This window comes from Rhodoluna sp., from assembly GCF_024639375.1.
Lineage (GTDB): Bacteria > Actinomycetota > Actinomycetes > Actinomycetales > Microbacteriaceae > Rhodoluna.
The window spans coordinates 55,019-110,991 of sequence record NZ_JAHEIM010000004.1 but is presented as its reverse complement, the minus strand read 5'-3'; the positions used below and the strand labels follow the sequence as shown (position 1 = coordinate 110,991).

The following is a 55,973-nucleotide window of genomic DNA, read 5'->3' as shown; positions in this document are numbered from 1 at the left end:
AATTCGATAGCCCATGTTGACCAAAACTTGGTCACCCATTTGATAACCGAGTGACGAGTTCAAATCTCCAAAGCGATCAATGTCCAAATAGAAGATGCCAAGCACGCCGCCAATTTGATTGACTTCATTTGCTTTGGTGTCGACCATGGCGCTGTATGCCGCGCGGTTAGCAAGACCAGTTAGGTTGTCGTGGCGCAGCGCGTAGTCAACGTCTTCTTGCTGCTGATCGCGCATTAGAACTAAAGTGAGAATCTCCTTGGCGCGTGCCTTCATGAATTCAAAGTCGCGAGGAGAGATGCCAAGCTCTGCTGGGTTCTGCATTTCAAACTTGGTTAGTTCAGCACCTTCTGTCTCGACCAAAAGATTGTTGCCTGGCAACAAACTATTCAACACGTGACGCAGATGCTTGATTGCCCTACCGGTGTCGAGACCGCTGTGAATTTCATTAATGATTTCGCGGCTGCGCTCGTCCATGCTTTGCACCAATAGCAATCGCTGATGAGCAGTGTCGAGATTCTTCTGGCGGTGTTGAATCAATTCAGAAGCGCGTCTAAATCCACGCGTGATGTCAAAGGTAACCCAAGCTGCCAGAACGCCACCCACCAACATGATGAGCAGCAACAGCACAGATTGCACCAATTCGGCGTTGGCTCGCTCTTCGGTTGCTGCCTGGGTCTGGGCGCGAGTTAACTCTTGAAAAGTGTCACTCAGGTCACGCGTTTGGCGACTGAATTCGGCAATTATTGGCTCTGCTTGAATTCTCTCTGGCATGCGATCTGCCGGAGCAATTTCAGGAATTCTGACTAGAAGTGGGTCGAGATTGGCCAACGAGTTTTGGTAAGCCTCGCTGGTGATTTCAAAAGTGTGCAGACCAGATCGGGCCTGCACACTCAATCGCTGGCCCAACAGTGCTCGGGCAATTTGCACTTCACGGCCGCTGGCCTGATTATCGGCCCATTGTTCTATTTTTAGAAGCACACTAAAAGACTCGCGCTGCACAAAAGTCATGGCTGCGGAGTCGCTCTCCTGCGAAAAAATCTGGTGCTTCTCATTCTCGTGAGCTTGCATTGAAACCCAAGACCAAACCGATAACCCAACGAGCATGGCAACCGTGATGGCTGCCAAAAGCACGTGGCCTACTCGAACTCGAAAGAGGTTCTTATCGAGATACTCGGTTCTGAATTTGTCGAACAACTGCTACTCCGCGATTGAAATCGAGCGGATGCTCCAGTTCCAAGCGTCTAGGTAGTCGAAATACGGTGTTGCGCTTGGAAACACGATGCGAATTGGACCACCTTGATCCATTGGAATTTCGGTGCCGTCACGCAGGAAGGCAATGATGCCTTTTGATTCGGTGAACTTGCCAGCCAGGTCGTCATATTTGTAGTCATTCAACGCCAAGGTTGAAACTTTGTCGGTCGATTTGATGCCCACGGAGTCAAACAAGACCGACATTGGCACTCCAACGAAGGTTTGTTTTTTATTTACGAATGGCTCATCAATGGTCACTTCGGTTGTTTCAAGTTTCTTTAAATCCATTGTTGAAAAATCAATGGTCTTGTCGCCATTGGTCACGGTTAAAATCACTTCATCCGCAGCTGGATTTGCAACCGCGAAACCACCGTATGGGTTTTCAGTTTCGGCGCTTGAACTAGTTGCTGGTGCAGGTGCTGCATTCACAACTGTGCAGCCGGCTAGCGAGAGTGCTACTACTAGGCCCATTAGAGCTTTTGTTGCTGTATTCACTTGTGTCCCCCTGAAAAAAATTTCTATTTCTAATTAGAACCTTAGGCAATAACCCTGAGTTTGCAACCAAGTTCAGACAATTTGTCTGTTACCTGCGGTGTGCAGCCAAACGGAGCTATCGCTTTAATACCTAATGCGTCACATATTGCAGTTACTGCTCGAACGGACAACTCAAATTCGGTCGATAAGGCTGCCTTATTAGCGAGGTCCGGGTCAATTGCCAAGGCCACCGGTTGAATGCTTTGAAGTAACTCAAACTCTTTGTTTCCAGAGCCAAAGCCGCTCAACACTGTTCGAGCCTGGCCATTCACACGCAAGTTGGTGGCAATGGTCTTTGCATCGGAGCTTGCACCGTTGCCATTCAGAATTACTGACAACTGGGCTTGCTCAAGCGGACACTCCAACTTCTCCACCAACGACACGATTGTGTCTTGGTCAAACCAGAGAGCCTTGGGCAACCAAAGGGTGAATCGCTCCGACGAAATTCCCGCTGCCTTATAGGCCTCTGTTATGTCATTTACCAAAGTGTCGATGTCTGGGTTTTTTACCTGAGATTCAATAGTCAACAAGTAACCCCAAGGAGTTGCTTCTTCATCCTCAGCAATTTTCATGAACTTAATTACATTGCCTTGAGCAGCTTCACCAGCATTTGTGGTGCGTGAATTTTTGCCTTCGATTTCAACACCACCGGTTGCCTTCTTGGCGTTGTACATCATGTTGTCGGCTTTTTCTAGCGCTTGATCAAAAGGCGCCCCAGCTTGCCAACTTGCAACGCCAATGCTTGCGGCGCCTGCCCATGCCACTCCATTTGAAAGCGTGAAAGGCGTTGCCAGAGCTTTGTAGATTCGATCCGCCAAAACCTCAACGCCGATTTCAAGATCGGTCTCAGAAGTTACAACAACAAACTCGTCACCGCCAATTCGGGCAATGGTGTCGGTAGGGCGCGTGTTGGCAACCAGTTCATCGGCAACATGAATTAGAAGTTCGTCGCCAACTGCGTGTCCATATTTATCGTTAACTGATTTGAAGTTGTTCAAATCCAAAAACATCACTGCACGGTTTGAAGTTGTTTCACTTGCCGACTCTTCGATTAGGTGATTCAAACCTCGGCGGTTCAGCAAACCAGTCAGCGCATCGTGCGCCGAGCGATATTGAAGTTCAGATCTCACGCGCTCGCGAGTGATCACTTTGGGCAGCAAGGCGGTAGAAAGCGCAAAGAATTTTTTGGTCGAATCATCAAAGAATCTGATCGAAGGAATGATGAACACCATTCGCACCGCTGGTTCGGCGGCTCCAAAAATATCCATCACAACGGCGTGACGCGCTCCAAGTTGTGAAAGGCGATCTTGGTTGCTCATCCAAGTGAGCTCGGTGATTGGCACAACTTGTGGTTCAAGGTAAGCCTTGCGAACTTTTACAACTTCAACAGAACCAAAACGAGTTTGCGCAATTGGCCTCAGGCCCATAGGAGTGTGCGGTGCAATCTGCCAGTTGCCTGGGTATAGGCCGTCTTCGTGGTACCACCAAGCTTGAGCTGCCCACCAGTCGAAGTTTTCAAGTGCCTCTTGCATAAAACTGCGCACCACGTCTTGAATGTTTTCTTCAAAGTCGGTGGCATAACCGATGCTCACCGCGTGCGCATCTTCAATTGCGTCTGAGTTCTTTTCAACAACTCGCCGAATTTCAAGAAGCTCGATCACTGCATTAGTGGCTGCGGTTACGGCAGCTAATTCTGTTTCGCCAAACTCCCTTGGGATTGTGTCCATAATGGAAACGGCACCAATGGTGACACCATCCGGGGTAATAATCGCCTTCATCACCAAAGATCTTGTGCCCTGGCGATCTGCAGCTACGCTGCCCGGTTTAATTTGCGCCAACTGATCGATATTGGTAACTACAACTTCAGTTTTGTCTTCGTTTAGCAGAGTTGCTGTAATTGAAGTTTCGGTGGGAATCTCTAGAAATGGCACGCCTACCGAAGATTTGAACCACAAACGGTGCTGGTCAATGAAAGCTATGGATGCAATTGGCACTTTTGTTTGGTCAGCGAGGTTGCGAGTGATCGAATCAAAGCGAGCTTCGCGGGGAGTGTCAAGAATTCCATAAGCAGCTAAGGCAGCCGCGCGTTGGAATGCATTTGTGTCTGCACTGGCTTGCACCATGTCTGCCTTCCTTTGTATGCTGTCAAGCCTACCCGCGCGTTCGAGGCATAAAAAGAGCACGAGGAGGTTTCAGGGGGAAACAAAAAATGAGTCAAGTTCATATTGGGGAAAATTCGCCATACTCGCCGGTGCCAACATCGGTTCGCAAAACAGACCTAAGTCTTGGATCTTGGTTTCAAAGTCGCCCAATTCTTATCAAAGTGATGTCCGTTCTGGGCATACTGGGTGGTCTTGCCTACTTCACATTTCGCCTTGTGGTGACTCAACCCGGCGCCAACCCACCATTCTTCTGGTTGCTGTTTTCGGCAGAGCTATTTGGTTTTTTGACTTTTTTGATTTTGGTTTGGGATGCCTGGGAGATCAAGCCAACCCCAAGACTTCGTCAGCTAGATGTTCCGGTAGACATCTTGATAACCGTTTACAACGAAGACATTGAAATTGTTGAGCCAACCATCATTGGTGCGCTCAAGATCAGAGGCAATACCACTATATGGTTGTGCGATGACGGTCGTAATCCAGAGTATAAAAAACTGGCCAAGCGTTATGGCATCAAATACCAGGTGCGCGACGACAACAAGCACGCCAAGGCGGGCAACATCAATGCCGTGTTGCCAAAGCTCACCGGCGAATTGGTATTGGTTCTCGACGCCGATCACGTTCCATCACCCGATTTTCTAGAAGCTACTAGCGGCTATTTTGCCGACCTAAAGGTTGCATTGGTTCAAACGGCTCACTCGTTTAGAAATCACAACTCGGTCATGCATGATTCACAGGGCCGTCACGAGCAGTCACTTTTCTTCGATGTTTTGTTGCCAGGCCGCAATCGCGTGAAGTCAGTTTTTTGGTGTGGCTCTGCCGGTTTGCTTCGCCGCAGTGCTCTGGTTGAAATCGGCGGTATGGCCACATACACATCCACAGAAGATTTTGAAACAACTCTGCGCTTGCGAATTGCCGGTTATGAAATGCGCTATCACAACGAACACATTGTGCAAGGTCTCGCGCCAGACAATCTTGAGGCATACATCGTGCAACGTTTTCGTTGGGCCCAGGGCACGTTGGCTAGTTACCGCAAAGGTTATCGGTTGGGCTGGAGTCGGAAGCTTCCGCTGCGCGAACGCATTTCGTATTTTGGCGGTCTGATCTATTACGTCACACCTATCCAGCGTGCGGCATTTGCAATTTCAGTTTGGTCAGTGCTGTTTCTCGGTGTGATTCCGGTTGGCTATGCCGGCGTTTGGTATTTGGCTTTCTGGGGAGCCTGGGTTGCCTTTTCATTGCTTGCAGTCGCGGCGCTTGAGCGCGGTAGCACCCAGCCTTTTGAAGGTGTTCGCAACAACATGATTGCGCTTGAGGCCTTTTATAAAGCCATGCCTAGCCTGTTCACCAAAAAACCGTTGCACTTTGCTGTGACTCCAAAAAATGAGGTGGACCTTGGCGGTTGGCGCGCAATTAAGTTGCTGCGCCTGCCAATTGCCATTGGTTTAGTCACAGTGATTGGCCTGATTTATCGCTGGTCAAGCATTGGGGCATTCGACCTATGGGGCTGGTCATGGGTTCCGCCGGTAGACCCAAATGCACTTTATATTGCAACGGGCTTTGCCCTCTTAGAGACATTTATTTTGGGCAACTTGGCAGTCAAGAGTTTTCGTCGCCGTCAGATGCGACACCTTTGGCGATTCCCAGTTGACTTAACTGCATCCGCGGATGGCCACGGCGCAAAGTGCATCGACATGCACCAGGCTGGCGCTGCATTTGTAATTCCAAAACAGGCATTGCCAAAAAATAAGTCGATGAAAATTTCAATTAACTGCCGTTCGATAGAAGGCGAGCACAAGGTTGCCCACGGCACCCTTGCAATTAAGAATGTTGGCCCGTTCACCAAATCTGGCACCATGGTGCGCGTTGGTGGAAAAGTCGAATGGAAAAACAACGAGTCGCGTGAGATCGCAATCGAACAGTGTTACGTGGTTGAACCACACACGGCACGCAATCAGTTCTGGGCTCGTCGTGCACCACGTGTTCCAGTTGAGCTAGCCGCTAAAGTCGGCGAGGCAACAGCAATTTGCATCAACTTGTCAATCGGTGGTGCCGCGTTTGCAATTAGCAACCCGGCATTCCAAATTGGCGATGAGCTCGATGTCGTTCTGAAGTTAAACAATGAGCGTTCTGCAATTGGCGTGCTTGAGGTTCGCGGCATTAGCGAATACAAAGACAACCTCAGTCGTGTGGGTGGAATTATGACTTGGCAGACCGAAGGCTGGCTAGCCGATTACACGACCTTGGCAATGGTGCCGGTGCGCAAATCCATTCTTGAATTTGGTATCTAACTTTTGATTTGCAAAAACTAGTGAGACGCTAGTTCAAACACCTTTTTTGCAGAGTCAATTGCGTCCTGCAAACCTTGACGCAACGGCTTTGCGCGGTGTTCCTTTGAAAGCATCTCAACACCCCAGTCACCGGTGTACCCCATGCGCTGAATTGTTTTGATGAAACCAACAACATCTTGATCACCCTCGCCAAGCAAAGTGCGATTGTCGCGAGTGTCTTCAAAGAGTGTGCCAACAATTTCATTAACTGCATCATCAAGTTCGATGCCGAATATTTTTTCAACCGGCACCCGCTTCTCTAATTCTTCAAGCGAAGTGTTTGCGCGAAATACGTGCCAGTAATCCACAAGCAAGCCGGCCCCCGGGTGGTTTACCTCGGCACACAGGTCTGCACCCTGAGGCATTGAACCAATCAGCGCAAACGGTAGGGGCTCCAGCGCAACAACGGCACCAATCCCGGCTGCCTCTTCTGCCAAACGGCGGAATGGCTTGACCATGTGGCTGAAGTCATCCACAGGGTCACCAAATGCGGAGCCAATTTTGATCATCTTCGCGTGCATCTGGGTGGCGGCTCGCATTAGCAACTGCCAGGTTTCGTGCCATCCAGATTCTTCGGGCAACCACCAGTTGGTGGCCAGTTCAACTTCAATGTGGTGCAGGCCTAATTCTTGGGCACGTTCGTAAACGGCCTCAAACCCAACGGTTTTCTCAATTTCTAGTAAGTCTGGGGCGGCAAAACCAAAACCACTCCAGCCGGTGGCAGCAATCGCATCCAGGCGCTCGAATGCTGAATGCGGGCTAACTTCGGATGCCTCTAGCGGCGCTGCGTTGCCTGAGCTGGTCCAGCAGGTGGCAATGAATTTTGGTGAGCTCACGCGGGTGACTCCTTTGTCATCAATGAGGTTTAGACAAAGATACTGGATTTTTTGGAGCGCTCCAACAATTTGAGGATTGGCTAGATGGTGCCTGCGTCGAGACCCGACAATACCTGCTGCGCTCTAAGTTTGAGCTCTGGCAGGTCGGTCAATCGTTTTAGCCCATTCACCTGTTGGCTCATGCGGTGATTTTTCACGAAACGGTCCTTGTGGCGATCCAAGAAATCCCAATAGAGAGTGGTGAACGGGCAAGCGTTTTCACCCACACGCAGTTTGGGGTCGTAGTTGCAAGACTTGCAGTGCTGCGTCATTCGGTTCAGATAAGCCCCGCCAGATGCGTATGGTTTGGTCATCAAGATTCCGCCATCAGCGTGCACAGCCATGCCAATCACGTTTGGCACCATCACCCAATCCGAGGAATCAATGAATTGTTCGCGCATCCAAGTTAGAAACTCTTGCGGGTTTGTGCCGGTGGTGAGAGCCAGGTTACTCAACACCATGAGTCTTGGAATGTGGTGAGTCCACGATCGTTTCTCGATGTCACTCACTACCGATCGCACACACTTCATTTTGGTTTTCGAGGAGTCGGTAAACAGTGGCAACAACTTGCGTTCTGCGTGAAGCTGATTGTGGTTTCGGTAGTCCTCGCCCAAGAACCAATACATGCCGTTGATGTATTCGCGCCAGCCAATTATTTGTCGCACAAATGCTTCAACTGACTCAATCGGCGCTTTGCCATTTTTGTATGCATCGATTGCTGCGTTCACTACTTCTTCTGCATGCAACAAGCCGTTGTTTAAGTAAGGACTCAACAGTGAGTGGTGCAATGCCCAGTTATCCGCAGCAATTGCATCTTCGTAGGGGCCAAAAGCGTGCAGATGATTTTCGATAAAGTTTTGCAACTGCAAAAGCCCGCCTTGGCGAGTTGTAGCCCAAGTAGCCGTCGGTGAGCAATCAAGTTGCTTTGCAACCTGCATGTCGATTTCATCGCGCGAATGTTCAAGATAAGCCGGCCACTCATAATTCTTTGGCGGTGGAAGACGGTTCTCGGCGTCGTAATTCCAGCGACCGCCTTCGGGTTCACCATCCGTCATCAAAATGTTCAACCGAGTTCTTTGAGCTCGATAGAAGTTTTCCATCACAAATGACTTTTGCTTTTCTGCCCACATCAAAAAATGATTACGCGAGGTTAAGAAGAAATCGTTTTCGACAAATTTCACTCCGAATTGCTGCAGTTGGGCAAATTGCCTAAATGATGATGGTTCGGCGCTTTGGATTGGTAGATCACCAAATTCAGCCCGTGCCGCGAGCAGCCCGTCGATGGTTGTGGCGGCTTGGATGTAGCGAACTGCGAAACCTTGATTGGTTAGCATCTTTGCAAAGTGTTTCGCCGAGCTGAGCAAAAAGAAAAGTCGCTCTTTGTGCCATGGGCGACCTTGGGTCATTCGCGCACTTTCAACCAAAACCACAACATCCGTAGCAGGGTTGGCGTCTTTTAGAACACCGCGTTCGAAATTTAGGTGGTCATGAGCCACATAGAGAATGCGCTCGTGCATTAGCCCTTACATTTCTTAGAGCAGAACTTTACGTTCGCCCAGTCACGAGCCCACTTTTTGCGCCATTCAAAGGGCAACCCGCAGCGCTCACAGACCTTGGGTTCAAACCCGTTCTTAGTTTTAGCCACTGGCGCCATGAGTCAACGATAGTTGCCGTTTAGGCTTAGAGAATGAAGCTTCCTAAGCGCAAACCCACCAAAGCGATGGCTCAAGGCCTGCTCGTGCTCGCAATTTTGCTAATCGTTATTTCTGCCTACAAATTGCTCACTGGCAACTAGCTAATTTCTTTGAGTCGCGCCTTGATCAACTTGGTCAATAGGGCTTTCGGCAGTGGCTTATCCACAGCAAATTGAAAAGAGCTTTTCGAGGTGACGTAATCGGCCAACTCTTTTTCGTGAGCAGCCATAACCTCAGCGCTTTGCGGCGAAAAGGTCAAGTGGTTCTTGAAGGCACACAAGCCAACAGCATATTTGCCGTTGATCTTGAACTGCGGCGAATTCCATGCGATTACCTGCTCGAACTTTGGTTCGATTGCAAGAATGCTTGCGCGCACTGCAAGCAGAGTTGAGCGCTTTGGCTCGGGCTGTGCCTCTATATAGGCGGTGACTTCTGCTTCTGACATGCAGAAAGTTTAGAGGGATTTACTCGATTTGCGTGACCAGGTTTAAAAGTCTGTGCTTGCCACGAGCTGTGTTCTTGCCTCAACGGCAGCCATAATGCGATCGACCACATGACTTGCTTGCATGCCTGCGCCCATCTGAGGAGCAACGCCAAAGAGTGGCCTTGTGGCTAGCCCTGTTTCGGTGTGGCCTGGTCTTAGTTCAATGGTTGCAACGCCTTGTTTTTTCAATTCGAAGCGAGCTGATGAAAGCCAAGCCGAAAGCGCAGCCTTCGATGCACAATAAGCTGCCATCCCCGGGAATGATCTCTCGGCGACAACCCCGGTTAGCGCAGCCACAAAAGCGCCTTCATTTAGCTTTGCCTTGAGTGCGCTGACAAGTTGAGTCAGCCCCAGATGGTTTATTTGCATGAGTCGCTGTGCTTGCTCTGCACTCGTGGAATCTAGATTTGCAAAGCCCACTCTCCCCGAAGCCAGCACTATTCCATCCAGTTGTTGCGCATTCAGTAGTTCGCAAAATTGTTGAATGCTCTGCACCGACTCAAGATCAACAACAAACTTTGAGTGCACAGAAATGCCCATGCGAGATGAAGATTCTTGACTACTTGCGGTGCCCAAAACCATGGCGCCCTGGCTAGCAAACCTCTCGGTTAAGGCCCCACCTAAAACCCCAGATGCCCCAACTACAAGAATTGTTTTTCCGCTGTAATCCATGTGTAGACCAAGCCCCCTAGACAATGATTTATTCCGCACCGATGCAATGTTCACCACTATTGAAGGCGACTGGGATGAGGTGTTCGACGTTGTAAAGCGAGCCATCGAAGCTGTTGCAGCAGTGAGCCCACGTGTTTCGCTCGTGCTCAAAGCGGACATTCGCCATGGATTTGTTGGAGAACTTTACGGCATACTCGAGCGCCTAGAGAAGGCACTAAAAACGCCTAGTTCTTTTTACTTGTGAGCTTGAAGTAAACCTTCATCAAGTTGGGCACCACTAGATAAACAGCAGTCGGCACAACAAGAATTGTGAGCACCAAAACCTTAAGCACCGGCAAAGCTGAGCCCATCATTGGCACAACGGTATAGAACGCGATTGTCACCAAAGGAAAAATTGCCAGCCAGGTGAGGAAAGCGCGGACGTGGATTGATGGTGGCTTCATGATGCTCCTTAGGTGGCGTCTTCTGCAATAGAGCGCTTCTGCCAGCGTAGTATGCAGTTGTTGCCTTGCAACGCAGACCGCTATCGAAGAAAGTCGGTAACCCTTTGCTCGATAGTTCGCTAATGAATCGCAACCTAACCATCGACCGACTCCGCGGTGCACTAGTCATCTTCATGGTCGTTGGTGACTACATCGCCGGAATCCAATTTGTGCCGTCATTTCTCAAGCACGCACCAGATCTTGGTTTGACGATTGCCGACACTGTTGCATCTGCGTTCGTGTTTGTAATTGGTTTGAATTACGCACCATCGTTTAGAAGACGCATGCCTGACGGAACCATGGTCGCATATCGCCACTTTGTCTTGCGCTACCTAGCGTTCATTGGCATTGGTGCTGTCATCGCAGGTGCCGCAAACATGGTTGGACAACCTACGGATTGGGGAGTGCTGCAATCAATCGGTGTAGCCGGTTTGATTTGCCTACTGTTTATTCGCACTCCAACCTGGGTGCGGTTCGCATCCGGAGTTTTAATTCTTAGCGGTTACCAGTTTGTTCTCGACACATCCTTACTTTCGACCGTGTTGCAGTCGGTGCACGGCGGGTTCTTTGGAGCGATTTCGTGGGGTGGGTTGCTGGTGCTATCGACAGCAGTGGGTGACATCTGGCGCAAGGGGTTGATTCCTTATTTGATTTGCTGCGCCAGCTTGATTGTTGCCGCGGGTATTTCCTTGGTGCTCATCCCCGTGAGCAAGCACCGCGTATCGCTCAGCTTTATTTTGATCACCTTGGCAATCAGCGCTGTTGCGTTTTTGATTGCCGACCTGCTCTCGCGAAATAGCCAAAAGCATGCTGGGCTGCTGAGCTGGTGGGGGCAAAATGCACTCGCGCTTTACCTTGTGCACCTGGTTGTGCTTGGCATCTTTGTGATGCCACCAATCACCTGGTGGTATGCCGAGGCATCAAGTTGGCTGGCTGTTTTTCAACTCGTCGTGATTCTCAGCTTCATGTCGCTTGTTGCCTGGCGCATCAATAAACGCCGCCAGTCAAAAACTAGATAACACCCATTGCCATCATGGCCTTGGTAACTCTTTCGAAACCAGTGATGTTTGCGCCAACCACATAGTTGCCGGGCACGCCGTATTTATCCGCAGTTTCAAGGCATACGTCGTGAATGTTGCTCATGATTGCAGACAGGCGAGCCTAGGTGTATTCGAATGTCCAAGAATCACAGCTTGCGTTCTGCTGCATTTCGAGTGCAGTTGTTGCCCCACCGACGGCATTGGCCGCTTTACCTGGGCCAAATGCAACGTCAGCATCATGAAAGTGAGTGACAGCTTCTTCAGTAGAAGGCATGTTCGCACCTTGAGCAACAGCAACCACACCGTTCTTGATTAGTTGCAAAGCGTCGGCTCCAGTGGGTTCGTTTTGAGTCGCGCCAGGAACGGCAAGTTGAGTTTCGATTTCCCAAATGTTTCCACCTCGGCGATAGCTTGCGTTTGGGCGGAGTGGGGTCCGGGCGAAGAAAAACTCGGCTCTCGTGGCTTTATTGATCTGTCAAGAAAGCATCTACAGCTGTTTTTAGGATTCTCCAGTCGCCATCGGACAAGTTTCCGTACTTAATGCTGCGCTCGTCTGCGTTATCCGAATCCAAAGTCTCTGTGGCACTTAACAATCCGGCGTCTACTGTGTATCGAATGTGACTAGTGCCATATTCGCCTAGATCCTGGGTCGTCTCGAAAGAGCCATCGCTGGAGTGGTAGTTCACGACGATGTCACTCTTTACGCCCGCCTCTTTAGCCAAAGAAAAACTAATCGATGCCGAGCAAGCACTCAAGGCATCGGCTTCCCAAATTAGTTCATAGGTGTTATTGGGTTCGAAATAAGCGGCGCTGAAATCTTTGTACGCTTGATCTTTTGGAACCATCACCAAGGTGAAACCGTTTGGATCAATTGATTTTTCAACGACTCCAACCACTTGGGCTTTGTTGCAACTTGCATCAGCGATTTTTATAAATTCTTCAGTCGCCTGCGATGGATTCAATTCGGCAAATGTGGGCGAAGGCCTGGGCTGGGTGGCTGCTGGCGAACTGCAGGCAGTTACGAGCGCTAAAAACAAAGCGATTGCGCCCGTAGTTTTAATTTTTTGCATTGTTCCCCCGTAGAACTGTTCTTTGAATACCCAGTCAGTCGTGAAGGTAAAGCGTAACTGTCACTTCATCGCCGCCGGTTTTACCAATTGCGTCTCTGATCGATTTGTTGATTGAAATCAACTTGTCCTCACCCTTTTGCGGAGCAAGATTTATGTTTTTGATCTCGTGACCGTCAATAGCTCCAGAGACCTTCAAGAATCCCCAACGGCTATCCAAATCCTTGGTTCCTGGAATGCGAAGGTGATATGTCCAGGCACCTAAACCCGGCGTGTGCTGCAAAGTCAAGATTTGATTTTCAATCAGCTTGATCATGCATACCCCTAAAGAAAAAACCCGGCTCTCGTGAGAAGAAACCGGGTTTTAGTGCGCTTGGAGGGACTCGAACCCCCAACCTTCTGATCCGTAGTCAGATGCTCTATCCGTTGAGCTACAAACGCGAGGAGGAATTGATGAAAGCTTGCTTTCAATCAGTTCCGACGAGCGATTTGCTGAAATCTGAAGGATTTCAGACAAACGCTGATTCGTCTTCGTGCTTTTTAGTTGGTGTTGCTTTTAGACAACTTCCCTATCTTATACGCTCTGCTGCCTGCGGTCTAGGGGTGTTCGTGGCGGAGACGAGAGGATTTGAACCTCCGAAGGGCTTTTAAAACCCTTACCTCATTAGCAGTGAGGCGCACTCGACCGGGCTATGCGACGTCTCCACGAACTTTGCCAGTTTAGCCGAAGACCCGCACGAACCCAAACGGTTAGCCAGAACAGGTGGTGGTGGCACCGTTGGTGCCGCGGGCCCAGTCAGGCAAAACATCAGAACTTGCCGAAGGCGCTGGGGATGCCGCCGCGCTCGAGCTTGCACTCGGCGACGGGCTTGGGCTGCCAGAGGCATCGATAACTGCACCTGCGCCAGTGTTTGCCTTGGCAATAATCAATGGCTCATCGTTAGCAATCTTGCTAAACAACACATTGGCTTGTTCATAAATCGGCATTACTCGGCCACTGTATGGTGCCGGCAATCCACCGCGACTAGGAACCTGCAAGAAGGTGATTTTGTTTAGATCAACATTCTTCAAGGCACTGGCAATACCAACCATCACACCAACATCGTTGAGGCTCTGGCTTAGTTGCATGTTGCGCGCTGCTGCTGTTGCGAGTGAATACAAGTAAACCGGGTTGGTGAGAACACCCTGGCTCTTCACTTTGCGAACTAGTGAAGTCAAGAAAGTTTGCTGGTTGCTAATTCGGGCAAGGTCTGAGCCGTCGCCAACACCGTGACGGGTGCGCAAGAACTGAAGTGCTGCTTTGCCTTGCAAGGTGTATTTGCCTGGCTTCAAATATGTCTGTGTGTATTCGTCGTTGATTTCTTCGGCAACACAAACGTCAACACCACCGATAGCGTTAGACATTTCGATAACGCCCTTGAAGTTGATCATCGCAAGATAAGGAATCTTCACGCCGGTTAGTTGCTCCACGGTGAGCAGGGTGCATCCGGGGCCACCGTTTGCAATGGTGGCGTTAATTTGACCGAGTGATTGTGCGTAGTAGCCCGGGCCCGGTGGGTTTGACGTGCTTGGGCACGCAGGCCAAGGCACCATCAAGTCACGAGGAAAACTTAGTGCAACCGCATTTTTGCGATCGGCTGAAACGTGCAAAAGAATAATTACGTCGGCAAGAGTTGATGTTTCGCTGCCGTAGGCGGTTCCCATTCCGGCGCGGGTGTCGCTGCCAACGAGCAGCATATTGATTGGGCCGTTAATGTCGGCAGCCTCAGCGCCCGCGATAACAATCTCGTTAGCTTTCACTGTGCTGCTGAATTCCCAAATTGAAATTCCGGTGATTGCCAATGTGGCGCCAAGAACTAATCCGAGGCCTTTGAACAACAAGCCCCAGATCGCGCTGGCCTTCGATTGCACCTTGATGCGACCGTGGCGTGCAAAGCCCTTTGGAGCTGCTGGGGTCTTTGCTGGTTTAGGGGAGTTGATGTCAGTCATATGAATTTCTAGTTTAAGCAGAAAAGACCCAGAGTTGTCTGGGTCTTTTCTGTATGGAGGAAGCGGTGGGATTTGAACCCACGGTCGCTATTAACGACGACAGTTTTCAAGACTGTTCCGTTCGGCCGCTCCGGCACGCTTCCGCGCCTTGACAGTTTAGCCGACGGGGGCTGAAAGCGCCACCCGAAGCCGAAGTTAGCCCTCTCGGGTGAACAGAATTCCTTCAAAACCTTGAAGAACTTGGGCCACGCCATCTTCCTCAACGGCTGCGGTCACCGCGGTTGCATACTCTTTTACGTCATCCGGGGCCTGGCCCATTGCAAATGAAAGCCCGCCGCCAGCTCGTGCCCACTCAAACATTTGAATGTCGTTGCGGCCGTCACCAATGGTGATTACCTGGTCGGCACGAATGCCTAGCTCGGTGCGTTGCTTCTCGAGTGCCGATGCCTTACTTATGCCTTTAGGCGAAATGTCGAGCCAAGCGGTGTAGCCAATGGCATAAGAGACCGAGTGCAACCCGATGCCCGAGATCAATCCGAGGAATTCATCAACGTCATGCTCAGGCGACAAAACCACAACGCGGCTAACCGGGTGGTTCATCAACTCTTGCAGGGGAGTTTCGTGATTCTGATCGCCTAATGCGTAATCGGGAAACGGGCGGTGAAACCGATAAGAACCATCGAGGTCTTCAACGGCAAAGTGAGCCTTGGGCAGTTTCTCGATTAGTTGACCAAGCACCGGGGATGGGTCAAACGAAATTACCTCGTGAGTGCGAAAGCCGCGTTCGTGAGTGTCATCAACTTCGATGGTGACGGCACCGTTTGAGCAAACGCTGAATCCGTGTTGAATGCCAACATCGCGAATCACTGGAATTGCGTTTGATGCGCTGCGGCCGGTGGCAACAATTACTTCGTGACCGAGTGATCGAACGCGTTCAACTTGCTCAACAACATTTGGTGAAAGGTAGCCATCGTCGTGCACCAAGGTGCCGTCAATGTCGATGCCAATTAGCCAGCGATCGTCACCCGTTGCAATGCTCATGTTTTATTTGGCACTGACCTTTGGTGAAATAACTTCTTGACCACCAAGGTATGGGCGCAGCGCCTCAGGAATGCGCACCGAACCATCGGCCTGTTGGTGGTTCTCAAGAATCGCAACCAACCAACGAGTCGTTGCAAGTGTGCCGTTAAGAGTTGCTGCAGTTTGAGTCTTGCCTTCGGCATTTCTAAAACGCACGTTTAGGCGACGAGCCTGAAAAGTTGTGCAGTTTGAAGTTGATGTGAGTTCGCGGTATTGGTCTTGAGTTGGCACCCAAGCCTCAGCATCAAACTTGCGCGCTGCACTTGAACCCAAGTCGCCAGCTGCGGTGTCGATAACTCGGTATGGCAATTCGCAAGCCTGAAGCATTGCTTCTTGAAACGCCAACAACTTTGCGTGCTCTGCTTCGCTATCGACCGGGTCAATGTAGCTAAACATTTCAAGCTTGTTGAATTGGTGCACGCGCAAAATGCCACGGGTGTCGCGACCAGCAGAACCGGCTTCGCGTCGGTAGCAAGTTGACCAACCGGCATAACGCAGTGGGCCTTCTGAAAGATCGATGATTTCGTCACGGTGATAACCAGCCAACGCAACTTCGCTGGTGCCGGTGAGGTAAAGGTCATCCGCAGGTAGGTAATAAATTTCGTCGGCGTGCTGGTTCAAGAAACCGGTGCCGGCCATAACCTCTGGGCGAACCAGGGTTGGAGTAATCAAAGCGGTGAAGTCGTTCTTGGCTGCATAGTCGAGAGCCATGTTCATCATGGCAAGTTCGAGGCGAGCACCCCAGCCCTTCAAGAAGTAGAAGCGTGAGCCTGAGATTTTGGTGCCGCGCTCAATGTCGATGATGTCTAGGAGTTCACCCAAGGCAACGTGGTCGCGAGCCTCGAAATCAAAGTTCGGCTTAGTGCCTACTTCTTTAACCACTACGAAGTTCTCTTCGCCACCGGTTGGCACGCCTTCGATAACTACGTTTTCAATCTGCCAAACAATGGCATCAAGCGCGGTTTTGGCTGCATCGGCAGCCTCGCTGGCCTGCTTTACCTTGTCGGCCAAAAGCTTGCCAGCCTCAATAAGGGCTGGGCGGTCTTCTTTGCTGGCTGCGCCAACCAATTTGGCTGAGGCGTTTTGCTCGGCACGAAGAGTCTCGAAGGCCAAAAGCTCGCGGCGCCATAGTTCGTCGGCCGATACGGCCTGGTGCACCAACGCTTCGTCGCCACCGCGGGCGCGCTGTGATGCCTTGATGGCGTCTGGGTTTTCACGAAGCAGGTTGATGTCAATCACCCCTCTAGGTTACCCTGCGGGCCTCGGTTAGTCTGAAGGCATGAGCTCCACTCAACGCGCTGCAGTTATCTATTACCCTGGCCGCGTTGACCGCAAAAAACTGGTTGCCGCCGTTGAGGCCATCACCTTGCCGGGCGGTTGGGAGCCAACCCTTTGGCTAGCCACCAGCGACAGCGAAACCGGTGGCCCACAAACCCTTCGCGCCCTCGCGCAAAATGCCACTCACATTTTGGTGAGCGGTGGTGACGGCACTATCCGCGGTGTTGCCGAAGCGCTGGTGATTTCTGGCCGCACCGATGTGACCATGGGCATTGTGCCATCGGGCACCGGCAATGTGTTGGCCCGAAACCTTGGCGTTGAACTGGGCAATGTGCAGCGCGCGGTGACCGCTGGCCTGACTGGCAAAAAATATTCTGTGGATGTTGGCCGTGCCGACTTAGTGTTTGCGAATGGCGAACTTGATCAGCGATTTTTCACCGGCATAGCAGGCGTGGGTTTGGATGCACGAATCATGCAGAACACCAACCCGGCGCTCAAGCGCAAGATTGGTTGGATTGCTTACATCGAAGGTGGCATCAAAGCTTTGCCGGCAAAGTTTGATCGGTTGTTGGTTTCGGTTGATGGTCGCGAACCACGCAGACTGAAATTGCACTCACTGTTGGTTGGTAATGCCGGTTGGTTGCCGGGCAACATTTCGCTAATGCCAGATGCGCGTTTGGATGACGGTGTGCTCGATGTTGCAGCAATTGGCCCGCGCAGAATTTGGAACTGGATTGATTTTTGGTCACGCGTGACTTGGCAAAACAAAGTGATGCGCCCGCTATCGCTTGGTCGTCGATGGATGGACTCGACGGCTAACTTGAAAACGATTGAGAACTTGTGCGGTGCGCACATTCATGTGCTTTCAGAAAAGCCAGTCGACATTCAACTCGATGGTGACCCGTTGGGAAAAATTGTGAAAGTTGATTTCAACGCAGTGCCGCGCGCGCTAAGTGTGCGCGTTTAAAACTTGCGCGTGCGCCTGTAATTCACTGTTTTATCTAAGCGACTTCAACCAAGCTTCGGCAGCGCTGAACTCAACGTTTGAGTTATTGCCTTCGTGCACAGACTTCTTTTTATCGGCGCGCGGGTATGAACCCAAGTAAATAATCTTTGGGCTAAAGCGGTGCAGGCCTTTTAGCGCCTCGGCAACAGCCGAATCGCTAACGTGACCTTCAACATCAATGTTGAAACGGTAACGACCAAGGCGATCACCGATTGGTCGAGATTCAATACGCGAAAGATTCACTCCACGAGTTGCAAACTGCTCCAGCATTTCAAGCAATGCACCTGGTCGGTCGGTTGGCAATTCAACAATCACCGAAGTTTTGTCACTGCCGGTTGCAGCCGGTGATTGCTTGCCAGCCAAACCAATTTGCAAGAAGCGAGTTTGTGCATTCTTGTTGTCACCGATGTTCTTCGCCAAAACTTTTAGCTTGTAGTGATTGGTGATTGTTGGTGCAGCAATCGCAGCATCAGCGTTGTCGTTGTCAAGCAACTCAGCTGCAGCTGCAGCGGTTGAAGTCGCAGGCAAGTGTGCGTGCTTGTTTAAGTTCTTGTTTAGCCAGTTGCGAGTCTGAGCGTAAGCAACCGGGTGAGTGGCAACAATGTGCACATCTTTAAGGGCAGTGCCTGGCCGAGCCACCAAATCGAAGGTCACCGGAACCAAATATTCGCCATAGATGCGAATGTTCTCGGTGGCGGCAAGCGCATCCAAAGTAGCTGAAACGCCGCCCTCAACTGAGTTTTCAACCGGAATAACCGCACGGATGGCACGGCCGGTGAGCACGTCGTCGATGGCTTCTTGAACGTGGGCAACCGCGTTGAGGCGGGCGCCCTTGGCCTCGGCAACCTGAGCCAAGGCAAGTTCAGTGAACGTGCCAATCGGGCCTAGGTATGAATAGACCTTTTTGTTTGCGGAACCGTTACGAGATGCAGGTGACATACATACAGGTTAACGACCAAAATGAACCTATGAGTGAACGCGCTGGCCAAAAAGCCCAACAATCTGATCTAGTTGATGTCAACAAATTAGTTGCCTCGTATTACGAGCTGCACCCCGATGTAACCACGGCCGAACAAAAGGTGACTTTTGGCACCTCGGGCCACCGTGGCAACGCGTTTTTGGGCTCGTTCAACGAAGACCACATTCTGGCCATCACTCAGGCGATTGTTGAATACCGTCGCCGCGAGAACATCCACGGGCCAATTTATGTTGGCAAGGACACCCACGGGCTTTCGGGCCCAGCCGAGAAGAGCGCGCTTGAGGTTTTGGCTGGCAACGACGTGCCGACTTTAGTTGACGCCGAAGATCGCTACGTGCCAACCCCGGCGGTTTCGGTGGCAATCATCAATCACAACGAGGGCAAGCCACTTGGTGACCCAACTATGGCCGACGGCCTGGTGATTACTCCTAGCCACAACCCACCTACAGACGGCGGCTTCAAATACAACCCACCTCACGGTGGCCCAGCCGATAGCGATGCAACCAACTGGATCGCCGCGCGTGCCAACGAAATTATTTTGGGCGGCCTTCGCGATGTGAAGCGTGCCGAACCTAAGGCTTCAAAGTTCCACTTCCGCGACAACTACATTTCGCAGCTTGACCAGGTGCTCAACATGAATGCCATTCGCGACTCAACTATTTCGATTGGTGCCGACCCAATGGGTGGCGCATCGGTTGATTACTGGGGCGCAATTGGCGAGCGTTACAACTTGAACCTCACCGTGGTAAACCCAAATGTTGATTTTCAGTTTGGCTTTATGACTCTGGACTGGGACGGCAAGATTCGCATGGATTGCTCGTCACCACACGCAATGGCTTCGCTAATTGAAGGTCGCGATCGTTTCGACATTTCAACTGGCAACGACGCCGACGCTGACCGTCACGGCATCGTCACTCGCGATCACGGCTTGATGAACCCAAACCACTTCTTGGCGGCAAGCATCAACTACCTATATCAAAATCGCCCCGGATGGTCTGCTGACGCAGCCGTGGGCAAGACCATGGTTTCATCATCAATCATCAACAAAGTTGTTGCGTCACTGGGTCGTCGTTTGATTGAAGTGCCCGTTGGCTTTAAGTGGTTTGTGCCGGGCTTGATTGATGGCTCGGTTGGTTTTGGTGGCGAAGAATCTGCGGGAGCATCATTCTTGCGACTAGATGGCAAAGCTTGGTCAACCGATAAAGACGGTTTGATTCTTGCGTTGCTTGCCAGCGAGATAACTGCAGTCACCGGCAAGACTCCTTCGCAGCACTACGAAGACTTGACTAAGAAGTTTGGTGCGCCCGCTTATGAGCGCATCGATGCGCCGGCAACTGTTGAGCAAAAGTCGAAGCTAGGCAAGTTGTCAGCCGAAGCAGTTACTGCAAGTGAACTTGCTGGTGAGAGGATCACCGCGATTCTTACTCACGCACCCGGCAACAACTCAGCACTTGGTGGCTTAAAAGTTGAAACCGAATCGGCATGGTTTGCAGCGCGACCTTCGGGCACCGAAAACGTCTACAAGATTTATGGTGAATCGTTCAAGGGTGCAGAACACCTAAAGCAAGTGCAGGTTGAGGCCAAGGCACTGGTTGATTCAGTGCTTGGTTAATATAAATAAGTAGGCGCGGCTGGTAGACCCCAATAGGTCTCCAAAACGCTGATCTTCTTGGCGCGCATATCCGTGGCAATTTCAATGCCCACGAATCGCAAGTGCCATGGCTCATATTGATAGCCGGTGATTGGCGTCTTGCCGTTGGGGTAGCGCACAATGAAGCCGTACTGCCATGCGTTGGCGGCTATCCACTTGCCGGCCTTGGTGCTGCCGAAGCAAACCTGAATTACACAGCCCTGGCCAACCGCGCTAACGTCGGCAGCTAATCCGGTTTGGTGTTCTGAATAGCCAGGGCGCGCAGCTAGCGCCTCGCCTGCCTTCAAACCCAATCGAGCAACGCGATCTTTATAAATGAATGATTGAGTGCTGTAGGCACGATAACCACTGTTGAGTCGAAGTGTGCCGGCACCGGCCTTCTTCATGCCAAAGGCCAACTTCACCAACGAATCTGATGTGACCCTGGCCAGCGCTACTCCGTTGTAATAAACGAGGTCGCGAGGTTTATAGGTGATTGGTTTGAGTGGGCGAATTTTGTTGACCACCACCGCTTGGGATGATGCCTTATTAATGTCAAACGCTGGTGCTGGGTTTATCACCGGGGGCGCACTCGCGGTTGGGCTTGGTGTTGGCGAAGCCGACGGGCTTGGTGACGGGCTCACAACTTGGGATGCACTCGGCGTTGGGCTCGGCGATGGGCTTGCAGTCTCGGCAAATGTGGGCAAACTCGGAATAAATAGTGCACCCAAGGCGATTAGGGAGGTTAGAAAGAACTTCCACTTAGTTCGCATAGGCTGAGACATAGGTTTTAGCCTAATTCCCCCCAAAGAGAGAAATCCTTTTATGGCGCGTGCAGAACGCAAAGCGGCAGCCGCCGCATCCGCAGTATCTGGTGAGATGACTCACCGTCAAATTCTTTTGGTTCTAGTCGGGCTTATGTCTGGCATGTTCTTGGCCGCTCTAGATCAGAACGTGGTTGGTGCTGCAATGCGCACCATCGCCGATGACCTAAAGGGTCTTGAGCTTCAGGCCTGGGTAACAACTGCCTACTTGATCACTTCAACAATTTCGACACCTCTATATGGAAAGCTCGGTGACATTTTTGGTCGCCGTCGCTTGTTCATCATTGCGATTTCGATCTTCATTGTTGGTTCGTTGCTTTGTGGCACGGCTACCGACATGCTGCAGCTTGCGGCTTGGCGCGCGGTTCAAGGTATTGGTGCCGGTGGTCTATTCACTTTGGCACTTACCGTGCTTGCCGACATCGTTCCGCCACGTGAACGTGCTCGCTACCAGGGAATGTTCCTTGCGGTGTTCGGTACTTCATCTGTGCTTGGCCCAGTTCTTGGTGGTGCCTTCGCTGGTGCAAACCAGATTCTGTTTGTTGATGGCTGGCGCTGGGTTTTCCTAATCAACCTTCCAATTGGTTTGGTTGCCATGTTCATGGTGCTTAATTTCTTGCACGTTCCTCACACCGCCAAGAACCACCGAATTGACTGGTGGGGCGCGGTTGCAATCGCACTTGCAGTTGTTCCGCTTCTGCTTGTTGCAGAGAACGGTCGCGACTGGGGCTGGTGGAGCATCGAATCTGTGGTTTGTTATGCACTTAGCGTTCTTGGAATCATCTGGTTCATCTTTGCTGAACGCGCAGCCAAAGACGAAGCGCTATTGCCGCTCAAGATGTTCAAGTCATCGACTTTCTCATTGGCGTCAATCATGGGCTTGATCATCGGTGTTGGCATGTTTGGTGGAATGATGACCGTTCCACTGTTACTTCAGATTGTGATGGGTGCATCACCAACCGAAGCCGGTTTCATGATGTTGCCAATGGTTGCCGGAATGATGACGGCAACAATCGTCTCTGGTCAGGTGACCAGCAAGACCGGTCGCTACAAGATCTTTATGATTCTTGGCCCAATCTTGCTTGCCTTTGGATACCTATGGCTAACCAGCTTCAACCCGGACACTGAATATTGGCAGACTGCAATTGGCATGGTGCTGATGGGTATGGGTCTTGGTCAGTTGATGCAGACTTTGGTGCTTGCAGTTCAGAGCTCGGTGCCTGCTTCTGAAGTTGGTGTTGCAACCGCATCTGCAACTTTCTTCCGCCAGATTGGTGGCTCGCTTGGTGTTGCAGTATTCATTTCGATTCTGTTCAACCAATTGGCCGAAACAATTCCAGCAGCATTCAAGAATGCAGATGTTCAAGCTGGCATCAAGGCAGCCCTGCAAGACAAGGCAGTTTTGGCTGACCCAAACAACGCCGACTTCTTAAAGGCACTGCAGAGTGGCAACATGGGCGACTTGGTTACAAAGCTAAACACCGACTCATCCTTCTTGAATCACCTTGACCCACGTTTTGCTCGCCCATTCTTGATGGGTTTTGCTGACGCTGGAGTCACCGTGTTCTGGAGCGCTGCAATCGTGGTTGCAGTGGCTGTTGTTATTGCGATTTTCATCAAGGCACCAAAATTGCGCGACAAGAGCGCAATGCAAGAAGCGGCACAGTCTGCGGCTCACTAAGTAGCTTCAACACAAAAACCCCGTCGATTTCGGCGGGGTTTTTGCTTTATGGTTTAAAGGCACGGGAGTTTGGTGAAACCAGGCTGAGAGGAAAGCTAAAGCTTTCGACCGTTAAACCGGATCTGGGTAATGCCAGCGTAGGAAGGATGCCTTTATGCATTTCAAAATCAAAACCATTGCGGCCACTGTTGCCGCAGCCGCTGTTTTAGCCATTACCCTCACAGGTTGCACCGGCTTTGCTGACTACAGCCGTGAACTCACCGTGGTGACTCACGATTCTGCGGTGTTCAGCAAGGAACAGCTAGCCGAATTCAAAAAAGAAACCGGCATCACCGTGAAGCAGGTTAAAGCTGGCGATGCTGGCGCGATGACCAACAAGCTTGTGCTCACCAAGAGCCAGCCAATCGGCGACCTGGTTTATGGCATCGACAACACCTTTGCCGGTGTAGCAACCGACAACAAGATCATTGATGGCGACTTGCGCGCAATTGACTTTGGCGATGTTTGCATGAACTACGACAAGTTTTGGTTTGCCAAAAACGAGACGCCGGCACCATCCTCGATCAAAGACCTGACCAAGCCAGATTTTCGCAATCTCACTGTGATTGAAAACCCAACCACGTCATCAACCGGCCTTTCATTCTTGGCTGCAACAGTTTCGGGTTTTGGTGCAAACGGTTGGGAGCAGTACTGGCGTGCACTTAAGGCCAACGGCGTGAAAGTTGCTGCCGGTTGGGAAGATGCGTACTTCACTGACTTCTCTGGCTCGAGCGGCAAGGGTGCTTACCCAATTGTTTTGAGCTACTCATCGTCACCTGCATACGAAGTGCGTGCCGATGGTCAAAGTCAGACTGCTGCGATCTTGGATGGTTGCTACCGTCAAACCGAATATGCTGGCGTGCTCAAGAATGCCAAGAACAAGGATGGCGCTGCAAAGTTCATTGACTACATGTTGACTCCGTCTTTTCAAAAGACTCTGCCAACTTCGATGTATGTCTACCCGGTGTTGGCTGGAGTTAAGTTGCCAGCAGAATGGGCAAAGTTTGCAACCGTAAGTGACAACCCAGTTGGTGGCGAACTTAATGTCAACGTGAGCCGCAAAGAGTGGTTTGAAAAGTGGTCTGCAATCTTTAGCGAGAACTAACTTTTCGATGCTAAAGCGATTGGCTTTATGGACAGCACCTCTGATTTTTATCGGGGTGCTGTTCTATTGGCCCGTCGCAAACATTATTGGCCTCGGATTCGTTGCCGACATTGCCGGTGGAGTTATTGATCGCCAAACGCTGAGTGCAATTTGGTTCACGCTGTGGCAGGCAGCCGTTTCAACTCTGATTTGCATAGTCATTGGTGTGCCAAGCGCCTACATTCTTTACCGCAAATCATTTCGCGGGCAAAAATTTATCCGCGGATTAATCACCGTGCCGCTGGTATTGCCGACAATTATTGTTGCGATTGCTTTCACTAACTTTCATTTCTTGCCACCAATTGCGCTGATTATTGTGGCGCACGTGTTTATCAACTATTCGCTGGTGGTGCGAACCGTGGGCGGTGTTTGGTCGACTATGGATAACGAAACTGAAGAGGCTGCGGCACTTGCGGGCGCCGGTCGATTTAGAACCGTGATGCAGATTTCATTGCCGCAATTATTGCCTGCGATTGTTTCTGCTGCTGCGCTGACTTTCTTGTTTTGTTCAACTAGCTATGGTGTGGTTTTGGTGCTGGGCGGTGGCAGCGTTAATTCGATTGAAACCGAGATTAGTTCGGCCGCTGTGCAGTTCTTAGATCTGGGTAAAGCAGCTGGGCTGGCCATTTTGCAGACACTGATTTCGATTGCTGCCTTCACCGTTAGTTCGCTGATTGCCCCCGCTGCTATAGGCATCGAGCAGGTGCACGAAGGCGCTCGAAAGCCCCGAGTTGACTGGCGCGACTGGCCTGCCCTGGCTGTGACCGGCGTGGTTGTGGTTGGGCTTATCGCTTTGCCGCTGGCGGTGGTTTTGATTAGAGCTGTGCAGGTGGGTGACGGCTATGGTTTCGAAAACTTTGCAAACTTGGCGGGGCATGGCACCCGTGAACTTCTCAACGTGAGCCTTGGTCAGGCAACGATGAACACCCTGCGCAACGTTGTTGTGTCATCGAGCTTGGCGATTGGTTTTGGCACTCTCATTGCATACTTGCTGTCGCTCACCTCAAACAACCGAGCACAACTATTGCTGCAACGAAGCATGGATGCGTTGTTTTTGCTACCAATCGGAATCTCTTCAGTGGTGTTGGGTTTCGGCTACCTAATTACTTTTGGTGACGGCCCACTGCCACTGCGTTCAAGCTGGTTGGTTGTGCCGCTCGTGCAATCACTAATGGCATTGCCGTTGGTTGTGCGCCTGATTTATCCGGCGCTGCTTTCGATTGGTCACGAACACCGCGAGGCTGCCGCTAATGCTGGAGCCCATGCTGGACAAATTTGGTTATATGTTGAATCAAAAATGATTCGCAACGTGATTCTCACCGCGGTGGGTTTCTCTTTGATTGTTTCAATCGGCGAGTTTGGCGCAGCATCGCTCTTGGCCTATGGCGATCAAGCCACACTGCCAACGGTTTTGTATGCGCTGATCTCTCGCCCAGGCGGTTTGAATTATGGAATGGCAATGGCAGTAAGTGCCATTCTCATCTTGCTTACTCTGCTTTTGGTGCTGGCTGTAAGTCGTAGGCCGCGTTCACTGCGTGCAGTCGCTGCTTAATTACTTCGATCGATTCTGGGTTTTGATCCACCAAAATAAATTTGCGATTTAGGGTTGCCGCTGCAACACCAGTTGTTCCCGAGCCAGCAAAGAAGTCCAAAACCATATCGCCCTCGGCAGAAGACGCCTGAATGATGCGACGCAAAATTCCAAGTGGCTTTTGTGTTGGGTAACCGGTTTTCTCTTTTCCGGTTGGCGAAACAATTGTGTGCCACCACACATCCGTAGGCAGTTTGCCTAGTTCTGCTTTTTCTGGTGTCACCAAACCCGGTGCCATATACGGTTCGCGATCAACTTCGGATGAGTTGAAGTAATAGTGTTTCGGATCTTTTACATAAACCAAGATTGTGTCGTGCTTTGAAGGCCAATTTTTCTTGCTCTTGCCGCCGTAATCATATGCCCAGATAATTTCGTTCAAGAAGCAGTCGCGGCCAAACAGCGCATCGAGCAGAACCTTGGCATAGTGCGCCTCGCGGTAGTCCAGGTGCAAATAGAGAGTGCCGCTCTGCTTTAGCAATCGCCATGCTTCTTCGAGGCGCGGTTCTAAAAAGCCCCAGAAGTCTTCGAACTCGTCGTCGTAGCTCAGCACGGTTTCGCGAATGGTTTCATAGCGCTGACCCTTGAAACCAACGCGGCCACCGGTTTCGGTGCGCTTGGTGGTGGTTTGGCCACGCACCTGCCTGCGGCCGGTGTTGAAAGGCGGGTCGATGTAGATGAGTTGCACCGACTCATCGGGCATAAAATTCAACACAGACAGGTTGTCTGAGAAGAATACTTTATTTTCGATTGCCGGCACAGAAAGAGATTAACAGCATGAGCACCGAAACCCTGAACCCAAAGGTCATTCACAACACCGAAAAGCACCGCTACGAGATTTGGCTTGATGGAGCCAAGGCCGGCCATGCCGACTACAGCTTGATGCCAGGTGAGATTCACTTTGTGCACACCGAAGTTGACCCTGCTCATCAGGGCAAGAACCTGGCTGCAATCTTGATGCGCGAAGCGCTTGATGATGTGCGCGCAGCCGCAAAGGCAAAGGTTGTGCCAGTTTGTTCTTATGTGGTGCGCTACATGGAAAAGCACCCAGAGACTCAGGACCTGCTGTTGAACCCAATTGAAGAGGCTGCGGCGGCTTGCCGTTTGCCAAACGTTGAGAAGGCCTCAGAAAAGCTAGGCCTCAACAAAAACTAATCGACCGGGTTAATGGCCTCGTGTGAATCAAGCCATTCAACGATGTCGCCGATTACCTCATCTTTATTGAGTTCATTGAACGGCTCGTGGCGTGCGCCTTCATAAATAATCACTTGGATGTCTTCGACACCGGCGCGAACATAAGCGTCAGCCAACAGCTTGTTGCCATTTTCGCCGCCGATTGAGCAGTCCGAACCAGCAACCAAAAGAATTGGCACATGGCTGTCGACCTGTTTGCTTGGAACACCGAGCAAGCGGGCCGAGTTTGTAATTCCGAATGACTCCAGGGCAGTCTCTGGGAACGTCAGCGGGTCATTGGCAAAGTCGATGCCCACCTGGTGATCGCGGCTTAGCCATTCGTGGCCAGACTTGTTTGGGGTTTTATCCCAACGCTTATTGAAGCCACCGCTCTGCAGCACACCCGGTAGCAACAGGGTTGAACCGCTCAAAATCATGCCGTCGTACTCATCCGAGTATTTATTGAAGATGCGCTGGCAGATCATTGAACCCCAGCTGTGGCCTAGCAAAACCAATGGTTCTTCTGGGTTTTCACCCGCGATAATGTGGCTTAGCTGACGAACATCAGCGAACACAGCAGCCATACCGCCAGGGCCAAGTTTGCCTTGCTTCTTGATGTCGCCTTCGGCCTGCATGCGCAATCCGGTTTCGCCGTGACCGCGGTGGTCGTCGGCATAAACGCTATAGCCGGCACGGTTTAGCTCTTTGGCAACGTGCTCGTAGCGCATGGCGTGATCACCAAGACCGTGCACAATTTGCACAACAGCCTTTGGATTGGCCACCGGCCACTCATAAAAAGTGATGTCAATGCCTTGGGCATCTTTGAATGTTCGAACTAATGGCAGCGCAGTCATACGCCCAGATTAGTGGCTGCCGAGGCTCAACCCTCTTTAGTGATCTGCACTGATACGAAAAGTTCACTCTGATGTGGCCCGGCATACACTCCACGCAATGGTGGCAAATCGTCGTAGTCACGCGCTCGACCAATCACAACGTGCCGTTCAAGCACATGCACATCGTTGGTTGGGTCATAGGCAAACCATTTGCCAGCCCACCACTCGACCCAAGCGTGTGATTCACCAGTTACAGTCTCGCCAATTTGTGGTTGCTTGCTTGGGTGCAAATAACCACTTACATATCTCGCAGGGATGCCCACCGCGCGAAGTGCTCCAAGCGTGATGTGTGCAAAATCTTGGCACACTCCAATTTTGTTATTCCACGCCTCGGTTGCAATCGAATGCACACCGGTGACCCCGTGTCGATAGGTCATGTCAGAAAAGACTTTTGCGCACACTGCCAAAGCTGTTTCGTGCGGTGAATTAGTTTTTGCAATTCGTTTTGCAAAACGCACTAGGTCTGCCGGCGGCGATGTTCGTTTGGTTTGTGCAACCGCGTCGGTGAGCTCAAGAGAACTCACCACTAAGGCGGCCATCGATGGCCAATCCAGAGTTGGTGTTTCAGGCATAGGGTTTCTAAGTTCCACATTCGTGGTTGCGGTGATGGTTAGTTCACGGTGTGGTTCAAGCACCTCAAACATCAACGTGCGAGTTTTGAAGTAATCGAAATACTCGTGCGAAGAGCCGTGGGGTTCAATGTCTAACTTGGTCGAAAAAACAATTTGTCGATCGTCACGCACTGGCAACAGTCGTGCTTCGTTATATGAAGCTGCAACATCGGCTTCATATTTGAAACCAGTGGTGTGCACAATTTTGTAGCGACTCAAGAGACCTCACCAACCCAAGTTGGCATCACGTTGACTGGAAAATATCGCGAACGAATTGATTCCGAAATTTCACTAACGCCGGTTTGCAGGGCAATCATTTCGCTAGTCAGGTTCGCAAGAATTTCTGGTGCCGAACGGTATTCAAGATTGGTGCGCAACTGACCCACCTGACGAAGTGCGTTATCGGTTACGCCAACGCGAGCTGTGGTTGGTTGCAAGTCACTCAAGCAAGTTTCGGCACGGCTAAGCGCAAAGGTAACTGAACGCGGAAAGATTTTGTCTAGCAACAAGAACTCAGCTGCGTTAGTTGCCGATGGCACACCTCGATAGGTGCGCAGGTATGCCTCATAGGCGCCGCAGCTACGCAAAATAGTTGTCCACGACGGGCCGCTGGCCTCAGTTAGTTCCGAGGTAGCCAGCAGGCGAGCAGTCATGTCGACCCGCTCTAAAGCACGGCCCAGCGTGAAGAAAGTCCAAGCTTCATCACGTGAGGTTGAGCTTTCAACTATGCCAACCGCCAGCGCAGTGCGCTCACGCACCCAGCCAAAGAAATCATGTGCACGCTCAATCGAAACTTTGCGTGGCATGCGCGAACGCGTGGTGTTGAGACACTCCCAGAGTTCGGTTGAAACAATCTCACGCACTCTTCGGGCATTCTCGCGGGCAGCATTTAGCGACGCGCTAATTGAACTTGGTTCACCACGATCTACCGACAAAATGGTAAGCAATTCTTGACGAGTTAGTTGATGTGGGTAATGTGCATCAGAACCAATCACCTCAAGCAGTGAACGGCAAGCTGTGTCTTCGTCAACCCATGGGTCTTCAAGCAACAACTGCAGGTGCACATCTAACAAACGTGCGGTGCCATCGGCGCGCTCAACATAGCGACCAATCCAAAACAGCGATTCTGCAATTCGACTAAGCATTTGGTTTTGTCTCCTGAATTTGCTGTTGCTGTTCTTGCTGTCTTGAGAAACCGGAGTCGGCTGAGGTTTGACCAGCGACTAGCGAAGAAACTTGCGAGTTGGTTTGAATCTTGTTTTTTGTCGACGTTCGATCAACGCCGATAACCCAGGTGTCTTTCGATCCGCCGCCTTGCGATGAATTAACTACTAACTCGCCTTCGGGCAAAGCAACACGGGTTAGACCGCCGGGCAAAACCCAAATGTCATCGCCACTATTAACTGCAAAGGGGCGAAGGTCGGCGTGACGTGGGCGAAGACCCTGATCTACCAAAGTTGGAATTGTTGAAAGTTGAATAACCGGCTGCGCAATCCACCCGCGGGGATCTTTGATTAAACGTTTGCGCAGGTCATCAAGTTCTTTTTTGCTTGCGCGCGGACCAACCACAAGACCCTTGCCACCAGAACCGTCAACAGGTTTCACAACCAATTCATCTAAACGATCTAGCACTTCTTGAAGACTCTCTCCTTCTTCAAGCCGCCAGGTTTTTACGTTTTCGATGATTGGCTCCTGACCCAAGTAGTACTTGGTGAGTTCTGGAATGTAGGTGTAAACCAATTTGTCATCGGCCACTCCGTTGCCAACCGCATTCGCCAAGGTCACGTTGCCAAGCCGAGCTGCGGTTAACAAGCCAGGTGGCCCCAGCACCGAATCGGCCCTGAATGCCAATGGGTCAAGAAACTCGTCATCCACGCGGCGATAGATAACGTCAACGCGGCGGGCACCTGCAGTAGTTCGCATGTAAACCTTGCCACCACTGCAAAACAGATCGCGGCCCTCAACGAGTTCAAGACCCATCAGTCGCGCTAACAAAGTGTGCTCGAAATACGCACTGTTATATACGCCGGGAGTAAGCACCACTACAACTGGGTCTTCAACACCACTCGGGGCTGCCGCCCTCAAGGCGGCAAGTAGTCGATTTGGGTACTCACCCACGGGTTGAATGCGCATCTGCTGAAAAAGCTCAGGCAGGGTCTGGGCCATCACGCGCCGGTTTGAGATTACATAACTAACCCCGGATGGCACTCGCACATTGTCTTCGAGCACCCGCCAAGCTCCGGCCTCGTCGCGCACCAGGTCGATGCCGCTTACTTGAATGCGCACACCGTTGGCGGGGTCAATGCCGTGGGCAGCCCGGTGAAAGTGAGCCGACGAAGCCACCAATGCGGCTGGGATAACCCCATCACGAATGGCATTCTGGGCTCCATAAATGTCGGCAAGGAAGGCTTCTAGAACCTGAACCCTTTGTTTTACGCCGGCTTCAAGGGTGTTCCACTCGGTTTTTTCAATTACTCGAGGCACCGCATCCAAAGGAAATGGCCGTTCTTCACCAGCAAAGTCAAAGGTCACACCCTGGGCCAGATAACTGTCGGCTAGGGCCTCGGTTCGGCCGCGCAGCTCATCCTGAGTCATTGAAGCCAAGGTTTCGTGAATCTTCTTGTAACTCGGCCTTACTTTGCCTGCCCCCGAGAACATCTCGTCAAAGGCAGGCGTTGCGCCACCGCTGGGTTGAGCAAACGGATAGTGGTCAAATAGATCTGCCATGGTGCCAAGTTAGCCTTGGCGTATTGCGTGATTGTTTCGCTCGGGAGTCGAACTTGGAACAAATAATTTCGCACCTGACATCCAGCCGGCTTTCAGCAAACTCCCAAGAAGGTCTGCCAGAGTGAAACCATGAACCAGCAACCATTACAGCTAGTGACACCCAACCCAAGGGTGCGACTTGGCCAGCGCAAGGTCTTTGTTTTGAAGCGCGCCCAGGATGTGATCGAGGCTATTGCCTGGGCATCGGTGGTTGCCGTAGTGGTTTTCTTTTTGATCGATGGTGGCATCAAGGGTGTTACCGACCTACCAACTGCCCTTAATGCCATTAGCCGTTTGACCGCGCTAGTGGGCACCGACCTACTGATGATTCACATGTTGTTGGTGGCACGAGTGCCATGGATCGATAAATTTTATGGTCACGACAAAGCAACCTTGGCTCACAAGAAACTTGGCAAGCCAGTTTTGTACTTCATCGTTGCGCACTTTTTGGCTTCGCTAATTCAGTTTTCGATTACTAATTCTCAAAACGTGATTGCAACTTTGGTTTGGTTAATCACCGATGTGCAAGACATGCTCACCGCAGTAGCTGCTCTTACTTTGATGATCTTGGTTGTAGTAACTTCGTTGAATTTTGCTCGTCGCAAAATGAGTTACGAGGCTTGGTTCATTGTGCACCTGATGTCATACGCAGCCGTGTTGCTTGCAGTGCCACACATCTTTAGCACCGGAAGTGATATCGCCGGCAAGCCTGCATCAACAATCTTTTGGGTCACCCTGTATTTGTTTGTTGCGTTGAACATTGTTTGGTATCGAGCTGCAAAGCCACTGATTCGAATTTTTGGCAGCAGCATGAAAATTGCAAATGTAGTTCGCGAATCAAGCGACACAACTTCGCTTTACCTGCGTGGCAAAAACATCGACAAACTTGGAGGCGCATCAGGTCAGTTTTATTTCTTGCGTGTGCTCACTCCAAGACGCTGGTTCAAAGCGCACCCATTCTCGCTGTCTGCTGCACCAAATAATCACTACATGCGATTCACCATTGGTAACCGCGGCGATGACACAGCTTTTTTGCAAACCATCAAACCTGGTACACGCGTTGCAGTTGAAGGTCCATTCGGTGTCTTCACCGAAGAGCGTCGCACACAAGAAAAAGTTGTGTTGATTGCATCGGGTATCGGTATTCCACCAATTCGTGCGCTTGCAGAATCAATGGCATCTCGCCCTGGAGACATCACCATCATCTATCGTGTGCGCGATGAAGAAGATGCGTCTCTGCTGGCAGAAGTGCGCGAAATCGCACGCATCCGCGGTTTTAGACTTTATGTCTTGCCTGGCCCACGCGCCAGCTTGAAATCATGGATGAATAACGATGGCACCAACAACCCAGACCTGGCACGCCTAGCCGTGATGGCTCCGTGGATCAGCGAATCGGATGTTTACATTTGTGGGCCACAAATTTGGACTGAACTAGTGGTTAGTTCATGTACTCGAGCCGGTGTACCCGCCGACCGAATTCACGCAGAGGAGTTTGCCTGGTGAGAACCCCAGTTAGATCAATCTTGAGCGTTGTGACGCTCGGGGTTTTGGCAACCAGCTACCAAATTGGTCAGGCTGCCACCAGTGCCACCTTTGCCAGTGCATCCGCTCAAGGCGGCACAACTACTGGCACAGCAAGCAGCACGCCAACTGAGTCGAGTAGCGAATCAACTTCCGCGGCGACACCAAGTGCCAGCGCAAGTGCTACTCAGTCTGCAACTGCAACCAAGAAAACGACCGCAGCAACACCGAGTGCAACGCCGTCTAAAACTTCAGCAGCAACCCCAACTGCAACGACGACGCCAACAGCGACCAAGACTGCAGCAAGCGGCAGTACGCAAACCAGTTCTCTCGTGCAGTATCGCTACGGCATGGTTCAGCTTGCGGTGACCAAGAGTAACGGAAAAATCACAGACATTGGTTTAGTGAGTGCGAGCGCTACAAGCGGTCGCGAATCTGCGTTTTCATATTTGGTTGATTATGCAATTCAGGCCAACGGAAGTGGCTTTGGAAATCTGAGTGGTGCAACATACACAGTGGATGCGTTTAAAAAGGCATTGGATTCAGCACTTGCAAAATTCTAAATTTGACTCACCAAAACAAAACCGCAAATGGTTAGGCGGCATGCTCGCTTTGCTGAGCCTAAGCGTTGGTGGAGCATTCGCGATCAACAATGTTTTGAATCCTGCGCAAACAAGTGCATCGACCGGCACCAGCACAACAAAAACTGCTCAAACAGTTACCAGCGATGCAATTCAATATCGCTACGGCGTAATTCAGCTTGAAATCACTTCAACCGCAGGCATGATCGACAAGATCACCGAGGTGCAATCAAGCACAAGTCGTGGTTGGGAACAAGCTGTGCCGCTCTTGCACGATGCAGCACTCAAGGCGTCCGGCACAAATTTTGGCAACGTAAGCGGTGCAACCTTTACGACTCAGGCCTATAAGCAAGCGTTGACCAGTGCGATTTCAAAGCTGACCTAATGAATAGTTTTGAGCACGTCGAATATTGCATGGGCACCGCTTTTCGATTTGCTGGTCGCTCACCATTCGATGCGGTGCGTACCAATTCGATCGTTGAACAAGCCTGTGCAATCTTGACTGAAGCCGATAACACCTTCAGTCTTTATAAACCTGAGTCACCACTCAGCCAACTCGCTCGCGGTGAAGTCTCAGTTGCACAGTGCCCTCCGGTGGTCAACGAAATCTGGGACGAATGCGATCGCTGGGAACAAGCCACCGACGGTTGGTTTAGTGCCATGACCCCCGAGCACACGTTTGACCCATCCGGAGTTGTTAAAACCTGGGCGGCCAAGCGAGCTGCCGAGCATGTGCTGAGCCAAGGCATTGTTGACTTCACCCTGAATGCCGGTGGCGATGTTTGGTTAGCCGACGGCCTAACCAGCGAAACCGACTGGCGCATTGGCATTTCTAAGCCAGTTTCAATTGCCTCGGATGAGGCCGGCGTGCTGGCCGTGATTGACCTAAAAGAGACCGCATTTCGGTCACTGGCTACCAGCGGCTCGGCCGAACGAGGCCTGCACATTTGGAACCCCAAAGCCCCGGGCAAGGCAGCGGCCAACGAACTGCTGCAGGTGAGTGTGGTTGCCGAAGACCTAGTGCGTGCCGACGCCTTTGCCACTGCCGCGTTTGCCGAGGGGCCGCGTGCCATTGCCCGCCTAGATGCGCTGCCAAACCTTGAGGCGTTATTTGTTTTGGCCGATGGCCAGTTGGCGGCCACCCGAGGATTTTCACTGTTGTTTGCCCGCTAGTTATGTTGAATTTACCTAGTTTCCAGACTGCATTCTTATCTTTACAACGTGAAGCTAAGAGTGGCAGTAGTTACCGAGTCGTTCTTGCCGTCGGTGAACGGTGTAACCAACTCGGTCATTCGAGTTCTTGAATCCTTGAAGCGAGATGGCCACGAGGCACTGATCCTTGCGCCCACCACTCCGGCCAAAGAATTCCTCGGATTCAAGGTCATTGAGATCAACCGCTTCTACTTCAAAGAGTTTCCGGTGGCGTTGCCTCACCTAAACCTGCAAGGCATTCTTGAAGACTTCAAGCCAGACGTAGTTCACGTGGCTGCACCTTTTGCATTTGGTCGCCAAGCAATTGAAGTTGCTAAGCGCATGAACGTACCAAGCGTTGCCATCTACCAAACCGACATCGCTGGCTACGCACAGCGTTATGGCGTGCCTTTCATTCGCCCGGCAATCGACCGCATGATTGGTGCAATTCACCGTCGTGCCACTGTGAACCTTGCACCAACCAGCGAAGGCGCCGAGTACCTGCGCAAGATTGGTGCCAAGAACATTGGCATCTGGGGTCGCGGTGTTGACCTAGAAACTTACAACCCACTTCGCAAAGACACTGCCGAGCTAAAGGCCATGCGCGCGCAGATCGCATCCGAAGATGAAATCGTGATTGGTTTTGTTGGGCGCCTTGCGGCCGAGAAGCAGGTTGAACGATTTGCCGAACTTTTTGATATTCCTAACACTCGCTTTTTGATTGTTGGCGACGGCCCAGAGCGCGAGAATCTTGAGAACTTGTTCCGCGGTCAAAAGGTGACTTTTGCCGGCAAGCTCGGTGGCGAACAACTTGCCAATGCCTATGCGCAAATGGATATTTTTGTGCACTGCGGCACCGAAGAGACTTTTGGGCAGACCATTCAAGAGGCACAGGCCAGCGGCTTGCCTGTTGTGGCACCGGCAAGCGGTGGGCCTAAGTTCTTGATTGATTCTGGTCGCAGTGGATTCTTGGTTGATCACAGCAAAGCCGGTTCATACCGCGCTCGTGTGCAAGAGCTAATTGACAACTTTGACTTGCGATTCGAGATGGGCCTCGGTGCTCGTCAGGCAGTGCTTGGCAAGTCATGGGCCCAAAACAACGCCAAACTTTTTGAGCACTACTCTTTTGCTATGACCACAAACCAGAATGGCCGTGAGCTTGAACTGGCTCGATAGCCAGACAATCCTTCAAAACCTAGGCAGCTTGGCCGTTTTTGGAGTCGCGCTAATTATCTTCTTCGAAACGGCAACTATTCTTGGTTCGTTTCTGCCAGGTGACTCACTGCTGTTCTTGCTCGGTCTCTCACTCTCAAGTTGGTTAAGTGGTTTTCCAATCTGGCTAGCAATTCCAATTGTGTTTATTGGTGCGGTTGCCGGTTCGCAAACTGGTTATTGGATTGGTAAGAAAACCGGACCAAGGCTTTTCAAACAGCGCAATACATTTTTCTTTAATGAAAAAACTGTTGATCGCACCAAAGATTTCTTTCAGCACTACGGCCCACGTGCAATTATTCTGGCGCGTTTCATTCCCGTGCTGCGAGCTTTGGTTCCAATGTTCGTTGCTATCGCACACTTCGATCAAAAGCGATTTCTAAAACTCAACCTAATTGGCGGTGCAGCCTGGGTTGGCGCACTAATGCTAGCCGGTTACTTGTTGGGCGAGATTCCATTCGTTGCAAAAAATGTAGAACTGTTTGCACTTGGCTTTGTTGTTATATCTTCGCTGCCGTTGCCATTTGAATTGGCACGCGAAGCGATTAAGCGACGTAAGAAGTCACGCGGATAGCATCCGAGGAAACAACCTCGCGTTGTTTTGCAAATGCAAGCTGCAGGTAAGTTTCGTGCTTTGGTTCAAGACCATCGCCACTTGAGGCACCGCGGATGCGTCGACCAATAAAAGGCATCACGTGCAAGATCAGCCAGCGCATTGTGTGAGGCGCGTTTCGGTTTGGCCGTTGCATGTCTTCTTCATGTGACTCGGCATGGTTGTAATCGAGACCCAAAAGGTTTGCAGCCTTGTTGGCGATCTTGATGTGTCCGTGGCCCGAGAAGTGCACCATGTCTTCGCACCAATACTCAAGCTTGGCAAACTCTTGCATGCCAAACATGTCGAGCACCGGGATGCCATATTCGGCAGCCACACCTTCGATGAGTTTGGTCATGATTTTTGCGCGACGAGCCATTGGCTTGAACATGCGCAGGTGCACGGGGTTCAACGCATTGGCAATTACAACATGTGAACCTTCGTTGAGCAATCGTTCGATGGCACCGCGCAACAGCGCACGAAGTTCATGGTGACGCCAACGCGGAGTGCTCAGGTCATTATTGCCGGCCATGATGGTAACCAAGTCAGGGCGCAGCTTGATGGTGTCTTCAAGTTGCGCAGTAAGAATGGCGCGCATCTTGCTGCCACGAAGTGCCAGGTTGGCAAAGTGAAAATCTTCACCGGCAAGTTTTGATTGCTCAGCCAGCAGGTGGGCCAATCGATCGGCCCAGCCACAACCATCGCGGTTGCTTCCAAAATTGAAGTCGCCCAAGCCTTCAGTTAGGGAATCCCCCAGTGCCACGTAGCTTCGGTAAAGGAACTTCACAGTTCCAATTTAGAAAGTTAACAGGGTTGGTTGTGGGTAAAACCGACGAGGTTAATCAGGTCTTCTTGCGGTGTTTATCTAGGTAAATAGCCGGTGAATCGGCCGCTCTTACCAGTCGCTAGGCGCTGGTTCTTTGCCCTTCGGCAGCGAGCTGTTCTCGGCCCAAACCTTTACCCATTCAGGCAGCACCGGATGTTCGCCCACGAACTCGTGGCTGTGTGCGAGCACTTCATCCGGGGTGACAATGCCACGACTGCGTTTTAGAAAACGAATGCGAATAATGCCTTGCGCGTAGATCTCGCCGGCCACCACCATGCGCTGATCAAAGTAGAACGCGTGGGCATCCCAACCGATCACTTTTGATTCCATGTCGAAGGCTTGCCATGGCTGAAGTGATTTGCGATAGGTGATGGTTGCTGCAACTACCACCGGATACCAGCCGAGTTTTTTCCAAAGTTGCCAAGCACCAGAGCGCAACGCCAGGTCGTAGCGACTTAGATCGAACAAGGTTAGAAATTTGCCGTTGTTCATGTGATTGAAAATGTCTAAGTCGGTTGGCCAAACTCTAAATGTGCGTCGACCAACATCACTCCAGTGCAACTTGGTGCGCAAACGCCAGGTGAGTAATTCATAGAGCAGACGCAACCACATGTTCATTGGCGAATTACCAGATCACTACGCGGTCGGCTGGGTCTAACCAAAGATCATCACTCGGTTGCACATCGAACGCATCATAGAACGCATCGATGTTGCGAACAATTTGGTTGCAACGGAACTCAGCAGGTGAGTGCGGGTCAGTTGCCAAACGCTGAATCATCATTTCGTCACGACCCTTAGTGCGCCAGGTTTGTGCATAAGACATGAAGAAACGTTGTGCACCGGTAAGACCGTCAACCACGGTTGCTTCTTGACCTTGCAAGCTGATCAACCAAGCCTTGTAAGCAATGCCTAAGCCACCAAGGTCTCCAATGTTTTCACCAATGGTGAATTCACCATTCACTTTGTGCGAGTCATCGAGTTGCTTAGGTGTGAGTTCATTGAACTGCTCAATCAATGCACGTGTGCGCTTTTCAAATGCCGTGCGGTCTGCGTCTGTCCACCATGATTGCAACGCACCATCACCGTCGTACTTAGAGCCTTGGTCATCAAAGCCGTGACCAATCTCGTGGCCAATCACCGCTCCGATTGCGCCAAAGTTAACAGCGCTGTCGCTATCAATGCTGTAGAAAGGTGGCTGCAAAATTGCTGCCGGAAAAACTATCTCGTTGAATCCAGGGTTGTAATAAGCGTTCACGGTTTGTGGTGTCATGAACCATTCGTCACGATCAAGTGGCGCACCAATCTTTGCAACTTCGCGGTTGTGCTCAAACTCGTTTGCGCGGCGAACGTTGCCAACTAGATCATCACGACGAATTTCAAGTGCCGAGTAGTCGCGCCACTTTTTTGGGTAACCAATCTTTGGTGTGAACTTCTCAAGCTTTACCAGCGCCTTGGTTTTTGTTTCGGCGCTCATCCACTCCAAGTTTTGAATGCTTTCGCGGTAAGCCTCAATCAGGTACTCAACAAGTTTGTCCATGCTGTCTTTTGCAGCTGAGCCAAAGTACTTGTCGACATAAATTTCACCGATTGCTTCGCCGAGTGAACCCTCAACCAAGGCAACCGCGCGCTTCCAACGAGCGCGAATTTCTGGAGCACCCGAAAGCTTGGTGCCATAGAACGCAAAACGTTCGTTAACAAAGTTATTGCTGAGCAGCGGGGCAGAAGAGTTGATCAGCTGCCAGGCAAACCAAAGCTTCAACGACTCTAGGTTTTCTTCAACCAGCAGTTTATCGAGGCCTTCAAAGAAGCTAGGCATCATCACAACCGACTCGGCCAAAATATTTGGCTCGAGTTGTGCGCCAGCCATCCAAAGGTTCCAGTCAAAGCTCTTCGAAAGATTCAGAAGATCGGCGAATGCATACAGGTTGTACACCTTTTCGGCATCGCGTGAGTCAACCACGTTCCAGTGCTTGGCAGCCAACGCGGTTTCAAACGCCATGATGTGGCGAGCGGCAACTTCGGCATCAGCCGCGGCCCATCCGGCGTTAATAAATTGCTGAGTGATGTGAGGCACATAGGCATCGCGAATTTCGGCGTGCTTTTCTTCTCGGTAGTAAGCCTCATCGGGCAGGCCCAAGCCACCCTGATAAAAGTTGACGATGTAGCGCTCTGGCTGGCCAGGGTCGTTGTCGATGTAGCTGCCAAATAGGCCGCCCACGCCCCAGCGGCTGAATTCGCCCATCAAATGAACCAGTTCGCCAATGTTGTTTACCTGGTTAATCAGTTTGAGATCGGCCGCGATTGGGGCAGCACCCAGCTCGTTGGCTCGGTTTTCGTCAATAAAAGAGGCATAAAGGTCGCCAATTTGCTGGCTTACGCCGGGCGCAGGGTTATCCGAGGCAGAAAGCAGAATCTCTTTGACCGCGGCCTCGCTGTCATCGGCCAGCATGTGAAAGCTGCCGTACATCGACTTATCGCTAGGAATCTCGGTTTCGTCGAGCCATTTGCCATTTACGTGGCGAAATAGGTCATCTTGAGGGCGGGTGTTTGGGTCAATAGAGGCAAAGTCGATGCCTGGTTGCATGCTCATCCCTTTATCCTAAGCACCCTTCGGCTTTACAATTGGAGTCTTATGGATCTCCAAAAAATCATCTTGTATTACGGCTTTGCGCCGGTGGCCGACCCAGTGGCAATGAAGCTCTGGCAGAAGACCCTGTGCGAATCGCTGAACCTCAAGGGCCGCATCATCGTGTCTAAGCACGGCATCAACGGCACCCTGGGCGGCAACATGGAAGACCTAAAGAAGTACGTGCGCCAAACCAAGGAGTACCCGGGTTTCGGCAAGATCGATTTCAAGTGGTCAGACGGCACCGGCAACGATTTTCCTCGCCTATCGGTGAAAAACCGCAGCGAACTTGTGGCATTCACTGCCCCGGATGAGATCACCGTGGAAAAGTCGGGCATCACCAACGGTGGCAAGCACCTAAAGCCTGCCGCGGTAAACAAGCTGGTTGAAGAGCGCGGCGACGAAGTTGTGTTCTTTGATGGTCGCAACGCCTTTGAGGCTCGCATCGGCAAGTTCAAGAACGCAATTGTGCCTGATGTGCAAACCTCACACGACTTTGTAGCCGAGCTTGAGAGCGGCAAGTACGACCACCTCAAAGACAAGCCAATCGTCACTTACTGCACCGGCGGAATCCGCTGTGAAATCTTGTCGGCCGTAATGATCAACCGTGGCTTTAAAGAGGTATACCAAATTGATGGCGGCATCGTTCGCTATGGCGAGACCTTTAAAGACAAGGGTCTCTGGGAAGGCTCCCTGTATATCTTTGACGACCGCATGGTTCAAGACTTCAGCGACGAAGCAAAGGTTATTGGCGAGTGCGAAGCTTGTGGCGGTGCAACCAACCAGTTTAGAAACTGCTCATTTGAGGGCTGCAAAGACCTGATTTTGCTTTGCGACGAGTGCTATGCCAACCCGGCTCACTCAGAGCACAAGGCATCGCACACCCGTGGCAAGCGCAACCTTGAGCAGGTTGGCTAACACCTAATACCTCTTGTTAAACAAAGAACCCTGGCAGTTAGCCAGGGTTCTTTGCTATTAGGAGAGAGGTTCGGGTTCAGGGGAAAACCCGAACCAGCCCATTGCTGTGGGCGGGGACTAGGCCGTTAGCCCAGAACAATTGGAGAAGCTACGGTGCCATCGGCTGCAACAGTCACAGTTACTGTGCTTGCTACGGTGCCATCGGCTGCAACTAGCTCGATCTTGTAGGTGTCACTTGCGCCTAGGCGAAGAGTCACGGTGCCAGAAGCGGTGATGATCTTGCCGGTCTTAGCCACTGGGCTGGTCACTGCTACGCCATTTTCGGCAATTTCAGTGATGCGCAGAGCATAGGTCTTGCCATCCGCAGGAATCTTCACAGTTGCTGTGATGCCGCCAATTGAATAGCTGCCTTTGTGCTCGCCGCGGTCACCCTTAACACTCTTGCCCTCGCCAAATGCTGGCGCGGTAGGTGCTACATAAACAGCGGTTAGAGCTGGGGTTGCCGTTGCAGTGGCAACTCCAGCAGCATCAGAGGTGACAACCACGAATGAACCAACGCCTGCTGCGTTGTAAACCGCGTACTTAGCGGTGGTGCCAACGGCGTGCAACTTGAATGACACGGTGCCGGTTAGAACACCTGCAGTCAGGGTGGTGCCGGTTTCCTTAAGTGGCTTGCCACCGGTGGTTGGCTGGGTTGCTGGCAGAGCGGTTGCATCTGCGGCCAATGGGTAGGCCACAAACTTTGCGCCCTTAGCAGCGCTATAAGCGGTGGTGACTGTGGTTGGCACACCGGTGATGGTGGCCGCCACGGTTGCGTGAATGTGCACTGACTTTGACTCAGAACTGCTGCTCGAGATTCGAGCCTTGTTCTCGTGTGCAAATGATGGAGCTGCTACGGCTAGTGACAGCACTGTTGCAGCTGAAGCGGCGATAATTGCGCCGCGCTTAAAGGTCTTGTTCATTTTCGTCACTTTCTTTGGGAACTCCGAGGAATTCAGGGACAACACCAAGTTAAGAAATTTTCAAAAGTGAGGGGGCGAATTTCAGCATGCTGTGAGGTACTTGCCAGCGTTTTAACAGGTAGCGCCGAATGGGCCCGTTTGCCAAAGGTAAACTGACCGAATGGGCTTTCTAGAGAACTTTGAAAAGGGCTTGGAGCGCGTTGTTAATGGCGCCTTCACCAAGACCTTTAAATCAGAGTTACAGCCCGTTGAAATTTCTGGCCACATTCGCGCCGAGATGGACGCGAAGGCAAGCATCCTTAGCCGTGATCGCATTCTTGCGCCAAACACTTTTACTGTGAGCCTTTCAACCCCAGACTTCAAGCGCATGGCCGTTCTTGGCGATTCGCTTATCACCGAACTAACCGAGCTGGCCACCAAGCACGCCAATAAACAGGGTTTTCAATTCGGTGCAGCTTTGGTTATCAAGCTGATTGAAGACGGCAGCCTAAACATTGGCCAGGTCACAGTTAAGTCGGCCACCCAAAAGCATGAAATCGAATGGTTGCCAACTTTGGATGTTGACGGCAAGCGTTTCATCTTGAAACAAGGTGAAACATCTGTGGGCCGCGATGCCAGCGCAGACATTCAAATCAACGACAGCGGTTTGAGTCGCAAACACTTTGCTGTGATTTGGGATGGCGCGCACGCAGCCGTAAAAGATTTGCAAAGCACCAACGGCACCAAAGTTGCTGGTCGCACAATTACCGAAACCGGCATCAACGGTGACACCGTAATTCAGGCAGGGCGCAGTGAATTTGTGTTTCGACTGATTGCGCGAACAATTTCTGAAACCGGGAGGGCCGCTAATGAGTGAGCTAGCTCTATTTATTGTTCGCACGGGTTTTCTTGCAGTCATCTGGATTTTTGTATTCAGCATCATCTCGGTAATTCGCGCAGACCTATTTGGTCAAAAAGTTGTTAGCCGCGTTGCAGAGGCAAATGCACCAAAGGTTGTGTCTGCTCCAGTGGCACCGAGTAATCCGGGCAATCAAAGTTTGGTTATGCAGCCGAGTGGAAGTTTGGCAACCAAGTTGGTTGTTATCGATGGGCCAAAAACCGGTTCGGTAATCAAACTTGATCAGCGCGAACTAACCATCGGTCGCTCAGAAGATTCAGATCTGATTATTGATGATGAATATGCATCGACTCATCACGCAAAACTTATTTTGATCAACAACGATTGGCTGATTCAAGACTTGAATTCAACCAACGGCACCTACTTGGATGGCGCCCGCGTTGGCACCCCAGCGGTTGTAAAACTAAACACCTCGGTGCGCATCGGCAAAACCGTTTTTGAGTTGCGAGCCTAAGGTCGCACTCAGTGGCAATCAAAACTCTTAGCTATGCGGGCAGCGACATTGGTCGCATTCGCTCGAGCAACCAAGACAGCGGCTATGCCGGCTACAACCTGTTCTTTGTTGCCGACGGCATGGGTGGTCACGCTGGTGGAGACATTGCTTCCGCCCTTTGTGCACAACGAATTTCACGCGTTGATAGCGCCTACTCAAGCCCCGAAGAAGCAGTCAAGGCTTTGGTCGACATCATCTGGGAAGCCAATGGTGTGCTTGGAGAAACTGCAGCCGCCCACCCAGAACTTGCGGGCATGGGAACCACTTTCAGTGGCTTGTTGTTTAGCGGCGACAAAGTTGTTTTAGGTCACATTGGTGACTCGCGAGTTTATTTGTCTCGCAACGAAAAAGTTGAACAAATCACCACCGACCACACCTTTGTGCAGCGCCTGGTTGACACCGGCCGCATCACCGCCGCCGAAGCTTTGGTTCACCCACGCAGAAGCGTTTTGATGCGTGTGCTTGGTGACGTTGAGGAATTCCCAGACGTTGACAACAAGATTTTAGAAACACGACCGGGCGACCGATGGTTGTTATGTTCCGATGGATTATCAGGTGTTGTTCCACCGCACATCATGGAACGCATTTTGAAAAGCAAGGTAACTGCCGAAGAAGCAACTGAGTTGCTGATTGGCGAAGCACTTGAATATGGTGCACCAGATAACGTGACCGTTGTTGTGGTTGACGTGGTTGATGCAAACTTGCAAACCGATTTTGAACCAACCGCACAATTTGTTGGTTCGAGTGCAAACGAAGTTGTAATCACCGAACAACGTGGTTCGCGAATCATGAAGATTCTGAACCCACTTACTTATGCAGATATCTTCAAGCGCCCTGAAGACCCAGCCGGTTATGTTCCTGAGTCTGATGAATATCTAGAGAAGGTTTTGAAAGAAACACGATCACGCATTCGTTGGCGTCGCATTCGTCAACTAATCAGCCTGATTGCAATCGCAACATTCGTTTGGTTTGCTTTGGTTTCTGCCTATGACTACACCCAGACTCGCTACTACGTTGGTGAATCAAACGGCAACGTCACAATCTTCAAGGGCATTAAAGAATCGCTTGGGCCATTGAAGTTCTCAAGTGTTTACAACCAAACCAATCTGTTAGTCACCGATCTTCCGGTTTACCAACAAGAACTGGTTGACCGTTCTATTTCGGCAACCGATCTTAAAGATGCACAACGCATTGTCGAGCTAATTAGGTCAACGGTGATCAAATGACAAACGTCGCCGCCAACCTGCCAAAGATTGTTCGAGTAATTCCTCGCAATCGAAACATCGAAGCGCTTTTGCTTTTGTTTGCCATCGGCATCAATGCCTTTGAGCTTTCGCAGGTTCAGCTATCAATTCTTGAAGTTCTAAACCCAGAGATCTTCCTTTACCTTTTGCCACCTGCTTTCTTGGCTGTGATTCTGCACGGCATCATGCGCCTGCGCGCATCCGAGGCCGACCCAATGATTTTGCCGATCGCCCTGGTGCTCAACGGTTTGGGCATTGCCGAGATTTACCGACTTGATCTTGGCACCCTGGCTAACGGCGGCACCGAGGTGTTTGGCGTGAAGCAAGTGATCTGGACGGTGATTGCCATGGCGGTCGCTGCCGCGGTGATCATTTATGTGCCGAGCCACCTGTTCTTGCGACGCTATGTATATGTGTCGATGTTTATTGGTGTTGGCCTGCTTTTGGCCCCAATGCTGCCGTTTATTGGCCTAAACATCAACGGAGCCCAGCTGTGGATTGGTGTCGCGGGCTTTACCTTTCAGCCTGGTGAGCTGGCCAAGATAGCCCTGACCGTGTTTTTTGCCGGATATCTGGTGACCCGGCGTGAATCGCTGGCCATTGTTGGCCGCAAGATCTTTGGCCTTCGCATTCCACGCGCCCGCGAACTAGGCCCAATCGTCACCATTTGGGCAGCCAGCCTGGTGGTTTTGGTTCTAGAGCGCGACCTGGGCACCTCATTGCTTTACTTTGGCCTCTTCATTGTTTTGGTCTACACCGCAACCGGCCGTGCAATTTATGTGGTGGTTGGTCTAACCATGTTCATCACCGGCGCCCTGGTGGCCAGCCGTTTCATGGGATACGTTGGCGGCCGCTTTGACTCGTGGCTGAACCCATTCACTCAAGCGAACTACGACGCAAATGGTGGCAGCTACCAATTGGTGCAGGGCATTTTTGGCATGGCCCACGGTGGACTAATGGGCACAGGTCTGGGTGGCGGCATTCCACACCTTGTGCCACTTGCCGAGAGCGACTTCATCATTGCCTCACTAGGTGAAGAGCTTGGCCTGGTTGGCATGTTTGCAATTTTGGTTTTGTATCTGCTGCTAGTTTCACGCGGCATACGCATTGGTTTTAATCACCCGGATGACTTCTCAAAACTTTTGGCAACCGGTTTGTCATTTGTAATTGCGTTGCAAACCTTCATCGTGATTGGTGGTGTCACGCGCGTTGTGCCACTAACCGGTTTGACCACTCCGCTGCTTGCAGCTGGTGGTTCGTCTTTGCTTGCTAACTGGATCATCATCGGAGTGCTGTTGCGCATTAGCGACAGCATTGGCGGCGGCAATAGGACGGTGAACCTATGAAGCGTGAACTCAAACGAGTGAGCATTGTGATCTTCATTATGTTCTTGAGTCTTTTTGTAGCCAGCACTGGAATTCAGGTGATTGGTGCCGACACCTACAGCGCCGATCAACGCAACGTGCGTTCTATTTATGACAGTTACAAAACTCAACGCGGTGCAATTCTGGTTGACGGTCAACCAATTGCGCAGTCGGTTAAGTCAGACGATGTTTATCGATACACCCGTCGTTATGACAGCCCAATGTATTCAGCAATTACCGGTTTCTTTAGCATCTACCAAGGTTCAACCGGTCTTGAATCTGCAATGAACAGTTACCTAACCGGTCAAAATTCATCCCAGTTCTTTGAACAAATTTCTGCATTGCTTTCGGGTAACCCGGTAACCGGTGGTGCGGTTGAACTCACCATTAATCCAAAGGTTCAAAAAGCGGCTTGGGATGCGCTCGGCGATAAAGCCGGCGCGGTTGTTGCGCTTGACCCAAAGACCGGAAACATTTTGGCGATGGTTTCTAAGCCAGCCTGGGATGCAAACTTGCTTTCGGTGCACGATGGCCAGACCTCGAATGCCAACTACAACAAGTTGCTTGCCGCCAAGAGTGCGCCACTGCTGAACCGCGCCTACACCGAGCTCTATGCGCCTGGTTCGGTCTTCAAGATTGTGGTTTCTACTGCGGCAATCGATAGCGGCAAATACCAGCCAGACAGCCGATTCCCTAACCCTGCCAAGCTAACCCTGCCTGGCACCACTACTTACATTCAGAACTCTGGCGAAGGTCGTTGCGGCAGCGCAACCACGGTTTCAATTGCCGATGCGCTGCGTTTGTCTTGCAACATTCCATTCGCGCAACTAGGTGTTGCGATTGGTCAAAACACCATTGCCGACCAAGCTGCAAAGTTTGGGTTTGGCAAAACAGTTAAGTTCCCAATGACTTCAACCGCGAGCATCTATCCAAGCAACATGGATGACGCGCAAACTGCATTGTCATCATTCGGTCAATACGATGTGCGCGTAACTCCACTGCAAATGGCAATGGTTAGTGCTGCTGTTGCAAACGGTGGGCAGCTAATGAAACCGAATTTGGTTGAAGCTGTTTATTCATCGAACCTTTCAATTTTGAATCAGCCATCTCCTGAAGTTTTCTCGCAAGCAATGTCCGCCGACACTGCAGCAAAAGTTCGAGACATGATGATTGGCGCAGTTGCGCGTGGAGTTTCTGGCAACGGAGCTATCCCGGGTGTATCTGTCGCAGGTAAAACTGGAACAGCACAAAATGGAAAAGGCGAGCCGTACACACTTTGGTTCACTGGTTTTGCTCCGGCAAATAATCCGCAGGTTGCAGTTGCAGTGGTAATCGCAAATGGTGGGGGAATGGGTCAATCTGGTCGAGGCAATTCACTTGCTGCGCCGGTGGCTCAAAAAGTTATGCGGGCGGTGTTGGGTAAATGAAACCTGAAATTGGGCAACTCTATGGTGGGCGCTACAAACTAATCAGTCGCATTGCAATTGGCGGCATGGGTGAAGTTTGGCAAGCACAAGACGAAGTGATTTTGCGCGATGTGGCGATCAAAATTCTTAAGCAGGAATACATGGGTGACCCTGGGTTCCTTGAGCGCTTTAGAACCGAAGCTCGTCACGCTGCGATGGTTAACCACGAGGGCATTGCCAACGTTTTTGACTACGGCGAAGATTCGGGTTCTGCCTACTTGGTGATGGAACTAGTGCCGGGTGATTCACTGGCTCGCATTCTTGAGGTGCAAAAAACTTTGCCTTCTGAGCAAGTGCTCGACATCATTGCCCAGACTGCTCGCGCATTGCACGAGGCACACGAGGCCGGTTTGGTGCACCGCGATGTGAAGCCCGGCAACTTACTAATCACCCCGGATGGTCGCCTAAAGATCACCGACTTTGGAATCGCGCGCGTTGCCGACCAGGTTGGGCTAACTGCCACCGGCCAAGTGATGGGCACCGTTCAATACCTTTCACCCGAGCAAGCTACCGGCAAGCCAGCTACTCCTTCCACCGACATCTACTCTCTGGGCATCGTGGCCTATGAGGCACTTGCCGGCAAGCGCCCGTTCACTGGTGACAGCCAAATGGAAATCGCCATGGCCCAGATCAACCAGGCGCCGCCGGCCTTGCCTGACAGCGTTGACCCGCGAGTAGCCAAGCTAGTTATGGCTTGCCTGGCTAAAAAGGCCAATCAGCGCCCTGAATCAGCCCTGGCATTGGCCAAACGAGCCGAATCGATGATGACCGGTGCCCCGCGCGAATCTGCGGCAACCCAGGTAATTACCCAGCCAAAATCGAGCGATAAGACCGCGGTTATTGAGTTGCCACCTGGCCAGGTAGCCATTCAGCGCCAACCAATCGTTTGGCCATGGTTTGCCCTAATTGCCCTTTTGGCAATCACAGCAATCTCAGTGGTGGTGGCAATCGTGGTCACTTCGATGCAACCTGAAGTGCCAAGCCCTAGCCCGCTGCCTAGCCAAAGCCAAACCGGCACCAGCCAGCCAACCCCAAGTGCATCGGCCTCGGCATCAGCCACTACACCTGAGACCGTTGTTGTGTTGCTCAGCGATTTGCAGGGCAAGAATGTTGCCGAAGTTAGCAACATCTTGTCTGGCATGGGTCTTTCGGTTACTGCAGTGCCTGGCACTGCGTTGCCTGCGGATGACCCTGCGGTGATGACGGTTTATGACGTTTCTCCGGCTGGCACCGTAGCAATTGGTAGCAGTGTGACGGTTACTTATTACGTGGGCGGTGCGGTTGCACCAACACCAACGCCAACCACCAGCACAACCCCGCAATAAGTCGGCAGATTAGACTTATCGCCGAACCCCTACAACTAATTGGAGTAAAGATTGCTTGAGAGTCAGCGAGTTATCGCAGGTCGCTATGAGGTTGGAAGCCTCATCGGTCGCGGTGGCATGGCCGATGTTTATGAAGGTGTAGACACCCGTTTGGGTCGCACCGTTGCAATCAAGTTGCTCAAGTCAGATCTTGCCAACGACCCAAGTTTCGAAGCTCGCTTTCGTCAAGAGGCTCAAGCTTCTGCTCGCATGGCCCACCCAACCATCGTTCGCGTTTACGACGCCGGTGAAGAGATCACTCGTGACGAATACGGCAACGAACAAAAGGTTCCATACATCGTTATGGAATATGTAAAGGGTGAACTTCTTCGCGACATCATGCACGGTCGTCGCCTTTCACTTCAAGAAGCCATCGACTATGCCAGCGGAGTTCTAACCGCTCTAGAAATTTCTCACCGCGCTGGTGTAATTCACCGCGACATTAAAGCTGCCAACGTAATGATCACCGACGGTGGCCAAGTGAAGGTTATGGATTTCGGTATTGCTCGCGCAGTGTCAGATTCATCAGCCACAATGGCGCACACCAGTGGCATCGTTGGCACCGCACAATATTTCTCACCAGAGCAAGCTCGCGGTGAAACTGTTGACTCACGCACCGATCTTTATTCAGCTGGTGTGCTGCTTTACGAAATGCTTGCTGGTCGCCCACCGTTCAAGGGTGAGACTGCTGTTTCAGTTGCCTACCAACACGTGAGCGAAGCAGTGCCGGCACCATCTTCGTTTGACCCGAGCATCACTGCCGAACTTGATCAAGTTGTTTTGCGTGCACTTGCAAAAAACCGCGAAGACCGTTTTCAAACTGCAGAAGAGTTCCGTGAGAACTTGCTTGCCGCTGCCGCAGGTTCACCGGCAACAGCTCCAAGCCCAATTCACGCATCGCCACTGGCAAATGTTTCAACTCAGCAAACTGAAATCATTCGCAACGTTGCCGATGATGACTTCGAAGCTTTGTTCCGCGACAGCGGTGTAACCAGCAACCCATTGCCAAGTGAGGCTACTAGCAACACCGGCCCGGTTGGCACTGGCACCAACCCGTTCGCCACTCTTGGCGTAGAGATTCCAAGCACCAACGGCAGCGGCCCGGTTCGCTTGCTTACTCGCAGTGGCGGGCCATCCAAAGGTTTGATTTGGACCATCGGTTCTGCAGTTGGCGTGATTTTTGTTGGACTCATGATTTGGCTGGTGAGCCTGGGCAACCTTGGAGCCAACATCATTCCAAGCCCATCGGGCATTGATGTTGCCAACGTGGTTAGCCAGACTTACACAGACGGCTACAGCGCACTTACCGGCCAAGGTTTGTTGGTGCAAAAAGTAACCGAGCCGAGCGACACCATTGCGGTTGACACCATCATTCGCACCGATCCACCGGCAGGCACAACTGTTCCCGAGCGCACTTCGATCATTGTTTATGTGTCGAGTGGCAAGAACACCGTGTTGGTTCCAACTTTGGCTAACCTCACCGAGAGCGCTGCAAGTGCTGCTCTTGCCGCCGCAAAACTTACTCTTGGCACAATCACTCAGGCAAACAGCGCTACGGTGCCAGCTGGTCAAGTGATTGAATCTGACCCAGCCTTGAACACTCAAATTGCCGAAGGCACTGCTGTGAATCTTGTAATTTCAAACGGCAAGGTTATGGTTCCTGATGTGCGCAACCTTTCGGTGAGCGACGCTCGTTCGGCACTACTTTCACCAGAAGTAGGTTTCACGGTTTCAATTACAACTAAGGATGCCTGCACCGGAACAGCCGGCACCATTGTGGTTGATCAGTCGATTCTGCCGGGGCTTGCGCCGCAGAAATCTGCAATCGTGCTTTACGTTGCTTGTCAGTAATCAATAGCCTGAACTTGTAATTCAAGTTCGTTGATTAACTTCGTCTAAGACAAATTAACCAGCGGCGACAAATCTTTCGCACGCTCAGCAGCACCATTAAGGCCAATCGACTCCAACCAGTTGCCAAGCATTTGGTAACCGTGTTGGGTCAACACTGACTCTGGGTGATATTGCACACCATAAATTGGTTTGCTCTTGTGTTGCAGCGCCATGATTACGCCGCCCTTTGAAGTTTCAGTTGGCGCAGTGCGCGCGGTAACAAGCAAATCGGCTGGCACTGTCGAATCAACAACTGCCAGTGAGTGATAACGAGTCGCGGTGAATGGCTCGGCAACATCCTTGAAGATCAAAGAATCATCGTGGTTCACCAGCGAGGTTTTGCCGTGCATCAATTCTTCGGCGCTGGTCACGGTTGCACCCATGGCTTCGGCGATTGCTTGGTGGCCTAGGCAAACACCAAACACCGGCTGGCCACTCTGCAGCGCCAACTTAACCACAGGAATGCTCAAACCCGCATCGGCCGGGGTGCCAGGGCCTGGGCTGAGCAGCACCGCGTCGTATTTGGCTAGAAGTCCTGGCAACTCAGCCTCGGTCACCACGTCGTTGCGCAAAACTTCAGTTTCCGCGCCAAGCTGCTGCAAATAACCGTTGAGGGTATAAACAAAGCTGTCGTAGTTGTCTAAAACCAGAATCTTAACCATGAGACATTAAGCCTACTTTGGATGAGCGTGGGCCAAAGCGCCAAGTGTAGAATTGGCGCATGTCTGAAAAGAAACTAACTAAGCCAGCAAAGCCTCAAGCACCTAAGGGTGAAGACGCACCGAACCCAGCCTGGTTCAAGCCACTGATGTTCGGCTTCATGCTTTTGGGCCTCGTCTGGATTATCACTTACTACGTGACCAGTGCACAGTTCCCGCTAGGAGCCGGCACTCCATGGAACCTTGAGAACTGGAACATCCTGATTGGCTTCGGCATCTCAATGGTCGGCTTCATGATGTCGACCCGCTGGAAGTAAATTACAAACTTAAGTTATTGGCTTTATAAATAGCCAAAGCTACAAACACCGCCACAATCGCTAGCAAACCTAGCTTTTGGGCGGTTTTTTGTTGCTCGTTGCGGGTGGCCGCATAAAGCGAAGCCACTGCACCACCGGCTAGCAGACCACCCACGTGACCCTGCCAACTAATGCCGGGCACGATGAATCCGAAGAAAAGGTTGATGGCAATCAGGCCGACCATGCCGCGTGAACCCGCGCCCACCGAGCGCAAAACCACGAAATAGGCGGCCATTAGGCCAAAGAATGCCCCGGATGCGCCAACCACCGGGGTGTATGGGTCGCCCAGGTAAAGCACGGCAACTGAGCCGCCAAGCACTGAAACTAGGTACAGGGCAAGGTATCGAACGCGGCCCAGCATTGGCTCAAGAATTTGGCCAAAGATGTAAATGGAATACATGTTGAGCAAAACATGCAGCGGGTTGCTCGGAGAGTGCACGAAGCCCGCGGTGATGAAGCGCCAAGGTTCGCTGGTTGCCAGCGCCGGCGCAAAGAAAAGCTGCTCAGTTAGGTGCGAGCCGGGCAGAATCTGCCCGACCCACAACAAAACATTGATCGCTACTAAGGCCAGTGTGACCTTTGCGCGACTTTGAGTGATGAAGTTCACTAAACCTTCTCGATGGTGATTGATTCGATGATTACGTCATCAAGTGGCTTATCGCGACCGTCGGTCTCTACGCCTTCAATCTGCAGAACAACCTTCTTTGAAACCTCGTCTGCAACCTCGCCGAATACGGTGTGCTTGCCAAACAACCAAGTGGTTGGAGCGGTTGTGATGAAGAACTGTGAACCGTTGGTGCCAGGGCCGGCGTTTGCCATGGCTAGCTTGAAAGGCTCGTTGAAGTTGAGCTCTGAGTTGATCTCATCGCCGAACTGGTAGCCAGGGCCGCCCATGCCGGTGCCGGTTGGGTCGCCACCCTGCAGCATGAACTGCTGAATGATGCGGTGAAAAATTACGCCGTTGTAAAGCGGCTTGTTGGTCTGGGTCGCGCCGGTGCGTGGGTCGCGCCATTCGATAGAACCGGTGGCTAGGCCCTCAAAGTTCTCAACGGTCTTGGGAGCGTGCAGACCAAATAGGTTGATCTTGATTGCTCCGTGGTTGGTGTGGATAGTGGCTACTGATGTGTGCTGAGTCATGCTCACTATTCTGGCACGAGAGCCGGCTCATGGCAGACTCGTCGTATGCAAAAAGGGCGCCGGCTAGGCGAAATGCTGGTTTCGGCCGAGCGTGGTCGAATTACAAAAATCGACGCGGGTAAAGTTTCGCGCGGTGAGTTTTTCACCACCGACAGCGCCTGGCTAAACAAACCGGTACGCAAGTTTTTATCCGAGGCATTTGCGGCTTCACCAGTTGCCTTAGACCCATTTGCTGGGGATGGCCACCTGCTGCATTTGGTTGCTGCCGAATTTGGTGTCGCGATTCAGGGTTTCGATATCGCCAGCAAGCATTGGCCAAAGAATGACTCACTCAAAAAGATTGCCAACCCGGCCGGCGCAGTGATTATTACCAACCCGCCTTACTTGGCCAACCACTCAGCTAAGCGCAAGGGCGTTGATTCGCTGGTGGCTAAGTATTTCGCCAAGGGTTTCGACAACCTCTATAAGTTGGCACTCGATAGATCTCTTGCGGTAGCCGACTATGTTGTGGCGATTGTTCCAGAGACTTTCTTGCTGTCGAGTTTTGATAAGTCACGCTTGCAATTGGTTTCGGTCATTGAGGGTGACTTGTTTAGCGACACCGAGGCGCCTGCAGTGGTTGCCTGTTTTGGGCCTACTGCCAAGAAAAGCCAAGTGTTTGTGAATAACAAAAAGATTGGCGAGCTCGATGCGCTTTTGGCTTTACGCAAATTCTCGAATTACAAAAAATCTGTAATTCACTTCAATGTTGCCGCTGGTCGCATTGGTTTGCGAGCAGTAGACAGCAGTGACGGTGTCACGCCGATTGCATTCATGTTGGCTAAGGATTTCAAATATGCCGCTGGCAAAGTTAGTCACAGTTCCCGCTTGATGACATATGTCGAGATGCCAAACCTGAGTGATGCACAGATTGCAGAAGTAATTCGCATTGCGAATGAGCGGCTTGCGAGTATCCGCGGTGAATCACAAGATTTGGTGTTGGCACCGTTTAAGGGCAACGACAAAAATGGCAAACGGCGCCGGCGACTTGACTACGCATTGGCACGCGAGATTCTTAACTTTGCAGCAAGGCAGAACGTTTAGACTGCATGCATGAGCCTGCCTAAACCAAATGTCATTGACCCAAAATCTGTTTCAACGTTGCGTTGGGGCATCTTGGGCGCGGCCGCTATTGCACACGCATTTGTGACCGGCGTGCAAAAACACACAACTCAAAAGATTGTTGCCGTTGCATCGCGCACCCCTGGTAAGGCCGAAAATTTTGCCGCTGAGTTCGGCATCGATGCGTATGACAATTACGAGTCTTTGTTAGCTCGCGAAGACATTGATGTTGTCTACATTCCCACCTTGCCTACTCAGCACCGCGATCACGCACTCATGGCAATCGCCGCTGGCAAGCATGTGTTGATTGAAAAACCAATCACTTTGGATGTTGCCGAGGCCGAGGAAATCTTTGCCGCTGCCAATGCTGCAGGTGTGCTGGTCATGGAGGCAATGTGGACTCGCTACCTGCCGCAGTATGACCTTATTCGTCAGTTAATTGAAGCCAACACCTTGGGTGACATCGACATTGTGAATGTCAGCATGTGCCAGGCCAACCTTGAGATTGGTCGTCTGTGGAAGAAGGGTCACGGTGACCCGTTCTTCGACATGGGCATTTATCCGGTGAGTTTTGTTCAGACCTTCTTGGGCAACCCAAAAACCATCACCGCTCAAGCGGTGCTTCACCCAAACGGTGTTGAAGAAGAAGTGTCAGTTCAGCTTGGCTATGAGTCAGGAGCTCGCGCCTACATTTTGCTTTCGGCACGCGCTGCCATTCACGGCCCTGCTCAGGTTGGTGGTTCAAAAGCCAAGCTCACCGTTGGCCCAGAGTTCTTTATTCCGGGAAGTGTTGGCATTTCTCCCGTTGATTTTGGTGCACCAACCGAATTTTGGCACGACGAAACCGGTGTGGTGGGTCACGAAGGTTTGTCATACCAGGCAACTGCACTGGCTAGCTTTGTTGACCAGGGACTTATGGAATCACCTTATGAATCTCACGCAGACTCAATTGCAAACATTGCGACCTGTGCTGAAGTGATTCGCATTATTGGCGCCGAAATTTTGTAAGTCAATGTGACTCTGATGGGTGACTACAAAGAAACCGAGCATCAAATTCGCAATTTGTTTTTGCAATCCGTTGCAAAGATGATGGCGCACAAAGAGTTCATGCTTGATGCCAAAGCACCCGAAGAGTTGCATGATTTTCGCGTTGGTTTGCGCGAGGTTCGCTCTAATCTAAAGAACTTGTCGTTCTTATTTGAAGACAAAGAGCGCCTTCGTGCATTGTTGATAGAGCTTTCTTGGATTGACGACTTGATTAGCGCGGTGCGAGATGCCTCTGTCTTGCGCAAGGTCGTGGGGGTTAAATCAACTGCTCAACAAAAGTTGCTAGCTGAAGCAATCAACAGCCCGCGCTGCGATGAAATGTTTTTGGAATTACAAAACTTTTTGCAAAATGCAAAAATGAAAAAACGTTTCGTGCGTGAATTCATGAAGTTTGCCAAACCGCTTTTTAAACATCGCTATCGTGAACTCAAGAAAATGACGCGGGATGTTAGTTTCAAAAAATCGAGCGATAGAAAGCTGCATCAACTTCGAATTGCAACTAAGCGTGTGCGCTATCTCGGTGAAGTTTGCATTCTGCATACACCCAACCAAAAGATGGCAGCAAAAGTTACTAAACTCGTCGCCGCTCAGACCATGCTTGGCGACTTCAACGATTTAGTGATTGCACGCAATTGGTTACAGGCCAATGATGGCGACCAACAGCTCGACCAATTGTTGGCCAATCAGCAATTTGAACTGCGCGGGTTGATGGGGGCTAAACTGCGATTCTGATGACAAAGCGAAACCGCAGACCAGTTTGGTTGACCAGAAACCTGGCCGCCATTTCTTGGGTTTCGCTTTTGCAAGACGCCTCCAGCGAGATGCTCTACCCAATCATGCCGGTGTTGCTAAACAGCGTGCTCGGTGCACCCGCGGCAGTAGTTGGCGCTATCGAAGGTGCCGCCGAGGGCGCAATGGCCGCCACCAAACTAGCTTCTGGGGGGATCAATCGATACATTCCGCGCAAGATGATGGTGTTTTTGGGCTATGGCGGTGCCGCTCTGGGTAAGGTATTTGTTGCCCTGGCCAGCATTTGGCCAATGGTTTTGGTTGGCCGAGTGGTTGATCGCCTTGGCAAAGGAATGCGCTCGGCAGCGCGCGATGCCATATTGGTGCAGGGCGTCGATAAAACCCACCGCGGTCGAGTGATTGGCTTTCACCGCACCTCAGATACCACCGGCGCGGTTATCGGCCCGCTTTTGGCGCTTGCCATGCTGTCGCTATTCAACAACGACATTCGCCCCGTGCTTTGGATA

General features: G+C 51.4%; 56 protein-coding genes, 3 tRNA genes, 1 pseudogene and 1 riboswitch (2 of these 61 running past the window's edge). Of the genes and pseudogenes, 28 read left to right on the top strand and 32 right to left on the bottom strand.

Features of this window, described 5'->3' with window-relative positions; translation table 11 throughout:
• The 3 genes in view from Q0L28_RS02645 to Q0L28_RS02635 are tightly spaced (at most 41 nt apart) and all read right to left on the bottom strand, a layout consistent with a single transcriptional unit that may run on beyond the window.
• A protein-coding gene (locus Q0L28_RS02645; RefSeq protein ID WP_296631198.1) for a bifunctional diguanylate cyclase/phosphodiesterase crosses the window boundary here: on the bottom strand, positions 1-1,194 show its 5' portion. The gene continues 1,101 nt to the left of window position 1, outside the view; the window shows 1,194 of its 2,295 coding nt (coding positions 1-1,194); the start codon lies at positions 1,192-1,194; its stop codon lies off the left edge, out of view.
• A gap of 3 nt (positions 1,195-1,197) precedes the next feature.
• The gene (locus Q0L28_RS02640; RefSeq protein ID WP_296631195.1) at positions 1,198-1,746 is read right to left on the bottom strand and encodes a molybdopterin-dependent oxidoreductase; all 549 of its coding nucleotides are present in this window, start codon (positions 1,744-1,746) and stop codon (positions 1,198-1,200) included.
• Positions 1,747-1,787: 41 nt separating this feature from the next.
• On the bottom strand, positions 1,788-3,908 hold the full coding sequence (locus Q0L28_RS02635) for a sensor domain-containing diguanylate cyclase (RefSeq protein WP_296631193.1): 2,121 nt from the start codon (positions 3,906-3,908) through the stop codon (positions 1,788-1,790).
• A 203-nt stretch (positions 3,909-4,111) separates the two neighbouring features.
• Between Q0L28_RS02635 and Q0L28_RS02630 the strand changes: the two genes are divergently transcribed.
• The gene (locus Q0L28_RS02630) at positions 4,112-6,235 is read left to right on the top strand and encodes a glycosyltransferase family 2 protein (protein WP_296631237.1); all 2,124 of its coding nucleotides are present in this window, start codon (positions 4,112-4,114) and stop codon (positions 6,233-6,235) included.
• Between the two features lie 17 nt (positions 6,236-6,252).
• Here Q0L28_RS02630 and Q0L28_RS02625 read toward each other — a convergent pair whose 3' ends face one another.
• The 5 genes from Q0L28_RS02625 to Q0L28_RS02610 all read right to left on the bottom strand — a co-directional run bounded on the left by Q0L28_RS02625 (position 6,253) and on the right by Q0L28_RS02610 (position 9,999).
• Positions 6,253-7,110 (bottom strand): sugar phosphate isomerase/epimerase family protein, encoded by an 858-nt coding sequence (locus Q0L28_RS02625; protein WP_296631191.1) that lies wholly within the window; start codon positions 7,108-7,110, stop codon positions 6,253-6,255.
• 80 nt (positions 7,111-7,190) lie between these two features.
• On the bottom strand, positions 7,191-8,666 hold the full coding sequence (locus Q0L28_RS02620) for a cryptochrome/photolyase family protein (RefSeq protein WP_296631189.1): 1,476 nt from the start codon (positions 8,664-8,666) through the stop codon (positions 7,191-7,193).
• On the bottom strand, positions 8,666-8,803 hold the full coding sequence (locus Q0L28_RS06615) for a DUF2256 domain-containing protein (protein WP_366843429.1): 138 nt from the start codon (positions 8,801-8,803) through the stop codon (positions 8,666-8,668). The genes Q0L28_RS02620 and Q0L28_RS06615 overlap by 1 nt, the downstream gene beginning before the upstream one ends.
• Positions 8,804-8,940: 137 nt before the next feature.
• Complete coding sequence (locus Q0L28_RS02615) at positions 8,941-9,288, bottom strand: iron chaperone (protein ID WP_296631188.1); 348 nt, start codon at positions 9,286-9,288, stop codon at positions 8,941-8,943.
• 42 nt (positions 9,289-9,330) lie between these two features.
• Positions 9,331-9,999: an SDR family NAD(P)-dependent oxidoreductase gene (locus Q0L28_RS02610; protein ID WP_296631187.1), complete on the bottom strand. Its 669-nt coding sequence runs from the start codon at positions 9,997-9,999 to the stop codon at positions 9,331-9,333.
• Between Q0L28_RS02610 and Q0L28_RS02605 the strand changes: the two genes are divergently transcribed.
• The gene (locus tag Q0L28_RS02605) at positions 9,998-10,243 is read left to right on the top strand and encodes a thiamine-binding protein (RefSeq protein ID WP_296631184.1); all 246 of its coding nucleotides are present in this window, start codon (positions 9,998-10,000) and stop codon (positions 10,241-10,243) included. The two genes, Q0L28_RS02610 and Q0L28_RS02605, sit on opposite strands and share 2 nt — an antisense overlap.
• Here the strand turns inward: Q0L28_RS02605 and Q0L28_RS02600 are convergent.
• Complete coding sequence (locus Q0L28_RS02600) at positions 10,224-10,442, bottom strand: hypothetical protein (RefSeq protein ID WP_296631183.1); 219 nt, start codon at positions 10,440-10,442, stop codon at positions 10,224-10,226. The two genes, Q0L28_RS02605 and Q0L28_RS02600, sit on opposite strands and share 20 nt — an antisense overlap.
• A 122-nt stretch (positions 10,443-10,564) precedes the next feature.
• On the opposite strand from Q0L28_RS02600, the gene Q0L28_RS02595 reads away from it, so the two are divergent.
• Complete coding sequence (locus Q0L28_RS02595) at positions 10,565-11,500, top strand: heparan-alpha-glucosaminide N-acetyltransferase domain-containing protein (RefSeq protein WP_296631181.1); 936 nt, start codon at positions 10,565-10,567, stop codon at positions 11,498-11,500.
• Here Q0L28_RS02595 and Q0L28_RS02590 read toward each other — a convergent pair.
• The 9 genes and pseudogenes from Q0L28_RS02590 to serS all read right to left on the bottom strand — a co-directional run.
• Positions 11,493-11,939: pseudogene (locus Q0L28_RS02590) on the bottom strand (glutamate dehydrogenase); the annotation flags it as partial. The gene Q0L28_RS02595 and the pseudogene Q0L28_RS02590 sit on opposite strands and share 8 nt — an antisense overlap.
• A 46-nt stretch (positions 11,940-11,985) precedes the next feature.
• Positions 11,986-12,483 (bottom strand): hypothetical protein, encoded by a 498-nt coding sequence (locus Q0L28_RS02585; RefSeq protein ID WP_296631178.1) that lies wholly within the window; start codon positions 12,481-12,483, stop codon positions 11,986-11,988.
• A gap of 142 nt (positions 12,484-12,625) precedes the next feature.
• Positions 12,626-12,904: a DUF1905 domain-containing protein gene (locus Q0L28_RS02580; protein ID WP_296631176.1), complete on the bottom strand. Its 279-nt coding sequence runs from the start codon at positions 12,902-12,904 to the stop codon at positions 12,626-12,628.
• A 52-nt stretch (positions 12,905-12,956) separates the two neighbouring features.
• Positions 12,957-13,029, bottom strand: a tRNA-Arg gene (locus Q0L28_RS02575).
• 169 nt (positions 13,030-13,198) lie between these two features.
• Positions 13,199-13,293: transfer RNA gene (locus Q0L28_RS02570), tRNA-Ser, on the bottom strand.
• A gap of 45 nt (positions 13,294-13,338) precedes the next feature.
• Complete coding sequence (locus tag Q0L28_RS02565; protein WP_296631174.1) at positions 13,339-14,577, bottom strand: LCP family protein; 1,239 nt, start codon at positions 14,575-14,577, stop codon at positions 13,339-13,341.
• 54 nt (positions 14,578-14,631) lie between these two features.
• Positions 14,632-14,720, bottom strand: a tRNA-Ser gene (locus Q0L28_RS02560).
• A gap of 52 nt (positions 14,721-14,772) precedes the next feature.
• Positions 14,773-15,618, bottom strand: coding sequence for an HAD family hydrolase (locus Q0L28_RS02555; RefSeq protein ID WP_296631172.1), 846 nt, complete (start codon positions 15,616-15,618; stop codon positions 14,773-14,775).
• A 3-nt stretch (positions 15,619-15,621) separates the two neighbouring features.
• Positions 15,622-16,896 (bottom strand): serine--tRNA ligase, encoded by a 1,275-nt coding sequence (serS, locus tag Q0L28_RS02550; protein WP_296631169.1) that lies wholly within the window; start codon positions 16,894-16,896, stop codon positions 15,622-15,624.
• Positions 16,897-16,936: 40 nt separating this feature from the next.
• Here serS and Q0L28_RS02545 point away from each other — a divergent pair, with 40 nt between their 5' ends.
• Complete coding sequence (locus tag Q0L28_RS02545) at positions 16,937-17,902, top strand: diacylglycerol kinase family protein (protein ID WP_296631167.1); 966 nt, start codon at positions 16,937-16,939, stop codon at positions 17,900-17,902.
• 30 nt (positions 17,903-17,932) lie between these two features.
• On the opposite strand, the gene pheA is transcribed toward Q0L28_RS02545, so the two are convergent.
• Positions 17,933-18,880 (bottom strand): prephenate dehydratase, encoded by a 948-nt coding sequence (gene pheA / locus Q0L28_RS02540; protein ID WP_296631165.1) that lies wholly within the window; start codon positions 18,878-18,880, stop codon positions 17,933-17,935.
• Positions 18,881-18,909: 29 nt separating this feature from the next.
• On the opposite strand from pheA, the gene pgm reads away from it, so the two are divergent.
• On the top strand, positions 18,910-20,532 hold the full coding sequence (gene pgm, locus Q0L28_RS02535) for a phosphoglucomutase (alpha-D-glucose-1,6-bisphosphate-dependent) (protein ID WP_296631162.1): 1,623 nt from the start codon (positions 18,910-18,912) through the stop codon (positions 20,530-20,532).
• On the opposite strand, the gene Q0L28_RS02530 is transcribed toward pgm, so the two are convergent.
• Entirely contained in the window at positions 20,529-21,335 is an 807-nt protein-coding gene (locus Q0L28_RS02530; RefSeq protein WP_296631160.1) for a M15 family metallopeptidase, read from the bottom strand. The two genes, pgm and Q0L28_RS02530, sit on opposite strands and share 4 nt — an antisense overlap.
• A gap of 40 nt (positions 21,336-21,375) precedes the next feature.
• On the opposite strand from Q0L28_RS02530, the gene Q0L28_RS02525 reads away from it, so the two are divergent.
• The 3 genes from Q0L28_RS02525 to Q0L28_RS02515 all read left to right on the top strand — a co-directional run bounded on the left by Q0L28_RS02525 (position 21,376) and on the right by Q0L28_RS02515 (position 25,790).
• Positions 21,376-23,055 carry an MDR family MFS transporter gene (locus Q0L28_RS02525; RefSeq protein ID WP_296631158.1) on the top strand — a complete coding sequence of 560 codons (1,680 nt, stop codon included), beginning with the start codon at positions 21,376-21,378 and terminating at the stop codon, positions 23,053-23,055.
• Positions 23,056-23,106: 51 nt separating this feature from the next.
• Positions 23,107-23,216, top strand: a riboswitch (TPP riboswitch).
• Complete coding sequence (locus Q0L28_RS02520; protein WP_296631156.1) at positions 23,210-24,199, top strand: thiamine ABC transporter substrate-binding protein; 990 nt, start codon at positions 23,210-23,212, stop codon at positions 24,197-24,199. (Overlaps the previous riboswitch by 7 nt.)
• A gap of 7 nt (positions 24,200-24,206) precedes the next feature.
• Positions 24,207-25,790: an ABC transporter permease subunit gene (locus tag Q0L28_RS02515; protein WP_296631153.1), complete on the top strand. Its 1,584-nt coding sequence runs from the start codon at positions 24,207-24,209 to the stop codon at positions 25,788-25,790.
• Here the strand turns inward: Q0L28_RS02515 and Q0L28_RS02510 are convergent.
• The gene (locus tag Q0L28_RS02510; RefSeq protein WP_296631234.1) at positions 25,726-26,529 is read right to left on the bottom strand and encodes a site-specific DNA-methyltransferase; all 804 of its coding nucleotides are present in this window, start codon (positions 26,527-26,529) and stop codon (positions 25,726-25,728) included. The genes Q0L28_RS02515 and Q0L28_RS02510 overlap by 65 nt on opposite strands.
• Before the next feature lie 74 nt (positions 26,530-26,603).
• Here Q0L28_RS02510 and Q0L28_RS02505 point away from each other — a divergent pair, with 74 nt between their 5' ends.
• A complete protein-coding gene (locus tag Q0L28_RS02505; RefSeq protein ID WP_296631151.1) occupies positions 26,604-26,981 on the top strand; it encodes a GNAT family N-acetyltransferase in 378 nt (125 codons plus the stop codon).
• Here the strand turns inward: Q0L28_RS02505 and Q0L28_RS02500 are convergent.
• The 4 genes from Q0L28_RS02500 to Q0L28_RS02485 are packed head-to-tail and all read right to left on the bottom strand — an operon-like array spanning position 26,978 to position 31,230.
• Positions 26,978-27,853 (bottom strand): alpha/beta hydrolase, encoded by an 876-nt coding sequence (locus tag Q0L28_RS02500; protein WP_296631148.1) that lies wholly within the window; start codon positions 27,851-27,853, stop codon positions 26,978-26,980. The two genes, Q0L28_RS02505 and Q0L28_RS02500, sit on opposite strands and share 4 nt — an antisense overlap.
• A gap of 26 nt (positions 27,854-27,879) precedes the next feature.
• Positions 27,880-28,722, bottom strand: a complete 843-nt coding sequence (locus tag Q0L28_RS02495) for a transglutaminase family protein (RefSeq protein WP_296631146.1) — start codon at positions 28,720-28,722, stop codon at positions 27,880-27,882.
• Entirely contained in the window at positions 28,719-29,648 is a 930-nt protein-coding gene (locus Q0L28_RS02490) for an alpha-E domain-containing protein (RefSeq protein WP_296631143.1), read from the bottom strand. Before Q0L28_RS02490 ends, Q0L28_RS02495 begins: the two co-directional genes overlap by 4 nt.
• Complete coding sequence (locus Q0L28_RS02485; protein WP_296631141.1) at positions 29,641-31,230, bottom strand: circularly permuted type 2 ATP-grasp protein; 1,590 nt, start codon at positions 31,228-31,230, stop codon at positions 29,641-29,643. Before Q0L28_RS02485 ends, Q0L28_RS02490 begins: the two co-directional genes overlap by 8 nt.
• Before the next feature lie 129 nt (positions 31,231-31,359).
• On the opposite strand from Q0L28_RS02485, the gene Q0L28_RS02480 reads away from it, so the two are divergent.
• Genes Q0L28_RS02480 through Q0L28_RS02455 form a run of 6 tightly spaced genes read left to right on the top strand, consistent with a single transcriptional unit; the run spans position 31,360 to position 36,348 of the window.
• A complete protein-coding gene (locus Q0L28_RS02480) occupies positions 31,360-32,772 on the top strand; it encodes a ferric reductase-like transmembrane domain-containing protein (RefSeq protein WP_296631139.1) in 1,413 nt (470 codons plus the stop codon).
• Positions 32,769-33,353, top strand: a complete 585-nt coding sequence (locus Q0L28_RS02475) for an FMN-binding protein (protein ID WP_296631138.1) — start codon at positions 32,769-32,771, stop codon at positions 33,351-33,353. Before Q0L28_RS02480 ends, Q0L28_RS02475 begins: the two co-directional genes overlap by 4 nt.
• A complete protein-coding gene (locus Q0L28_RS02470) occupies positions 33,340-33,756 on the top strand; it encodes a hypothetical protein (protein ID WP_296631136.1) in 417 nt (138 codons plus the stop codon). Before Q0L28_RS02475 ends, Q0L28_RS02470 begins: the two co-directional genes overlap by 14 nt.
• A complete protein-coding gene (locus Q0L28_RS02465; protein ID WP_296631134.1) occupies positions 33,756-34,544 on the top strand; it encodes an FAD:protein FMN transferase in 789 nt (262 codons plus the stop codon). The genes Q0L28_RS02470 and Q0L28_RS02465 overlap by 1 nt, the downstream gene beginning before the upstream one ends.
• 48 nt (positions 34,545-34,592) lie before the next feature.
• Entirely contained in the window at positions 34,593-35,738 is a 1,146-nt protein-coding gene (locus tag Q0L28_RS02460) for a glycosyltransferase family 1 protein (protein WP_296631132.1), read from the top strand.
• Between the two features lie 28 nt (positions 35,739-35,766).
• Positions 35,767-36,348 (top strand): DedA family protein, encoded by a 582-nt coding sequence (locus Q0L28_RS02455; protein ID WP_296631129.1) that lies wholly within the window; start codon positions 35,767-35,769, stop codon positions 36,346-36,348.
• Here Q0L28_RS02455 and Q0L28_RS02450 read toward each other — a convergent pair.
• From Q0L28_RS02450 to Q0L28_RS02440, 3 genes are all read right to left on the bottom strand, one after another.
• Positions 36,320-37,153 (bottom strand): SGNH/GDSL hydrolase family protein, encoded by an 834-nt coding sequence (locus tag Q0L28_RS02450; protein ID WP_296631127.1) that lies wholly within the window; start codon positions 37,151-37,153, stop codon positions 36,320-36,322. The two genes, Q0L28_RS02455 and Q0L28_RS02450, sit on opposite strands and share 29 nt — an antisense overlap.
• A gap of 108 nt (positions 37,154-37,261) precedes the next feature.
• Positions 37,262-37,810: a thioesterase family protein gene (locus tag Q0L28_RS02445; protein WP_296631125.1), complete on the bottom strand. Its 549-nt coding sequence runs from the start codon at positions 37,808-37,810 to the stop codon at positions 37,262-37,264.
• 7 nt (positions 37,811-37,817) lie between these two features.
• Positions 37,818-39,782 (bottom strand): M13-type metalloendopeptidase, encoded by a 1,965-nt coding sequence (locus Q0L28_RS02440; RefSeq protein ID WP_366843422.1) that lies wholly within the window; start codon positions 39,780-39,782, stop codon positions 37,818-37,820.
• Positions 39,783-39,824: 42 nt separating this feature from the next.
• Between Q0L28_RS02440 and Q0L28_RS02435 the strand changes: the two genes are divergently transcribed.
• Positions 39,825-40,736 carry a rhodanese-related sulfurtransferase gene (locus Q0L28_RS02435; RefSeq protein ID WP_296631124.1) on the top strand — a complete coding sequence of 304 codons (912 nt, stop codon included), beginning with the start codon at positions 39,825-39,827 and terminating at the stop codon, positions 40,734-40,736.
• A 125-nt stretch (positions 40,737-40,861) separates the two neighbouring features.
• Here Q0L28_RS02435 and Q0L28_RS02430 read toward each other — a convergent pair whose 3' ends face one another.
• Positions 40,862-41,698 (bottom strand): hypothetical protein, encoded by an 837-nt coding sequence (locus tag Q0L28_RS02430; RefSeq protein ID WP_296631123.1) that lies wholly within the window; start codon positions 41,696-41,698, stop codon positions 40,862-40,864.
• Positions 41,699-41,858: 160 nt separating this feature from the next.
• Between Q0L28_RS02430 and Q0L28_RS02425 the strand changes: the two genes are divergently transcribed.
• From Q0L28_RS02425 to pknB, 7 genes are read left to right on the top strand one after another with little or no spacing between them, the layout of a single operon-like run.
• A complete protein-coding gene (locus Q0L28_RS02425) occupies positions 41,859-42,554 on the top strand; it encodes a DUF3662 and FHA domain-containing protein (protein ID WP_296631118.1) in 696 nt (231 codons plus the stop codon).
• The gene (locus tag Q0L28_RS02420) at positions 42,547-43,050 is read left to right on the top strand and encodes an FHA domain-containing protein (protein ID WP_296631116.1); all 504 of its coding nucleotides are present in this window, start codon (positions 42,547-42,549) and stop codon (positions 43,048-43,050) included. The genes Q0L28_RS02425 and Q0L28_RS02420 overlap by 8 nt, the downstream gene beginning before the upstream one ends.
• An 11-nt stretch (positions 43,051-43,061) precedes the next feature.
• Positions 43,062-44,315: a protein phosphatase 2C domain-containing protein gene (locus Q0L28_RS02415; protein WP_296631113.1), complete on the top strand. Its 1,254-nt coding sequence runs from the start codon at positions 43,062-43,064 to the stop codon at positions 44,313-44,315.
• Positions 44,312-45,679, top strand: coding sequence for an FtsW/RodA/SpoVE family cell cycle protein (locus Q0L28_RS02410; protein ID WP_296631110.1), 1,368 nt, complete (start codon positions 44,312-44,314; stop codon positions 45,677-45,679). The genes Q0L28_RS02415 and Q0L28_RS02410 overlap by 4 nt, the downstream gene beginning before the upstream one ends.
• Positions 45,676-47,124, top strand: coding sequence for a penicillin-binding transpeptidase domain-containing protein (locus Q0L28_RS02405; protein ID WP_296631107.1), 1,449 nt, complete (start codon positions 45,676-45,678; stop codon positions 47,122-47,124). Before Q0L28_RS02410 ends, Q0L28_RS02405 begins: the two co-directional genes overlap by 4 nt.
• Positions 47,121-48,488, top strand: a complete 1,368-nt coding sequence (locus tag Q0L28_RS02400; RefSeq protein WP_296631104.1) for a serine/threonine-protein kinase — start codon at positions 47,121-47,123, stop codon at positions 48,486-48,488. The genes Q0L28_RS02405 and Q0L28_RS02400 overlap by 4 nt, the downstream gene beginning before the upstream one ends.
• A 51-nt stretch (positions 48,489-48,539) precedes the next feature.
• On the top strand, positions 48,540-50,378 hold the full coding sequence (gene pknB, locus Q0L28_RS02395; RefSeq protein ID WP_296631101.1) for a Stk1 family PASTA domain-containing Ser/Thr kinase: 1,839 nt from the start codon (positions 48,540-48,542) through the stop codon (positions 50,376-50,378).
• A 44-nt stretch (positions 50,379-50,422) separates the two neighbouring features.
• Here pknB and Q0L28_RS02390 read toward each other — a convergent pair whose 3' ends face one another.
• Positions 50,423-51,079 (bottom strand): gamma-glutamyl-gamma-aminobutyrate hydrolase family protein, encoded by a 657-nt coding sequence (locus Q0L28_RS02390; RefSeq protein ID WP_296631098.1) that lies wholly within the window; start codon positions 51,077-51,079, stop codon positions 50,423-50,425.
• A 59-nt stretch (positions 51,080-51,138) separates the two neighbouring features.
• Here Q0L28_RS02390 and Q0L28_RS02385 point away from each other — a divergent pair, with 59 nt between their 5' ends.
• Positions 51,139-51,393 carry a cell division protein CrgA gene (locus Q0L28_RS02385; RefSeq protein ID WP_296631095.1) on the top strand — a complete coding sequence of 85 codons (255 nt, stop codon included), beginning with the start codon at positions 51,139-51,141 and terminating at the stop codon, positions 51,391-51,393.
• A gap of 1 nt (position 51,394) precedes the next feature.
• Here the strand turns inward: Q0L28_RS02385 and Q0L28_RS02380 are convergent, their stop codons facing one another.
• Positions 51,395-52,039, bottom strand: a complete 645-nt coding sequence (locus tag Q0L28_RS02380) for a rhomboid family intramembrane serine protease (RefSeq protein ID WP_296631092.1) — start codon at positions 52,037-52,039, stop codon at positions 51,395-51,397.
• On the bottom strand, positions 52,039-52,569 hold the full coding sequence (locus Q0L28_RS02375) for a peptidylprolyl isomerase (protein WP_296631089.1): 531 nt from the start codon (positions 52,567-52,569) through the stop codon (positions 52,039-52,041). The genes Q0L28_RS02380 and Q0L28_RS02375 overlap by 1 nt, the downstream gene beginning before the upstream one ends.
• 45 nt (positions 52,570-52,614) lie before the next feature.
• Between Q0L28_RS02375 and Q0L28_RS02370 the strand changes: the two genes are divergently transcribed.
• The 4 genes in view from Q0L28_RS02370 to Q0L28_RS02355 are tightly spaced (at most 15 nt apart) and all read left to right on the top strand, a layout consistent with a single transcriptional unit that may run on beyond the window.
• Entirely contained in the window at positions 52,615-53,652 is a 1,038-nt protein-coding gene (locus tag Q0L28_RS02370; protein ID WP_296631087.1) for a hypothetical protein, read from the top strand.
• A gap of 9 nt (positions 53,653-53,661) precedes the next feature.
• On the top strand, positions 53,662-54,678 hold the full coding sequence (locus Q0L28_RS02365; RefSeq protein WP_296631084.1) for a Gfo/Idh/MocA family oxidoreductase: 1,017 nt from the start codon (positions 53,662-53,664) through the stop codon (positions 54,676-54,678).
• A 15-nt stretch (positions 54,679-54,693) separates the two neighbouring features.
• A complete protein-coding gene (locus Q0L28_RS02360; RefSeq protein ID WP_296631081.1) occupies positions 54,694-55,449 on the top strand; it encodes a CHAD domain-containing protein in 756 nt (251 codons plus the stop codon).
• Positions 55,449-55,973 carry the 5' end (the start) of an MFS transporter gene (locus Q0L28_RS02355; protein WP_296631079.1) on the top strand. The gene runs 678 nt beyond the window's last position, so the window shows 525 of its 1,203 coding nt (coding positions 1-525); its start codon is at positions 55,449-55,451; the stop codon falls past the right edge of the window. Before Q0L28_RS02360 ends, Q0L28_RS02355 begins: the two co-directional genes overlap by 1 nt.

Excerpts from the sequence above, each read along its gene's own strand:
- Q0L28_RS02635 (WP_296631193.1), bottom strand. The coding sequence starts at position 3,908 with ATGGTGCAAGCCAGTGCAGACACAAATGCATTCCAACGCGCGGCTGCC.
- Q0L28_RS02630 (WP_296631237.1), top strand. The coding sequence starts at position 4,112 with ATGTCCGTTCTGGGCATACTGGGTGGTCTTGCCTACTTCACATTTCGC.
- Q0L28_RS02620 (WP_296631189.1), bottom strand. The coding sequence starts at position 8,666 with ATGCACGAGCGCATTCTCTATGTGGCTCATGACCACCTAAATTTCGAA.
- Q0L28_RS06615 (WP_366843429.1), bottom strand. The coding sequence starts at position 8,803 with ATGGCGCCAGTGGCTAAAACTAAGAACGGGTTTGAACCCAAGGTCTGT.
- Q0L28_RS02615 (WP_296631188.1), bottom strand. The coding sequence starts at position 9,288 with ATGTCAGAAGCAGAAGTCACCGCCTATATAGAGGCACAGCCCGAGCCA.
- Q0L28_RS02605 (WP_296631184.1), top strand. The coding sequence starts at position 9,998 with ATGTGTAGACCAAGCCCCCTAGACAATGATTTATTCCGCACCGATGCA.
- Q0L28_RS02610 (WP_296631187.1), bottom strand. The coding sequence starts at position 9,999 with ATGGATTACAGCGGAAAAACAATTCTTGTAGTTGGGGCATCTGGGGTT.
- Q0L28_RS02600 (WP_296631183.1), bottom strand. The coding sequence starts at position 10,442 with ATGAAGCCACCATCAATCCACGTCCGCGCTTTCCTCACCTGGCTGGCA.
- Q0L28_RS02595 (WP_296631181.1), top strand. The coding sequence starts at position 10,565 with ATGAATCGCAACCTAACCATCGACCGACTCCGCGGTGCACTAGTCATC.
- Q0L28_RS02580 (WP_296631176.1), bottom strand. The coding sequence starts at position 12,904 with ATGATCAAGCTGATTGAAAATCAAATCTTGACTTTGCAGCACACGCCG.
- Q0L28_RS02565 (WP_296631174.1), bottom strand. The coding sequence starts at position 14,577 with ATGACTGACATCAACTCCCCTAAACCAGCAAAGACCCCAGCAGCTCCA.
- Q0L28_RS02555 (WP_296631172.1), bottom strand. The coding sequence starts at position 15,618 with ATGAGCATTGCAACGGGTGACGATCGCTGGCTAATTGGCATCGACATT.
- Q0L28_RS02545 (WP_296631167.1), top strand. The coding sequence starts at position 16,937 with ATGAGCTCCACTCAACGCGCTGCAGTTATCTATTACCCTGGCCGCGTT.
- pheA (WP_296631165.1), bottom strand. The coding sequence starts at position 18,880 with ATGTCACCTGCATCTCGTAACGGTTCCGCAAACAAAAAGGTCTATTCA.
- pgm (WP_296631162.1), top strand. The coding sequence starts at position 18,910 with ATGAGTGAACGCGCTGGCCAAAAAGCCCAACAATCTGATCTAGTTGAT.
- Q0L28_RS02530 (WP_296631160.1), bottom strand. The coding sequence starts at position 21,335 with ATGTCTCAGCCTATGCGAACTAAGTGGAAGTTCTTTCTAACCTCCCTA.
- Q0L28_RS02525 (WP_296631158.1), top strand. The coding sequence starts at position 21,376 with ATGGCGCGTGCAGAACGCAAAGCGGCAGCCGCCGCATCCGCAGTATCT.
- Q0L28_RS02520 (WP_296631156.1), top strand. The coding sequence starts at position 23,210 with ATGCATTTCAAAATCAAAACCATTGCGGCCACTGTTGCCGCAGCCGCT.
- Q0L28_RS02515 (WP_296631153.1), top strand. The coding sequence starts at position 24,207 with ATGCTAAAGCGATTGGCTTTATGGACAGCACCTCTGATTTTTATCGGG.
- Q0L28_RS02510 (WP_296631234.1), bottom strand. The coding sequence starts at position 26,529 with ATGCCCGATGAGTCGGTGCAACTCATCTACATCGACCCGCCTTTCAAC.
- Q0L28_RS02505 (WP_296631151.1), top strand. The coding sequence starts at position 26,604 with ATGAGCACCGAAACCCTGAACCCAAAGGTCATTCACAACACCGAAAAG.
- Q0L28_RS02500 (WP_296631148.1), bottom strand. The coding sequence starts at position 27,853 with ATGACTGCGCTGCCATTAGTTCGAACATTCAAAGATGCCCAAGGCATT.
- Q0L28_RS02490 (WP_296631143.1), bottom strand. The coding sequence starts at position 29,648 with ATGCTTAGTCGAATTGCAGAATCGCTGTTTTGGATTGGTCGCTATGTT.
- Q0L28_RS02485 (WP_296631141.1), bottom strand. The coding sequence starts at position 31,230 with ATGGCAGATCTATTTGACCACTATCCGTTTGCTCAACCCAGCGGTGGC.
- Q0L28_RS02480 (WP_296631139.1), top strand. The coding sequence starts at position 31,360 with ATGAACCAGCAACCATTACAGCTAGTGACACCCAACCCAAGGGTGCGA.
- Q0L28_RS02465 (WP_296631134.1), top strand. The coding sequence starts at position 33,756 with ATGAATAGTTTTGAGCACGTCGAATATTGCATGGGCACCGCTTTTCGA.
- Q0L28_RS02445 (WP_296631125.1), bottom strand. The coding sequence starts at position 37,810 with ATGAACATGTGGTTGCGTCTGCTCTATGAATTACTCACCTGGCGTTTG.
- Q0L28_RS02440 (WP_366843422.1), bottom strand. The coding sequence starts at position 39,782 with ATGAGCATGCAACCAGGCATCGACTTTGCCTCTATTGACCCAAACACC.
- Q0L28_RS02435 (WP_296631124.1), top strand. The coding sequence starts at position 39,825 with ATGGATCTCCAAAAAATCATCTTGTATTACGGCTTTGCGCCGGTGGCC.
- Q0L28_RS02430 (WP_296631123.1), bottom strand. The coding sequence starts at position 41,698 with ATGAACAAGACCTTTAAGCGCGGCGCAATTATCGCCGCTTCAGCTGCA.
- Q0L28_RS02425 (WP_296631118.1), top strand. The coding sequence starts at position 41,859 with ATGGGCTTTCTAGAGAACTTTGAAAAGGGCTTGGAGCGCGTTGTTAAT.
- Q0L28_RS02420 (WP_296631116.1), top strand. The coding sequence starts at position 42,547 with ATGAGTGAGCTAGCTCTATTTATTGTTCGCACGGGTTTTCTTGCAGTC.
- Q0L28_RS02410 (WP_296631110.1), top strand. The coding sequence starts at position 44,312 with ATGACAAACGTCGCCGCCAACCTGCCAAAGATTGTTCGAGTAATTCCT.
- Q0L28_RS02405 (WP_296631107.1), top strand. The coding sequence starts at position 45,676 with ATGAAGCGTGAACTCAAACGAGTGAGCATTGTGATCTTCATTATGTTC.
- Q0L28_RS02400 (WP_296631104.1), top strand. The coding sequence starts at position 47,121 with ATGAAACCTGAAATTGGGCAACTCTATGGTGGGCGCTACAAACTAATC.
- Q0L28_RS02390 (WP_296631098.1), bottom strand. The coding sequence starts at position 51,079 with ATGGTTAAGATTCTGGTTTTAGACAACTACGACAGCTTTGTTTATACC.
- Q0L28_RS02385 (WP_296631095.1), top strand. The coding sequence starts at position 51,139 with ATGTCTGAAAAGAAACTAACTAAGCCAGCAAAGCCTCAAGCACCTAAG.
- Q0L28_RS02375 (WP_296631089.1), bottom strand. The coding sequence starts at position 52,569 with ATGACTCAGCACACATCAGTAGCCACTATCCACACCAACCACGGAGCA.
- Q0L28_RS02370 (WP_296631087.1), top strand. The coding sequence starts at position 52,615 with ATGCAAAAAGGGCGCCGGCTAGGCGAAATGCTGGTTTCGGCCGAGCGT.
- Q0L28_RS02365 (WP_296631084.1), top strand. The coding sequence starts at position 53,662 with ATGAGCCTGCCTAAACCAAATGTCATTGACCCAAAATCTGTTTCAACG.
- Q0L28_RS02360 (WP_296631081.1), top strand. The coding sequence starts at position 54,694 with ATGGGTGACTACAAAGAAACCGAGCATCAAATTCGCAATTTGTTTTTG.